50 protein-coding genes (1 of these 50 running past the window's edge) are annotated in these 57671 nt (G+C 70.2%); 28 read left to right on the top strand and 22 right to left on the bottom strand.

Features of this window, described 5'->3' with window-relative positions:
* Positions 1-1491 carry the 3' portion of a DUF7059 domain-containing protein gene (locus LEL83_RS09400; protein ID WP_225558622.1) on the top strand. 69 nt of this gene lie to the left of the window's left edge, so 1491 of the gene's 1560 nt are visible here — the last part of the coding sequence; the start codon falls outside the window, past its left edge; the stop codon is at positions 1489-1491.
* A 3-nt stretch (positions 1492-1494) separates the two neighbouring features.
* Here LEL83_RS09400 and LEL83_RS09395 read toward each other — a convergent pair whose 3' ends face one another.
* On the bottom strand, positions 1495-2358 hold the full coding sequence (locus LEL83_RS09395) for an NAD-dependent epimerase/dehydratase family protein (RefSeq protein WP_225558621.1): 864 nt from the start codon (positions 2356-2358) through the stop codon (positions 1495-1497).
* A gap of 120 nt (positions 2359-2478) precedes the next feature.
* Entirely contained in the window at positions 2479-3081 is a 603-nt protein-coding gene (locus tag LEL83_RS09390) for a TetR/AcrR family transcriptional regulator (RefSeq protein WP_225558620.1), read from the bottom strand.
* Positions 3082-3226: 145 nt separating this feature from the next.
* On the opposite strand from LEL83_RS09390, the gene LEL83_RS09385 reads away from it, so the two are divergent.
* Positions 3227-5710 carry a beta-glucosidase gene (locus LEL83_RS09385; protein ID WP_225558619.1) on the top strand — a complete coding sequence of 828 codons (2484 nt, stop codon included), beginning with the start codon at positions 3227-3229 and terminating at the stop codon, positions 5708-5710.
* 436 nt (positions 5711-6146) lie between these two features.
* On the opposite strand, the gene LEL83_RS09380 is transcribed toward LEL83_RS09385, so the two are convergent.
* Entirely contained in the window at positions 6147-7160 is a 1014-nt protein-coding gene (locus LEL83_RS09380; protein ID WP_225558618.1) for an LLM class flavin-dependent oxidoreductase, read from the bottom strand.
* Between the two features lie 182 nt (positions 7161-7342).
* Between LEL83_RS09380 and LEL83_RS09375 the strand changes: the two genes are divergently transcribed.
* Positions 7343-9913, top strand: a complete 2571-nt coding sequence (locus tag LEL83_RS09375; RefSeq protein ID WP_225558617.1) for a DEAD/DEAH box helicase — start codon at positions 7343-7345, stop codon at positions 9911-9913.
* A gap of 114 nt (positions 9914-10027) precedes the next feature.
* A complete protein-coding gene (locus LEL83_RS09370; protein ID WP_182064916.1) occupies positions 10028-10279 on the top strand; it encodes a DUF6458 family protein in 252 nt (83 codons plus the stop codon).
* Positions 10280-10307: 28 nt separating this feature from the next.
* Here LEL83_RS09370 and LEL83_RS09365 read toward each other — a convergent pair whose 3' ends face one another.
* The 4 genes from LEL83_RS09365 to LEL83_RS09350 form a co-directional block, all read right to left on the bottom strand.
* Complete coding sequence (locus tag LEL83_RS09365) at positions 10308-10829, bottom strand: ribonuclease H family protein (protein WP_198656761.1); 522 nt, start codon at positions 10827-10829, stop codon at positions 10308-10310.
* 92 nt (positions 10830-10921) lie between these two features.
* Positions 10922-11251 (bottom strand): hypothetical protein, encoded by a 330-nt coding sequence (locus LEL83_RS09360; RefSeq protein ID WP_225558616.1) that lies wholly within the window; start codon positions 11249-11251, stop codon positions 10922-10924.
* Between the two features lie 81 nt (positions 11252-11332).
* Complete coding sequence (locus tag LEL83_RS09355; protein ID WP_225558615.1) at positions 11333-11743, bottom strand: hypothetical protein; 411 nt, start codon at positions 11741-11743, stop codon at positions 11333-11335.
* On the bottom strand, positions 11743-12567 hold the full coding sequence (locus tag LEL83_RS09350) for a LysM peptidoglycan-binding domain-containing protein (protein WP_225558614.1): 825 nt from the start codon (positions 12565-12567) through the stop codon (positions 11743-11745). The genes LEL83_RS09355 and LEL83_RS09350 overlap by 1 nt, the downstream gene beginning before the upstream one ends.
* Positions 12568-12685: 118 nt before the next feature.
* Between LEL83_RS09350 and LEL83_RS09345 the strand changes: the two genes are divergently transcribed.
* Positions 12686-13024 carry a hypothetical protein gene (locus LEL83_RS09345; RefSeq protein ID WP_225558613.1) on the top strand — a complete coding sequence of 113 codons (339 nt, stop codon included), beginning with the start codon at positions 12686-12688 and terminating at the stop codon, positions 13022-13024.
* A gap of 5 nt (positions 13025-13029) precedes the next feature.
* Here LEL83_RS09345 and LEL83_RS09340 read toward each other — a convergent pair whose 3' ends face one another.
* From LEL83_RS09340 to LEL83_RS09330, 3 genes are all read right to left on the bottom strand, one after another.
* Positions 13030-13602, bottom strand: coding sequence for a hypothetical protein (locus LEL83_RS09340; protein WP_225558612.1), 573 nt, complete (start codon positions 13600-13602; stop codon positions 13030-13032).
* 54 nt (positions 13603-13656) lie between these two features.
* Positions 13657-14475, bottom strand: a complete 819-nt coding sequence (locus tag LEL83_RS09335; RefSeq protein ID WP_225558611.1) for an aldo/keto reductase — start codon at positions 14473-14475, stop codon at positions 13657-13659.
* 218 nt (positions 14476-14693) lie between these two features.
* Positions 14694-15899 (bottom strand): MFS transporter, encoded by a 1206-nt coding sequence (locus LEL83_RS09330; RefSeq protein WP_225558610.1) that lies wholly within the window; start codon positions 15897-15899, stop codon positions 14694-14696.
* A gap of 321 nt (positions 15900-16220) precedes the next feature.
* On the opposite strand from LEL83_RS09330, the gene nrdH reads away from it, so the two are divergent.
* The 6 genes from nrdH to LEL83_RS09300 all read left to right on the top strand — a co-directional run bounded on the left by nrdH (position 16221) and on the right by LEL83_RS09300 (position 25070).
* Positions 16221-16454, top strand: coding sequence for a glutaredoxin-like protein NrdH (gene nrdH, locus LEL83_RS09325; RefSeq protein WP_017886897.1), 234 nt, complete (start codon positions 16221-16223; stop codon positions 16452-16454).
* Positions 16455-16566: 112 nt separating this feature from the next.
* The gene (gene nrdI / locus LEL83_RS09320; RefSeq protein WP_132100952.1) at positions 16567-16983 is read left to right on the top strand and encodes a class Ib ribonucleoside-diphosphate reductase assembly flavoprotein NrdI; all 417 of its coding nucleotides are present in this window, start codon (positions 16567-16569) and stop codon (positions 16981-16983) included.
* Between the two features lie 17 nt (positions 16984-17000).
* A complete protein-coding gene (gene nrdE / locus LEL83_RS09315) occupies positions 17001-19106 on the top strand; it encodes a class 1b ribonucleoside-diphosphate reductase subunit alpha (RefSeq protein WP_225558609.1) in 2106 nt (701 codons plus the stop codon).
* A gap of 97 nt (positions 19107-19203) precedes the next feature.
* A complete protein-coding gene (gene nrdF / locus LEL83_RS09310; RefSeq protein ID WP_225558608.1) occupies positions 19204-20205 on the top strand; it encodes a class 1b ribonucleoside-diphosphate reductase subunit beta in 1002 nt (333 codons plus the stop codon).
* Between the two features lie 58 nt (positions 20206-20263).
* Positions 20264-21385, top strand: coding sequence for a toll/interleukin-1 receptor domain-containing protein (locus LEL83_RS09305; protein ID WP_225558607.1), 1122 nt, complete (start codon positions 20264-20266; stop codon positions 21383-21385).
* A 727-nt stretch (positions 21386-22112) separates the two neighbouring features.
* The gene (locus LEL83_RS09300) at positions 22113-25070 is read left to right on the top strand and encodes a fibronectin type III domain-containing protein (protein WP_225558606.1); all 2958 of its coding nucleotides are present in this window, start codon (positions 22113-22115) and stop codon (positions 25068-25070) included.
* A 157-nt stretch (positions 25071-25227) separates the two neighbouring features.
* On the opposite strand, the gene LEL83_RS16390 is transcribed toward LEL83_RS09300, so the two are convergent.
* Positions 25228-26019 carry an SdpI family protein gene (locus LEL83_RS16390; protein ID WP_504748043.1) on the bottom strand — a complete coding sequence of 264 codons (792 nt, stop codon included), beginning with the start codon at positions 26017-26019 and terminating at the stop codon, positions 25228-25230.
* 104 nt (positions 26020-26123) lie between these two features.
* Between LEL83_RS16390 and LEL83_RS09285 the strand changes: the two genes are divergently transcribed.
* The 3 genes from LEL83_RS09285 (at position 26124) to LEL83_RS09275 (ending at position 27202) form a co-directional block, all read left to right on the top strand.
* The gene (locus tag LEL83_RS09285; protein ID WP_225558605.1) at positions 26124-26363 is read left to right on the top strand and encodes a PLD nuclease N-terminal domain-containing protein; all 240 of its coding nucleotides are present in this window, start codon (positions 26124-26126) and stop codon (positions 26361-26363) included.
* 72 nt (positions 26364-26435) lie between these two features.
* Entirely contained in the window at positions 26436-26651 is a 216-nt protein-coding gene (locus LEL83_RS09280) for a hypothetical protein (protein ID WP_225558604.1), read from the top strand.
* Positions 26652-26803: 152 nt separating this feature from the next.
* A complete protein-coding gene (locus LEL83_RS09275) occupies positions 26804-27202 on the top strand; it encodes a hypothetical protein (RefSeq protein WP_225558603.1) in 399 nt (132 codons plus the stop codon).
* Between the two features lie 129 nt (positions 27203-27331).
* Here the strand turns inward: LEL83_RS09275 and LEL83_RS09270 are convergent, their stop codons facing one another.
* Entirely contained in the window at positions 27332-28381 is a 1050-nt protein-coding gene (locus LEL83_RS09270) for a methionine synthase (protein WP_225558602.1), read from the bottom strand.
* A gap of 20 nt (positions 28382-28401) precedes the next feature.
* Positions 28402-29379 carry a putative oxygenase MesX gene (locus LEL83_RS09265; RefSeq protein WP_225558601.1) on the bottom strand — a complete coding sequence of 326 codons (978 nt, stop codon included), beginning with the start codon at positions 29377-29379 and terminating at the stop codon, positions 28402-28404.
* A gap of 119 nt (positions 29380-29498) precedes the next feature.
* Between LEL83_RS09265 and LEL83_RS09260 the strand changes: the two genes are divergently transcribed.
* Positions 29499-30440: a LysR family transcriptional regulator gene (locus LEL83_RS09260; RefSeq protein WP_225558600.1), complete on the top strand. Its 942-nt coding sequence runs from the start codon at positions 29499-29501 to the stop codon at positions 30438-30440.
* A 131-nt stretch (positions 30441-30571) separates the two neighbouring features.
* Here the strand turns inward: LEL83_RS09260 and LEL83_RS09255 are convergent, their stop codons facing one another.
* The 4 genes from LEL83_RS09255 to LEL83_RS09240 all read right to left on the bottom strand — a co-directional run bounded on the left by LEL83_RS09255 (position 30572) and on the right by LEL83_RS09240 (position 34261).
* Positions 30572-31549 (bottom strand): glycoside hydrolase family 26 protein, encoded by a 978-nt coding sequence (locus LEL83_RS09255; RefSeq protein WP_225558599.1) that lies wholly within the window; start codon positions 31547-31549, stop codon positions 30572-30574.
* 89 nt (positions 31550-31638) lie between these two features.
* On the bottom strand, positions 31639-32844 hold the full coding sequence (locus LEL83_RS09250) for a sensor histidine kinase (protein ID WP_225558598.1): 1206 nt from the start codon (positions 32842-32844) through the stop codon (positions 31639-31641).
* A 53-nt stretch (positions 32845-32897) separates the two neighbouring features.
* Positions 32898-33563, bottom strand: a complete 666-nt coding sequence (locus LEL83_RS09245; RefSeq protein WP_225558597.1) for a response regulator transcription factor — start codon at positions 33561-33563, stop codon at positions 32898-32900.
* A 26-nt stretch (positions 33564-33589) separates the two neighbouring features.
* Positions 33590-34261 carry a TetR/AcrR family transcriptional regulator gene (locus tag LEL83_RS09240; RefSeq protein WP_225558596.1) on the bottom strand — a complete coding sequence of 224 codons (672 nt, stop codon included), beginning with the start codon at positions 34259-34261 and terminating at the stop codon, positions 33590-33592.
* Between the two features lie 98 nt (positions 34262-34359).
* On the opposite strand from LEL83_RS09240, the gene LEL83_RS09235 reads away from it, so the two are divergent.
* Positions 34360-34671 carry a putative quinol monooxygenase gene (locus LEL83_RS09235; protein WP_225558595.1) on the top strand — a complete coding sequence of 104 codons (312 nt, stop codon included), beginning with the start codon at positions 34360-34362 and terminating at the stop codon, positions 34669-34671.
* Between the two features lie 48 nt (positions 34672-34719).
* Here LEL83_RS09235 and LEL83_RS16230 read toward each other — a convergent pair whose 3' ends face one another.
* Positions 34720-35580: a helix-turn-helix domain-containing protein gene (locus tag LEL83_RS16230; RefSeq protein WP_225558594.1), complete on the bottom strand. Its 861-nt coding sequence runs from the start codon at positions 35578-35580 to the stop codon at positions 34720-34722.
* A 387-nt stretch (positions 35581-35967) separates the two neighbouring features.
* On the opposite strand from LEL83_RS16230, the gene LEL83_RS09225 reads away from it, so the two are divergent.
* A complete protein-coding gene (locus LEL83_RS09225; RefSeq protein WP_225558593.1) occupies positions 35968-38730 on the top strand; it encodes a DUF7927 domain-containing protein in 2763 nt (920 codons plus the stop codon).
* Positions 38723-39358 carry a class F sortase gene (locus tag LEL83_RS09220; protein ID WP_225558592.1) on the top strand — a complete coding sequence of 212 codons (636 nt, stop codon included), beginning with the start codon at positions 38723-38725 and terminating at the stop codon, positions 39356-39358. Before LEL83_RS09225 ends, LEL83_RS09220 begins: the two co-directional genes overlap by 8 nt.
* A gap of 39 nt (positions 39359-39397) precedes the next feature.
* On the opposite strand, the gene LEL83_RS09215 is transcribed toward LEL83_RS09220, so the two are convergent.
* Complete coding sequence (locus LEL83_RS09215) at positions 39398-39802, bottom strand: hypothetical protein (RefSeq protein WP_198656731.1); 405 nt, start codon at positions 39800-39802, stop codon at positions 39398-39400.
* A gap of 152 nt (positions 39803-39954) precedes the next feature.
* Here LEL83_RS09215 and LEL83_RS09210 point away from each other — a divergent pair, with 152 nt between their 5' ends.
* Entirely contained in the window at positions 39955-41265 is a 1311-nt protein-coding gene (locus LEL83_RS09210; protein WP_225558636.1) for a fibronectin type III domain-containing protein, read from the top strand.
* Between the two features lie 69 nt (positions 41266-41334).
* Here LEL83_RS09210 and LEL83_RS09205 read toward each other — a convergent pair whose 3' ends face one another.
* On the bottom strand, positions 41335-41808 hold the full coding sequence (locus LEL83_RS09205) for a hypothetical protein (protein WP_225558591.1): 474 nt from the start codon (positions 41806-41808) through the stop codon (positions 41335-41337).
* Between the two features lie 33 nt (positions 41809-41841).
* Here LEL83_RS09205 and LEL83_RS09200 point away from each other — a divergent pair, with 33 nt between their 5' ends.
* From LEL83_RS09200 to LEL83_RS09190, 3 genes are all read left to right on the top strand, one after another.
* Positions 41842-42438 (top strand): hypothetical protein, encoded by a 597-nt coding sequence (locus LEL83_RS09200; protein ID WP_225558590.1) that lies wholly within the window; start codon positions 41842-41844, stop codon positions 42436-42438.
* Between the two features lie 130 nt (positions 42439-42568).
* On the top strand, positions 42569-43018 hold the full coding sequence (locus LEL83_RS09195; protein ID WP_225558589.1) for a hypothetical protein: 450 nt from the start codon (positions 42569-42571) through the stop codon (positions 43016-43018).
* A 127-nt stretch (positions 43019-43145) separates the two neighbouring features.
* Complete coding sequence (locus LEL83_RS09190; RefSeq protein WP_225558588.1) at positions 43146-44411, top strand: endo-1,4-beta-xylanase; 1266 nt, start codon at positions 43146-43148, stop codon at positions 44409-44411.
* Between the two features lie 76 nt (positions 44412-44487).
* On the opposite strand, the gene LEL83_RS09185 is transcribed toward LEL83_RS09190, so the two are convergent.
* Both LEL83_RS09185 and LEL83_RS09180 read right to left on the bottom strand, forming a co-directional pair.
* Positions 44488-45144, bottom strand: a complete 657-nt coding sequence (locus tag LEL83_RS09185; protein WP_225558587.1) for a response regulator — start codon at positions 45142-45144, stop codon at positions 44488-44490.
* Positions 45141-46850 carry a sensor histidine kinase gene (locus LEL83_RS09180; protein WP_225558586.1) on the bottom strand — a complete coding sequence of 570 codons (1710 nt, stop codon included), beginning with the start codon at positions 46848-46850 and terminating at the stop codon, positions 45141-45143. The genes LEL83_RS09185 and LEL83_RS09180 overlap by 4 nt, the downstream gene beginning before the upstream one ends.
* Positions 46851-47003: 153 nt before the next feature.
* Between LEL83_RS09180 and LEL83_RS09175 the strand changes: the two genes are divergently transcribed.
* The 6 genes from LEL83_RS09175 to LEL83_RS09150 all read left to right on the top strand — a co-directional run bounded on the left by LEL83_RS09175 (position 47004) and on the right by LEL83_RS09150 (position 57610).
* Positions 47004-48497 (top strand): CitMHS family transporter, encoded by a 1494-nt coding sequence (locus tag LEL83_RS09175; protein ID WP_225558585.1) that lies wholly within the window; start codon positions 47004-47006, stop codon positions 48495-48497.
* 300 nt (positions 48498-48797) lie between these two features.
* Positions 48798-49781, top strand: a complete 984-nt coding sequence (gene pstC, locus LEL83_RS09170) for a phosphate ABC transporter permease subunit PstC (protein WP_372454452.1) — start codon at positions 48798-48800, stop codon at positions 49779-49781.
* 2 nt (positions 49782-49783) lie between these two features.
* Entirely contained in the window at positions 49784-51148 is a 1365-nt protein-coding gene (gene pstA, locus LEL83_RS09165) for a phosphate ABC transporter permease PstA (RefSeq protein ID WP_225558583.1), read from the top strand.
* Positions 51145-52878: a phosphate ABC transporter substrate-binding protein PstS gene (pstS, locus tag LEL83_RS09160; protein ID WP_225558582.1), complete on the top strand. Its 1734-nt coding sequence runs from the start codon at positions 51145-51147 to the stop codon at positions 52876-52878. The genes pstA and pstS overlap by 4 nt, the downstream gene beginning before the upstream one ends.
* The gene (locus tag LEL83_RS09155; RefSeq protein ID WP_225558581.1) at positions 52875-55478 is read left to right on the top strand and encodes a hypothetical protein; all 2604 of its coding nucleotides are present in this window, start codon (positions 52875-52877) and stop codon (positions 55476-55478) included. Before pstS ends, LEL83_RS09155 begins: the two co-directional genes overlap by 4 nt.
* Positions 55479-55543: 65 nt before the next feature.
* A complete protein-coding gene (locus tag LEL83_RS09150) occupies positions 55544-57610 on the top strand; it encodes an Ig-like domain repeat protein (RefSeq protein WP_198656720.1) in 2067 nt (688 codons plus the stop codon).
* The last annotated feature ends 61 nt before the right edge of the window (positions 57611-57671 follow it).

Below are 57671 nucleotides of genomic sequence, written 5' to 3'. Positions count from 1 at the left end.
TTCACCGTCGACCGGCTCGACTCCCTGTGGGGTGCCGAGGCCGCCGCATCGCTGCACCGCGGTTCGCGGGTCGCCGCGCTCCGTGCGCTCGCCGCCCGCGAGACCACGCCGCTCGGCACCCTGGCGACGCTGTTCGTACTCGGCCTGCCGGTGGCGGGGGCCGAGGCTGTGGCGGCGTTCCCGACCGCCGGACTCGACGCCGTCATCGCCGCGGGCCTGCTGCGCAGCGAAGGCGAAGGCGACGGAAACGCCGCCGACGCGCTGGTCCGCCCCACCGTCGACCTGCGCCCCTACGCCTTCGTCGACGACCTCGGCGCCGGGAGCTGGTGGATCGTCTCCGACCTCGGCGAGCTCGCCCTCGGGCACGCCATCAGTGAGGAGCACGTGCTCGGCATCGGCGGCGCCACCACCACGCTGAGCGGTTTGCAGGTGCCTGTCCCGGTCGAGCGGGTGCTCGACCTCGGCACCGGATGCGGCATCCAGGCCATGCACGCACGGCGGTTCGCCGACCGCGTGGTCGCCACCGACATCTCGCGCCGTGCCCTCGACATCGCTCGCTTCAACGCCCAGCTCAACGGCATCGACGGCATCGACTTCCGGTTCGGCTCACTGTTCGAGCCGGTCGCGGGGGAGCGCTTCGACCGGATCGTCTCGAACCCGCCCTTCGTCATCACGCCCCGTCGCGAGGGCGTCCCGTCGTACGAGTACCGCGACGGCGGCATGGTCGGCGACGCCCTGGTCGAGACGGTCCTGCGCGGCCTGTCCGAGCACCTGGAGCCCGGTGGGACGGCGCAGCTCCTCGGCAACTGGGAGTACCACTGGGGCGTCGACGGCCTGGACCGCGTGCGCGCCTGGTTCGCCGACACGGACCTCGACGTGTGGGTGATCGAGCGCGAGCGGCAGGACCCGACGTCCTACGCGGAGACCTGGATCCGCGACGGCGGGACGAAGCCTGGCACGGCCGAGTACGACGCCCTGATGGGCGCCTGGCTCGACGACTTCGCGGACCGCCGCGTCACCGGGGTCGGCTTCGGCTACGTCGTGGTGCGTCGCGCCCTGCCGGGAGGCCCGTCCGCCCTCCGCCGCTTCGAGCGCGTCCCCGAGACGCTCGGCTCCAACCCCGCGGGGCTCGGCGCGACGGTCGCCCGCGTCCTCGACGCCGCCGCCTGGCTGGCAGCGCACGACGACGCGGCGCTCGCCGCCGCCCACCTGGCGGTGGCCGGCGACGTCACCGAGGAGCGGTACTACTGGCCCGGCAACGACGACCCCACCGTGATGACCCTGGTGCAGGGCGGCGGGCTCGGACGCCGGGTGGACGCCGACACCGCACTCGCGGCCTTCGTCGGTGCGTGCGACGGCGACCTGTCCGTCGCGGCGATCATCGGCGCCCTGGCCCAGATCACCGGTGTGGACGAGCAGGCGCTCGCCGCCGACCTGCTGCCGGCGGCGCGCGACCTGGTGCTCGACGGGATGCTGCTGCCGACGAGCTGACGCTCAGGCGCGGTGGTCGCGCCAGCTGTGCTCGGGGGCGTACCCGAGGAGCTCACGGGCCTTCTCCGACGACAGCAGCGAGCTGACGCCGTCGATGTCCGCACGACGCTCGATGTCCGGCACGTAGCGCTCGACGAGCTCGATGGTCGGGGTGTCCATCACGGTGTCGGGGCTCGCGATGACGAACGCCTCGAAGCCGGTCAGGTCCGCCTCGAGCGACTTGCGGACCGCCTGGGCGCCGTCGCGGGAGTCGATGTACGACCACAGGTTGAAGGTCTTCGCCTCCGGGGTGGCGTCCCACGGGAACGCGGGGTAGTCGGTCTCGTCCATGACGTTCGAGAACCGCAGGCCGATCATCTTCAGCTCCGGGTCCCAGCGCGTGAAGTGCCGGGCCATCTCTTCTTCGAGGGCCTTGCCGAGCGAGTACGACGACTGCGGGCGGACGGCGAACTCCTCGTCCACCGGCAGGTACGGCGGGTGGTGCTCGCCCATCGGGATGCCGAGCAGCGTCTCGCTCGACGCCCACACGACGTTCTTGATCTTCGCGGCACGCGCCGCGTGGAAGACGTTGATCGACGAGGTCACGTTGTTCGTGATGAGCGCGACGTCGGGGACCTGCCCGGGAGCCGGCACCGCGGCCAGGTGCACGACCGCGTCGACAGAGTCGTACCGGTCGTCGATGCCGAGCAGGGCGTTGAGGACCTGACCGTGATCGGTCAGGTCGATCCGGACGAAGGGCACCCGCTCGGGCTTGTCGGGCGAGGGGACCCGGTCGAGCAGGACCACGTCGTACCCGTGGGCATCGAGGTCGCGCACCACCGCTCGTCCGAGCTTGCCGCTGCCACCGGTCACCACTACACGCGTCATCGCGTCACTCCACATCGTCGTCGGAACACACCCTGGCGGGCACCGACCATCCTGCCCCGGTCGGCCTGACCCGACCAGGCCCTGTCCGTACCCCGCGGCGGCAGGCCCCGGCGGTCGGGCTCAGGAGATGGGGGTCGGGGCCGCCTGGGCGATGGCGAGCCGGGCGACGAGCTCGACGTGCTCGGCCATGTCGCGCGACGTGTCGTAGAGCCACTGGATCTGCATGCCGTCGGAGATCGCCAGGAGCACGCTCGCCAGCTGCTCCGGATCGACGTCGGGACGCAGACGACCGTCCTGCTGCATGACCCGGAAGTCCCGCGTGAAGTCCCCGCGGCTGCGTTCGTAGCGCTCGCGGAAGTACTCGTGCGCGGGGTGCTCGGGGTCCGTCGCGGCGGCGGCCGACAGGTTCACGAACATCTGCACCAGGCCGGGGACCTCGGTGTTGTGCCGGACGATGGCGGCCAGGAACGCGCCGGGGTCGGCCGCCGAGATCCCCCAGTCGTGGGCGAGGTCGACCTCGTCGCGGCGGCGGAGGATCTCGACCCAGAGGTCGTCCTTGGAGTCGAAGTAGTGCAGCAGGCCGGCCTGGGTGAGCCCGACGGCGTCGGCGATGTCCTTGATGCTCGTGCGCCGGAAGCCCCGTGCGGCGACGAGGTCGAGGGCGACCGTGAGGATCTCCCCACGCTTCGCGATGCCCTTCGCGTACGAACCCCGTCGTGTCATGGCGAGAGAGTACCGCTCCCGATGTGCTGAGAGAAACCGACCCAGGTTAGGTTTTCAGTGTTACCGTGAGGACGTCGCCGACGAGGGCGCATGCGCACGGTGCGTCGGCGACCCGGCTTCGGCTCTGGACGAGAGGACCGACCACGTGACCACCGTGAACGACGCGAGCACTGCCTCCAGTGCGGCGGCGACGCCGCTGACCGAGCGCATCGACGCGCTGCTGGACCAGCTGACCACCGACGAGAAGGTCCAGCTGCTGACCGGGCGCGACTTCTGGACGACCTGGCCGATCGAGAAGATCGGGCTGCGTCGCATCCTCATGTCCGACGGCCCCTCCGGCGTCCGTGGCGAGGTGTGGGACGAGCGCGATCCGTCGCTGAACCTGCCGTCCGCCACCGCTCTGTCGGCATCGTGGGACCGTGCGATCGCGAAGCGCTACGGCGCCGCCGCCGCGGTGGAGGCCCGTCGGAAGGGCGTCGACGTCGTGCTCGGCCCGACCATCAACCTGCACCGCTCGCCGCTGGGTGGCCGACACTTCGAGGCGTTCAGCGAGGACCCGGTGCTGACCGGCGACCTCGCTGCGTCGTACGTCGAGGGTGTGCAGGAGAACGGTGTCGCCGCGACGCCGAAGCACTACATCGCGAACGACTACGAGACCGACCGCTTCACCGCGTCGACCGAGGTGTCCGACCGGGCACTGCGTGAGCTGTACCTGCTCGCGTTCGAGAAGGCCGTGACCGAGGCGCACGCGTGGGCGATCATGTCCTCGTACAACGCGATCAACGGCGTGACCGCGTCGGAGCACGACCTGCTCGAGACCCCGCTCAGCTCGGAGTGGGGCTTCGACGGGATCGTCGTGTCGGACTGGACGGGCGTGCGCTCGGTGGACTCGGCGAAGGCGTCGCAGGACGTCGCGATGCCCGGACCGAACCTGTGGTGGAGTGAGGGTCCGCTGCTCGCCGCCGTGCAGGCCGGCGACGTGCCGATGGACGCGATCGACCGGAAGGTGCGTCGGATCCTGACGCTCGCCGCCCGGGTGGGTGCGCTCGAGGGCTTCGAGCCCGTCGCCGCGCAGCCCGTGCACGTCGAGGACGGTGTGGCCTTCGTCCGCGAGGCCGAGGCCGAGGGTGTCGTGCTCGTGCGCAACACCGGTGTCCTGCCGCTCGAGGCCCCCGGGGCCGCGCGCATCGCGGTCATCGGCCACAACGCCGACCAGGCGCGTTCGCAGGGCGGCGGCTCGGCCACCGTGGTGCCGTCGCACGTGGTGTCGCCGCTCGACGGCATCCGTTCGGCGTTCCCCGACGCGACCGTCGAGTACGCGATCGGCGCGGTCGTGCAGGAGGGCATCGCCGAGTTCCCGCTGTCGACGATCACGAACCCGGCGACGGGGGAGCCCGGTGCCCGGGTGGCGTTCGTCAAGGGCGGCGAGGAGCTGTACGTCGAGGACCGTCGTGCCACCGCGCTGTTCTGGTTCGGCGGCGACGCCCCGACCCGCGAGGCCGACCGGCTCGACATCACGACGACCTACACGGCGGAGTCGACCGGCACCGTCCGGATCGGCATCGGTGCCGCCGGCCGCTCGCGCATGTGGATCGACGACGAGCTCGTCCTCGACGAGGACGTACCGTACGAGGGCGACCAGCTCGGCGCCGCGTTCCTCAACCCGCCGGCACGCTCGGTGCCGGTGTCCGTGGAGGCCGGTCAGCAGGTCGCTGTCCGGATCGAGTACGACGTCGTCCAGGACGAGGCACTCGGCGGCGTGCTGGCCTACCAGTTCGGCACGGAGCCGAGCGACGAGGACCCGGCGGTCCTCATCGAGGAGGCCGTCCGCACCGCCACCGGCGCGGACGTCGCCGTGGTGGTCGTCGGCACGAACAGCAAGGTGGAGTCCGAGGGGTACGACCGGTCCTCGCTCGCGCTGCCCGGCCACCAGGACGACCTGGTCCGCGCCGTCGCCGCCGTGAACCCGAACACGGTCGTGGTCGTGAACGCCGGATCACCGGTGGAGATGCCGTGGCGGAACGACGTCGCCGCGGTGCTCCTCACGTGGTTCGGCGGCCAGGAGTACGGCAACGCCGTCGCCGACGTGCTCACCGGAGCGCGCGAGCCGGGTGGGCGCCTGCCGACCACGTGGCCGGTCGCGATGGCCGACGTCCCCGTGCTCGACGTCACCCCTACGGACGGCAAGGTGTCGTACGACGAGGGTGTGCACATCGGGTACCGGGCGTGGCTCCGTGCCGGGACCGAGCCGGCGTACCCGTTCGGGCACGGCCTCGGCTACACGACCTGGTCGATCGAGGGCGTCACCGCGACGCCGACGGTGCGCGAGGGTGATGCCGTCATCGTCACCGCGACCGTCGCGAACACCGGGGACCGGGCCGGCAAGCACGTCGTGCAGGTCTACGCCTCGCGCGCGGAGTCGGCCGTGGACCGTCCGGTCCGCTGGCTCGTCGGGTTCGCCCCGGTGCGCCTGGCCGCGGGGGAGTCGACCGAGGTGTCGATCGAGGTCCCGGCCCGGGCGTTCGCGCACTGGGACGGCTCGTGGCGGTACGAGCCCGGCACCTTCACGCTGCACGTCGGCGCGTCGGTCGCCGACGAGGCCGGCACGACGACCCTCGAACTGGAGTGACGCGTTCGTCCGGTTTCCGCGCAACGCTCGGTTTCATTCAGTAACATCGTCCTGCGCCAGTCGGCTGGTTACCGACGGCGCCCGCACCGACCATGGGGTCGCCGGGTGAGCGACTCGGTCTCCTGATCCGGCCGTTGTTGCCCCGGCCACCCCGGTGCGTCCAGAATGCGTCCCCGCGTCCGCGCGGGGGCGCATTCGTCGTTCCGCCCCCGATCGCCGGAGCATCGGGAGTGACTTTCTCCACGGTGGACGGAACGCGTGACCTTTGATCATGTTGTTCGTCCCGAACGCGCGGCTGCCTGTGACAAAACGTCGTCGAGGTGGAACGATGGGCGGACCATCTCGTGCGGATCAGGGACGAGATGGTCACCCGGCAGGACTCGTGAGCCTCACCAGCTCGGCACGGTCCTGCCGGGTGCCCCGTGTCCGCGGAGGGTCAGGCCTGCAGCGCCGGCGCGACCGCTTCGGCGACGATGCGCAGGATCCGCTCGTGTGCCGCCCGGTCGCCGTTCGCCGGCAGGGTGATGACGAGTTCGTCGGTCGCGGTCACCGCCGGGTCGGCGAGCAGGGCGTCGACGATCGCCGCCGGCTCGCCGGACACCACCTTGCTGAACCGGAACGGCGGCGTGCCGGACAGCGGGCGCCCCTCGTCGTCCATGCCGGACGCGTACCCGGTCAGGAACTCCTCGTGCACCGCACGGTCGTGGTCGTCGAGCAGCGGGACGACGATCCGGCCGACGGCGACCTTGGACTCGCGCTGCGGGTGGAGCTCGGCGAAGCGCTCCCGGTACGCGGCGATCTGGTCGGCCTGTGCCTGGGCGAACGGGGCTCCGGTGTCCTCGGTGTTCAGGGTCGAGCAGTGCAGCAGCAGGCCCTTCTCGGCCGTGCGGACCGCCGTGCCCATGCTGCCGCCGCCCCACCAGACGCGGTCGCGCAGGCCCGGGCTGAGCGGCTGCAGGGTCAGGTCGGCACCGGCGGGGATGCTCTCGTAGCCCGCGCCGGCACTGCCGAGGGGGTCGCCCTGCAGGACCTCGAGCAGGCGGGCGGCGCGGGCCTCGGCCTCGTCGCGGAAGCTGCGGTCGACGGTGCCGAACACCGGGTCGAGGATGGGGCCGTACCCGGCGATGCCCGTGCTGATGCCGAGCTGCACCCGACCGCCGCTGAGCAGGTCGGCCGTGCTGGCGTCCTCGGCCAGGCGCACCGGGTCCTCGTACCGCATGCCGAGCACCGCGGTGCCGAACCCGATCGTGCTCGTGCGCTGGGCGGCGGCCGCGAAGAACGTCATCGGGCTCGTCAGGTACGGCTCGAAGTGCCGTCCGCGCACCCACCCCGTGCCGTAGCCGAGCGACTCGGCGGTCTCGAACAGGCGCAGCCCGTCCTCCAGGGCGCCGGCGGCGCCGGCGGTGCCACCGTGGTTCGGGACGAAGGAGAGGAAGCCGAGTTCGCGCATGACGCGAGTCTATGCGCACGTATCGAAATGCGCTCGGGTCCGTGACGTGGCGAACGGGAGGCCCGTGGCGACGCCGCCCCGGGCCTCTCCCCACCGGCACGGCCGGTCCGCCGCTGGCGCGTCGGACCGGAACCGGCGGCGTGGGCCCAGTCCGACACGTGCGCACCTGGGAGGATGGGCACATGACCGACGCCACCACCGTGCCCCCGCTCGTCGCCGCGATCCCGGCGGCGGTGGACGGCGTCGTCGACCCCGACGAGGTCTACGAGGCCTTCGCGGCGTGGGCCGCCGAGGGCGGCCGGCCGCTGTACCCGGCGCAGGACGAAGCGGTCATCGAACTCGTGTCCGGCGCCAACGTCGTGCTGAGCACCCCGACCGGCACCGGGAAGTCGCTCGTGGCGGCCGGCGCGCACTTCGCCGCACTCGCCGAGGGCAAGCGGAGCTACTACACGGCGCCGATCAAGGCGCTGGTGTCCGAGAAGTTCTTCCAGCTCGTCGACCTGTTCGGCGCGCAGAACGTCGGCATGGTCACCGGCGACTCGAGCGTGAACGCCGACGCCCCGATCGTCTGCTGCACCGCCGAGATCCTGGCCAACCTGGCCCTCCGCCAGGGCCCGGACGCCGACGTCGACGTCGTGGTGATGGACGAGTTCCACTTCTACGGCGATCCCGACCGCGGCTGGGCGTGGCAGGTGCCGCTGCTCGTGCTCGAGCGCGCGCAGTTCCTGCTGATGTCCGCCACCCTGGGCGACGTCACCACCATCGCCGACGACCTGTCCCGCCGGACCGGGCGACCGACCGCCCGCGTCACCGGGGTCTCGCGACCGGTGCCGCTCGAGTACGACTACGTGATGACGCCCGTGCAGGAGACCGTCGAACGGCTGCTCGAGGAGGGCAAGGCGCCGATCTACATCGTGCACTTCGCCCAGGCCGCGGCCCTGGAGCGGGCGCAGTCGCTCATGTCGGCTCGCGTCGCTGATCGCGCGCGTCGGGACCAGATCGCGGAAGCGATCGCGGGCTTCCGCTTCAGCGCCGGGTTCGGGCAGACGCTGTCACGACTCATCCGCGCCGGCATCGGCGTGCACCACGCCGGCATGCTGCCGAAGTACCGACGGCTCGTCGAGCAGCTCGCCCAGCGCGGTCTGCTGCCCGTGATCTGCGGCACCGACACCCTGGGCGTCGGCATCAACGTGCCGATCCGGTCGGTGCTGTTCACCGGGCTGACGAAGTTCGACGGCACGAAGATGCGGCAGCTGTCCGCCCGTGAGTTCCACCAGATCGCCGGTCGTGCCGGACGCGCCGGGTACGACACCGAGGGTGACGTCGTCGCCGAGGCACCCGAGCACGACATCGAGAACGCGCGGGCCGTCGCCAAGGCCGGGGACGACCCGAAGAAGAAGAACAAGATCAAGCGGAAGAAGGCACCGGAGGGCTTCGTGTCCTGGGGTCAGGCGTCGTTCGAGCGCCTGATCGCCGCCGAGCCCGAGCCGATGGTGTCGCGCATGCGCATCACGCACGCGATGGTGCTGTCGGTGGTGGCCCGCGGTGGCGACGCGTTCGAGGACGTCCGGGCACTGGTCTACGACAACCACGAGCCCCGGTCCCGTCAGCTCGCCATGGCCCGGCGCGCGCTCGTCATCGCCCGGACGCTCATCAACGCGCGAGTGATCGAGAAGGTCGACGGTGCCTACCGCCTGACGGTCGACGTCGCGCCGAACTTCGCGCTCAACCAGCCGCTGTCACCCTTCGCCCTCGCCGCGTTCGAGCTGCTCGACCCGTCGTCTCCCACCTACGCGCTGGACATGGTGTCCGTCGTCGAGGCCACGCTCGACGACCCGCGGGCGATCCTGTCGCAGCAGCAGTTCAAGGAGCGCGGCGAGGCGGTCGCCCGCATGAAGCAGGAGGGCATCGAGTACGAGGAGCGGATGGAGCTGCTCGAGGAGGTCACCTGGCCTCGCCCGCTGTCCGAGCTGCTGGAGGCGGCGTACGAGGCCTACGCGGCGGAACAGCCGTGGGTCCTCGACTTCACGCTCTCGCCCAAGGCCGTCGTGCGCGACATGTACGAACGGGCGATGACCTTCGGCGACTTCGTGCGCTTCTACCAGCTCACCCGGTCCGAGGGGCTCGTCCTGCGGTACCTGTCGGACGCCTACCGCACCATGCGGCAGACCATCACCGAGGAGCAGCGGACCCAGGAGCTCGACGACCTGATCGAGTGGCTCGGCGAGGTCGTGCGGCAGACGGACTCGTCGCTCGTCGACGAGTGGGAGGCGCTGCTCAACGGTGACGTGCTGCTGGCGTCCGAGGAGCACGAGGAGATCGCCCCGCCGCAGCCCGCCCGGCTCACCGGCAACCCGCGGGCCTTCCGGGTGCTCGTGCGCAACGCCCTGTTCCAGCGGGTGCTGCTCGCCGCCGCCGACGACATCGACGGGCTCGGGGAGCTCGACGCGACCGCCGGGTTCGACCGCTCCGCGTGGGACGCCGTGCTCGAGGAGTACTACGAGGAGCACGACACCATCGGCACCGATGCCGACGCGCGCTCGATGCAGTACCTGGTGGTGGACGAGGCCGGTGCCACCGCCTCACCCCGGGTGTGGAAGGCTCGGCAGATCTTCGCCGACCCGGAGGGCGACAAGGACTTCGGGTTCTCGGCGACGATCGACCTCGACGCGTCGGACGAGGTCGGCGAGGCCGTCGTGCGGGTCACCGAGATCGGGCGGTTCGACGGCTGGGCAGAGGTGGACGTGGACTGAGGGGCGTCGGGCGTCGGGCGTCGGGCCTCGGCTCGGGGCCCGGGGACGCTGCGGCGCGGGTGTCGGCGGACGTGTACCGTCTCCGGCACCACCCCCACCCGAGAGGACTGCGTCATGCGCATCGGATCCAGCATCGCCCTGATCGTCATCGGCGCGATCGTCGCCTTCGCGCTGAACATCCAGCTCGCCGGCATCGACCTCCGCCTGATCGGCTACATCCTGATGGCCGCCGGTGTCGTGCTGCTCATCATCAGCCTGGCCGTCGCGTTCGGCGGTCGACGCACCACGACGACCACCCGCACCGGCGTCGACCCGGCGTCGGGGGAGCAGATCACCCAGCAGGACCGCCGCGACGGCACCTACTGAGCCGCGACGGGGCTCCTCGCCCCGTTCGTCAGAAGAGCGTCGCGGGCGGGGTCGCCTCGGGCAGGGCCTGCGGCTCGGGGACCTCCACGCCGGGCCAGCCCGGACCGTGCGGAACCTCGGTACCGTTCTGGAAGGCGGTCGCAGCACCGCGGGCGCGGACGTCCGCGGCCTCGTTCATCTCGTGGCCGACGTGGCCGCGCACCCACTCGAACGTGACCTTGCGGCCCTGGAGCTCGGCGTCGAGCTCCTTGATGATCTCGACGTTGAGCACGGGCTTGCCGTCGGCCTTGCGCCAGTTCTTGCGCTTCCAGCCGGCCAGCCACTCGGTGCAGGCCTTGATGGCGTACTGGCTGTCGCACAGGATGTGCAGCGGTTCGCCGGAGTCCTTCGTGGCACGGAGCAGCTGCAGCACGGCGGTGAGCTCGCCGATGTTGTTCGTCGCGCGGGGCCAACCGCCTGCGGCCCAGCGGTCGTCGTCGACGTACCAGGCCCAGCCGGCGGGGCCGGGGTTGCCGAGGGCTGAGCCGTCTGCTGCGGCGACGATCGTCACGGTGGGACCTCCTGGTGGTGCCGGGTGCGCGGTGGTGCTGGTCCACCGTAACGGACCGCACCGACGGCTCGGGCTCCAGCGTCCGCTGCGGTTCAGCGCGCGTCGGGGTCCAGGTTGAGGTCGGTGTCCGTGATGAGTTGCGCGCCCGCGTCCGTCGGCAGCGTCGGGTTGAGCCACCGGAGCTGCGCCACCGTCAGACCGAGGCGATCGGCCACCGTCGCCTGCGCATCGTCGGTCGCGACCTGGTACGAGACCGGGACGCCGTCGCGGTCGTGCACCCAGCCGTGGGCCCCCGGTCGAGCCTCGCCCACGACGACACGCAGCGCAGGGTAGGGGTCCGGGATCGTCCAGCGAAGCGGTGCGACCGCGAGGACCGGGACGTCGCCGGTGAGACCGGCGTCCCCGTCGTCCGACGACGGCACGAGCGCGACGCTGTGCAGGTAATCGGGGGTGGGGCCCGCCTCGGACAGCCCGACCGAGGCCGGTGCGCTGGTCGCGGGGTCTCACCGGGCGACCCCGGCGACGTAGCCGCTGCTGTCGCCGCCGCCGTCAGCGTCGCTGCGGCGGAACTCGAGGCGGAGCCACTCGTCGGTCGTGGTCCGGTAGCCGGACAGTTCGGCGTCGAACGTGCCCTGACGGTTCGCGACGACCCGGACGTGCATGCGGGTGCCGCCGTCCGCCGACACGACGTCGGTCTCCGCGGCGACCGCGCCGACGGGCAGGACCTGCGGCGTCTGCGCCTGTTCGCCGGTGGGCGCCGGGCTCGTGCCCGAGGTCCGTCCGGCGCCGTCGACCGACGTCTGCCGGGTCGGGGCCGGGACGGCCTCGTCGCTCGACGCCGAGCACCCCGCCAGCAGCAGCCCCACCAACGCCGACCCGATCGCCGCCGATGCCAGGGTCCGTCTCGCCGGCATCAGCGGCGCACCGGATCGATGTTGAGGAGGCTGCCCTCGAGCAGCCAGTCGTCGTCGCGGGGGTCCGCGTACGGGTTGAGCCAGAGGACCTGCTCCTGCGTGATGCCGAAGCGCTCGGCGACGGTGGACAGCTCGTCGCCGTGCGCCACCCGGTAGTCGGCCGGCCGACCCTCGACGTCGGCGACCGTGCCGTACGCGCCCGGCCGGTCCTTGCCGACGGTCACCCGCATGTCGGGGTACGGGTCCGGCAGGTTCCACTCGAGGTCCGCGGCGGCCAGGACGGAGCCGACCCACGGGCGTTCCGCCGGGTCCTCGTCGGGCACGGAGGTCGGGACCAGCACCACGCTGCGCAGGTAGTCCGGGCGCCCACCGGACTCGGTCATGGTGAAGGACCGCGGCGGGCCACTCGCGGCGGTCCACTCCCGCACGTCGCGCGCGACTGCATCGGCGCCGTCGAGTGGGCTCGCGTGCCGGTGTCGGAACTCCACGCTCATCTGCTGCGGGTTGGTCGTGCGGTAGTCGGACAGCTGCGCGTCGAAGGTCCCGCGGTCGTTCGCCACGATCCGCACGTGCAGGGACGTGTCACCGCTCGGCGAGACGACGTCGGTCTCGGCGGCGACCGTGCCGGCGGGCACGGCCTGCTCGACCGCGACGGGGCGGGTCGTGGCGGTCGGAGCGGGGGCGGGCTCAGCCGTGCGCTGGCTCGACTGTCGCGTCGGCGCCGGGATCGTGTCGTCCCCGCCGAACGCCGTGCAGCCGCTCAGCAGCAGTCCCACCAGTGCCGAGCCGATCACCGCAGTCGTCGCGGTGCGTGTGTGTGCCATCGTTCCCCCTCGCCGCGATCGTAGCGGGGGCACCGATCGCCAGCGAGCGTCGTGACGCAACCGTGTCCGACTCGTTCCCCGGGACGCAGGACTACCGTCCGGTGCAGGAGGACACACCATGAGCGACAACATCCCCGACGTCCGCGGCCCCGAGCCGTCCGACGACCGCGCCCGCACCGACGCACTCCGCGACGCCGCACACAGCGACGACGTCGACGGGGTGAGCGAGCGCGAGCAACGTGCCGCCGACACCGCGTACAGCCCGTCGAGCGAGCGCGAGATGGACGCGTCCCAGACGCAGCAGCGTGACGACGCCGACCTGCGCGAGGACGGCATCGACCCGTCGAAGGTCATCGCGGCCCCCGGGACCGGCGGCGCGGACGACGCGGGTGACGTCGAGCCCGCGCCCGGCGACCTGCACCTGCCGTGGCAGTCCGAGGAGGACCGCCGGGCCTGACCCGCCTAGTGCGCCGCGCGGTCGAGGGCTCGCACGAGTTCCTCGCCGTCGCGGACGTCCCAGAACGCGAACACCTGCTGGCCGAACAATCCGTCGAGCCCGGTGTTCGCGTAGATGCGGCCAGTCGCACCGCCCCCGAGGAACCCCGTCGCACCGCGTGCTTCTCCGGAGTTCCACTCCACCGAACAGTGGCGCCGGCCCCTGGTCCACGTGATCGTGCGATCGGTGCGTTCGACGGGGACATCGCGGGAGCCGCGGCGCGTGATGATCATGGCCCGGCGGGACGTCACGGCATAGACCGTCGTGCGCTTGCGGTGCACCTTGACGAAGAAGCGGCCGAACACGAGGTGCAGGCCGACGAGCGACAGGGCCAGCGGGATGATCACGACCGGGACCGGGGCGCCACTCAGCGGTATCTGGACCAGCGAGGTCAGGACGAATCCGGTCCAGAGCAGTGAGAACGGCACGAGGAACCCGTCGCGGCCCGTGAAGAGCTTCGCGGGATCACCGGTACCCGCCCAGTACAGCTGCTCGTCGGGTCGGAGATGCTCACGGGCGGTCTGCTGAGGATCGATCACCCCTCGACAGTACGGGCCGGTCGCCGGAGCTGCTGGACGGCACGTACCCCGCCGCTACGACACCGAGTCGGGGTGCGAGCCCGTCCGCTGCCCGGACTCGAGCGTCGCGATCGCCGCCAGTTCGTCGTCGGAGAGCGTGAACCCCTGCACGTCGAGGTTGGACCGGATCCGCGACGGCGTCACCGACTTCGGCAGCACCACGACGCCCTGTTGCACGTTCCAGCGCACGAGCACCTGCGCCACGCTCACCCCGTGCGCATCCGCGATGCCGGTCAGCACGGGGTCGTCGACCAGGCGTCCACGCCCGAGCGGTGACCAGGCTCCGGTCGCGATGTCGTGCTCGCGGTGGAAGGCGATGAGCTCGTGCTGGGGCAGCCAGGGGTGCCGTTCGACCTGGTTGAGCGCCGGGACCTCGCCGGTCTCGTCGATGAGCCGCTGCAGGTGCGGCACCTGGAAGTTCGAGACACCGATGCTCCGAGCCCGGCCCGACTCGCGCAGCTCGACCAGGGTCTGCCAGGTCTCGACGTAGCGGTCGTTCGCCGCCGCCGGCCAGTGGATCAGGTAGAGGTCGACGGCGTCGAGCCCCAACCGCTGCAGGCTGCCGTCGAACGCGCGCAGGGTCGCGTCGCGCCCCTGGTGGTCGTTCCACACCTTCGTCGTCACGAAGACGTCGTCGCGGTCCAGCCCGGAGGCCCGGATCGCGTTGCCGACGCCGGTCTCGTTGCCGTACATCTCGGCGGTGTCGACGTGTCGGTAGCCGGCGTCGAGCGCGAGACCGACGGCCGTCTCGGCTCCGGCGTCGTCGACCTTGTAGACGCCGAAGCCGATCGCGGGGATCGACCGCCCGTCGCGGAGGGAGACTGGAGTGACCATGCACCCATCCTGCCCGTGTCCGGCGGGGGTGCGCCGGGCCTCCAGGCCGTCCGTGGAGGACGTGAGCCGCCTGACGGGCTGTGGAGGGACGGGTTGTGCGGTCGGTGCGACGAAGTCGGTGTCGTACGACGTCGACATCGTCGCGCCACGCGCCGGACCGCGCGCGACCCGGCGGCACGCCGACACGTCGCGCGGCACCGCGGACCGGAGGGCGTGCCTCAGGTGGGGAGGGTGACCGGCTCGGTGTCGGGCAGGGGGCTCGCGTCACGACCGCGCAGGTCGGGGAGCCAGCTCCGCATTGCCAGGGGCAGCACCACGCCGAGGCCGGCCATGACCGCGCCGACGGTGAAGCCGCCGACCGGGCCGTTGCTGTCGATCAGGAAGCCCGCGACCGCGGAACCACCCGCCGCGCCGATCAGCTGACCGGTGCCCATCCAGCCGTAGGCCTCGGCGGTGTCGGAGAACTTGACCGTCGCCGACACCGACCCGAACATCACCGCGAGGGCCGGCGCGATGCCCACACCCGCGATGACGAGGGCCAGGCAGAGCCACCAGAAGTTGGTGCCGCCGAGGGCCAGCGTGAGGCCGACGAAGACGACGGCCATGCGCGTCCAGAGCGTGTTGCGCGAGATCGGCCGGTGTCCGAACGCCAGGCCGCCGACGAGCGACCCGACCGCGAACACGGCCAGCACGATGCCGGCGTTCGGGCTGCCCTCGCCGAAGACGCTCGTCACGCTCGCCTCGACCGCGGAGCAGGCGCCGATGAGCAGCAGGCCGGTCAGGGTGGCGACGACGACCGAGGGGCGCTTGAGCACGACGCCGAACGCCCGCTTCGACCGGGGGATGCGGACGCGGCCGAGCTCGGGCGAGGCGATGAACCACACGCCGCCGATCACCAGGAAGACCATGGCGACGACGATCGCCTCGACCGTGCCGATCTGCGTCGCGACGAACGTGGTGATGACCGGACCGGCGACCCAGATGAGCTCCTGCGCGCTGGCGTCGAGCGAGAACAGGGGTGTGAGCTGCGACGACGTCACCATCTTGGGGTAGATGGTGCGCACCGCCGGCTGCACGGGCGGCACCGCCAGGCCGCCCAGGAACCCGACCACCACGTACGCCCACAGGGGCATGGTGGAGAAGGCGATGACGGCCATGCTGAGCAGCGCGACGATGCTCGTCAGCACCAGGACCGGGCGCATGCCCCAGCTGCCCATCCAGCGGCTGGTGAGCGGACCCGCGATCGCCTGGCCGATGCTCGTCGTCGCGAGCACGAGACCGGCGGCGCCGTACGAGTCGAAGACGTGCTCGACGTGCAGCAGGTAGGCCAGCGACAGCATCCCGAACGGGAACCGCGCGGTGAGCTGTGCAGCGATGACTCGACCCACGCCGGGGGTCTTCAGGAGGGGGCCGTACGTACTCACGAGACGAGTGTACGGACCGGACGGATCGGGCTGTCACCCGTCCGGGGGAGGGTGCTTCCGCGACACGCCGAACGGTCGGTTTCCACACTTGTGGAGGAGTGCCTCCACAACACGTGGAGAGTGTCGGTGGCCGATGCGAGAGTGGCGGAAAACCGGGCTTCGCGGAATGTCCACACTGTGGATCGGGTTGTGGAGAACTACAGGGGTGTAACACTTCCTCTAGTGGTCCGACGGTTCGTCGGGCACAACATGTAGTAGCGTCGTCCTCAGCACCGCACACGAACTTCGGACCCCGAACGGGCCCAGAAACCAGGGGAAAACATGGCTGTCACCGTCTACACCAAGCCGTCCTGCGTCCAGTGCACCGCGACGTACCGGGCCCTCGACAACAAGGGCATCGAGTACGAAGTGCACGACGTCTCCACCGACGAGGCAGCGCTCGAGCACGTCAAGAGCCTGGGCTACATGCAGGCCCCCGTCGTCGTGACCGACGACGACCACTGGTCGGGCTTCCGTCCCGACAAGATCGCGACGCTCAGCGCCGAACTCGCGTGAGTCGGTGCGGGTCCCGTCGGACCCGCACCACCCACCGCCGGCCTGGAGGCGCGACCCGCCTCCGCCAGGTCGCCCCGGTCCGTCCGTCCGCACCTTTCCAGAGGAGCGCACCATGAGCCGATTGGTCTACTTCTCGAGCGTGTCCGGGTACACCGCACGCTTCGTCGAGAAGCTCGGCCGCGACGCGGACCGGATCCCGCTCTACCCGAGTGAGCCCTTCCTGCACGTCGACGAGCCCTACGTCCTGGTGCTGCCCACCTACGGTGGCGGCAACGGCGAGGGGGCCGTGCCCAAGCAGGTCATCAAGTTCCTCAACGACGCGCACAACCGCTCGCTCATCCGCGGCGTGGTCGTGGGCGGCAACACGAACTTCGGCGAGGCCTACGGCCTGGCAGGGGACGTCATCGCACGCAAGTGCAACGTCCCCCTTCTCTATCGATTCGAACTCTTCGGGACCCCTGACGACGTGTCGGCGGTCAACTCAGGATTGGATGCATTTTGGACGCAGCAGTTGCAGACGTCGATCTGACGTCGCCGCAGACGGGGATGGACTACCACTCCCTCAACGCGATGCTCAACCTCTACGACGCGGACGGGAACATCCAGTTCGACAAGGATCGTGAGGCGGCCAAGCAGTTCTTCCTGCAGCACGTCAACCAGAACACCGTCTTCTTCCACAACCTGAAGGAGCGGCTCGACTACCTGGTCGACAACGAGTACTACGAGCGCGAGACGATCGACATGTACTCGCTGGACTTCATCCAGCAGCTCAACGACCTGGCGTACTCGAAGAAGTTCCGGTTCCAGACGTTCCTCGGTGCGTTCAAGTACTACACGAGCTACACGCTCAAGACGTTCGACGGCAAGCGGTACCTGGAGCGCTTCGAGGACCGCGTCGTCATGACCGCCCTCGGCCTGGCCCAGGGCAACGAGCAGCTCGCGATCGACCTGGTCGAAGAGATCATCGCCGGCCGCTTCCAGCCCGCGACCCCCACGTTCCTCAACACGGCGAAGGCCCAGCGCGGCGAGCTCGTCTCCTGCTTCCTCCTCCGCATCGAGGACAACATGGAGTCGATCTCGCGCGGCATCAACTCCTCGCTGCAGCTCTCGAAGCGCGGCGGCGGCGTGGCCCTGCTGCTGTCGAACATCCGCGAGGCCGGCGCCCCGATCAAGCAGATCGAGAACCAGTCGTCGGGCATCATCCCCGTGATGAAGCTGCTGGAAGACTCCTTCTCGTACGCGAACCAGCTCGGTGCGCGTCAGGGTGCCGGTGCCGTCTACCTGTCGGCGCACCACCCGGACATCATGAAGTTCCTCGACACCAAGCGCGAGAACGCCGACGAGAAGATCCGCATCAAGACGCTGTCGCTCGGCGTCGTCGTGCCGGACATCACGTTCGAGCTCGCGAAGAACAACGAGGACATGTACCTGTTCTCGCCGTACGACGTCGAGAAGGTCTACGGCGTCCCCTTCGGTGACGTCCCGATCTCCGAGAACTACCGCGCGATGGTCGACGACTCGCGCATCAAGAAGACGAAGATCAAGGCGCGTGACTTCTTCACGACCATCGCCGAGATCCAGTTCGAGTCGGGCTACCCGTACATCGTGTTCGAGGACACGGTGAACAAGGCCAACCCGATCAAGGGTCGGATCAACATGTCCAACCTGTGCTCGGAGATCCTGCAGGTCAACACCCCGACGACCTTCAACGAGGACCTGTCCTACAAGGAGATCGGCAAGGACATCTCCTGCAACCTGGGCTCGCTGAACATCGCGCTGACCATGGACTCGCCGGACTTCGGCAAGACCATCGAGACGGCCATCCGCGGCCTGACCTCGGTCTCGCAGATGTCGCACATCACCTCGGTGCGGAGCGTCGAGGACGGCAACGACAAGTCGCACGCCATCGGTCTCGGCCAGATGAACCTGCACGGCTACCTGGCTCGTGAGCGCGTCTACTACGGCTCCGAAGAAGGCATCGACTTCACGAACATCTACTTCTACACGGTGCTGTTCCACGCCCTGCGCGCCTCGAACAACATCGCGATCGAGACGGGGGAGACCTTCGACGGCTTCCGCGACTCGAAGTACGCGTCGGGAGAGTTCTTCGACAAGTACACCGACCAGGCGTGGACGCCGGCCACCCAGCGCGTCGCCTCGCTGTTCGACAACGCGAACATCACGATCCCGACGCAGGACGACTGGAAGGCGCTGAAGGCGTCCATCCAGGAGCACGGCATCTACAACCAGAACCTGCAGGCCGTCCCGCCGACCGGTTCGATCTCGTACATCAACCACTCGACGTCGTCGATCCACCCGATCGCGTCGAAGATCGAGATCCGCAAGGAAGGCAAGCTCGGCCGCGTCTACTACCCGGCGCCGTTCATGACGAACGACAACCTGGACTACTACCAAGACGCGTACGAGATCGGCCCGGAGAAGATCATCGACACGTACGCCGCGGCGACGCAGCACGTGGACCAGGGCCTGTCCCTGACGCTGTTCTTCAAGGACACCGCCACCACGCGCGACATCAACAAGGCGCAGATCTACGCATGGCGCAAGGGCATCAAGACGATCTACTACATCCGTCTGCGCCAGCTCGCCCTCGAGGGCACCGAGGTCGAGGGCTGCGTCAGCTGCATGCTGTAGAGCTGTTGCTCTCTTCCTGGAGGCGCGGGGCGGGCCCCGCCCCGCGCCTCCAGTCCGTTCGATCGTTCTGTCCACCACCACCACCCGGAAGAAAGCCATGACCCTCACCGACCCGGTCCACGCCACGGGCAAGTCCATCCCGCTGATCAGCGCGGTCAGTGCCATCAACTGGAACCGCATCCTGGACGACAAGGACGTCGAGGTCTGGAACCGGCTGGTCAACAACTTCTGGCTGCCCGAGAAGGTGCCGCTGTCGAACGACGTGCAGTCGTGGAACACCCTGACGCCCGAGGAGCAGCAGCTCACCATGCGGGTCTTCACCGGCCTGACGCTGCTCGACACCATCCAGGGCACCGTCGGCGCGATCAGCCTGATCCCCGACGCGATCACCCCGCACGAAGAAGCCGTCTACACGAACATCGCGTTCATGGAGTCGGTGCACGCGAAGAGCTACTCGTCGATCTTCTCGACGCTGGCCTCGACGCCCGAGATCGACGACGCCTTCCGCTGGTCCACCGAGAACGTGAACCTGCAGAAGAAGGCCCAGATCGTCCTCGACTACTACACCGGTGACGACCCCCTGAAGCGCAAGGTCGCCTCGACGCTGCTCGAGTCGTTCCTGTTCTACTCCGGCTTCTACCTGCCGATGTACTGGTCCTCGCGCGCGAAGCTCACGAACACCGCTGACCTGATCCGCCTGATCATCCGCGACGAAGCCGTGCACGGGTACTACATCGGGTACAAGTTCCAGAAGGGCCTCGAGGGCGCCTCGGAAGAGCGCAAGCAGGAGATCAAGGACTACACGTTCAACCTGCTGTTCGAGCTCTACGAGAACGAGGTGCAGTACACGCAGGACCTGTACGACGGTGTCGGGCTGACCGAGGACGTCAAGAAGTTCCTGCACTACAACGCCAACAAGGCGCTGATGAACCTGGGCTACGAGCCGATGTTCCCCAAGGAGACGACGGACGTGAACCCGGCGATCCTGTCGGCGTTGTCGCCGAACGCGGACGAGAACCACGACTTCTTCTCGGGGTCGGGGTCGTCGTACGTCATCGGCAAGGCGGAGAAGACCGAGGACGAGGACTGGGACTTCTGAGCCTCAACGTGAACTTGCTTCGGCCTCTTCCGGACCAGCAAGAGAAAGAGAGTTCGACGTGGCTCAGATAGATGGTTTCTGGTCTTATGTCCACGTAGATGACGACGCAGAATCTGGGCGCATAGCCGACCTTGCTCGCGACGTCGCTGCGCAGTTCGAGATGCTCACTGGCGAGGCAATCAATCTGTTCCTCGACCGCGACAACCTCACCTGGGGTGATGACTGGCGCCCGAAGATAGATGATGGTCTCTCGTCGATTGCCTTCTTCATCCCGGTAATCACTCCGCGCTACTTCAAGAGTGCTGAATGTCGGCGGGAGCTCAACTTCTTCGCGAGAAACGCGGAAAAGTTAGGGGTCAAAGAACTTGTACTGCCGATTCTGTATGTGGACTTTCCGGGACTTCACGAGGATCCACAGACCGACGATCTCATGGCTTTGGTTGCTCGCTTTCAGTGGGTTGATTGGACTTCGCTTCGATTCGCGGACCGCCAGTCCGGAGATTACAAGCGGGCAGTTTCGGGCCTCGCGGAACGGCTTGTGGCCGCCAATGCCGCAGCAGATCAAGCAGTGGCGAGTGGTGAGGTTATCGCTGCCGCGGCGTCGGCGGAGGCGCAACTCGACGAATCGGGCACTCTCGACAAGCTAGGATTGATGGAGACAGCTTTACCCGACCTGACTGAGACCGTTCTCTCGATTGGCCAAACGATCGAGGAGATCGGTCGAGCAATGAGTGCGGCGGCTGGGGACATTGACAAGCAAAATGCGCAGGGGTCTGGTATTGCTGCGCGCCTGACGGTTGCGCGTAAATTGTCGGAAGGGCTTGTGTCACCGGCTCGCGAAATTCGCGCGCAAGGCAACCACTTCGCCACCTTGCTGCATGACGTAGATGAGGGAGTCCGGATCATCATCCAAGGGGCCCCCGCGGAAGTCGAAGCCACGCCGGGATCGAAGGCCAACTTCGAGGAATTTTTCGCTACGGTACGAAACATGGTGGCGCAGTCCGAAGTTGGACTGGGCGCAGTTCGTTCAATGGTCGAGACCCTTGAGCCTCTTGAGAAGTCCTCCCGGGATCTCAGGGGACCAATTCGCACTCTCCGTGAGGGACTGACGCTTCTCGTCGAGGGTCTGAATGTTATGCGGGCATGGATCTCCCTCATGGATGAGGTGTCGCTGGCATAGGAAGCTGCTCGTGGGCGGAGCGCCTCGGCGACTTCGGCCAGCGGCTTGCGGTTGAACGTGGTCGCTGCAGCGCGCGGGCCAGGGTCCTCGTCGAGTGCGCTGGCTCTGGCGGCGAGGCCGATCGGAGCAACGCAACGGTCGGAGTGCAGGGTGGATGCGCAGACGGCAGGCTAGGCGGATGCGGACGCCGGGGCGCTCGGCACCTACTTCTGTGCGGTCATCGAGGGGATGGTGGCGATCAGACGTGTCGGGACCTCACGAGCGGCCCTCCTGCAGGTGGGGCTCGCGAGCCTTGCTGCCCTGCCGGTCACTCCGCTCGGCGCAGAGCACCTCGGCACGGCGGACGGTCCCTGGAACTGAGCGTCGTCACGCGCCGGGGTGACGCGGCGCCGACGTGACCGGCGGGGCGGGCCGCTGACGCGCCTCCAGTCCGGGTCTGGAGGCACGCATCCAGCGGGCGCGACGGCGCGGGTTCCAGAACTGCTCACGCAGGCGGCGTCGCCCCGCGCCCTCAGTGTCGTTCGCGCCAGCCGGGCCGGTGCCCATGCCGGTCGGAGCGAAGCCGCGCCTCCAGGCCAGCGCACCAGCCGAGCACCCGCCGAAGCAACGTGCACGGCGGCTGATCGCCCTGCTTGGCCCCCACACGGGAGGAAGCGCAACCCGAGTTCCCCTCGGTACGGTGAGCGCAACCGTGACCGCATCGGTCGCATCCACCCGAAGGATCCCCGTGCTCTCACGCTCCGCGAGGCCTCGTCGCCGTGCCCGGCTCTCGGCAGCGGCGCTCGCCGCAGCCCTCGTCGGCTCGCTCACCTTGATCGCTGCCCCCGCCGCGCAGGCGGCTCCGGCCACCGGCACGATCGACCGCGCGACGGAGAAGCAGTGGTCCGGGCTCAGTTTCCCGGCCGGCTCCGGCCAGGTCTACGTCCCCAGCCGGAGCGGTCAGCTCACCGGCGCCGACATCAACTGGTGGCCGTACGGCGCGACCAACGTGACCGGCCTCGTCTCGGTGTACGCGGGCTCATCGGCGACGGGCACGGCGCTCGCCACCGGGACCATCTCGCAAGCGGGGGGCTGGCAGACGGTCTCCTTCGCGACGCCTCCGACCGTCACGGCCGGCTCGACCTACTTCTTCGCGCTTCCCAAGGGCTCGGTCTACACCAGCAACGCTCCGGCCCCTGGTGAGGGGCTGATCGCCGGCGGCCGCAGCTCCGTCGGCTTCGAGTCCTTCAACTACCGCACCTACGTCTTGACGATCCCGGCGCCCGGGACCTTCACCGCGACTGCCGGTGACGGTACTGCCGCGCTCTCGTGGACCGCGCCGACACCGCCGGCGGACACCACCGTGACCGGGTACGAGACCGAGTACGCCGAGCACGGTTCCGGCTCGTGGAGCGCGCCCGCCGCGACCACGGCGACGACCGCGACGGTCACCGGCCTGACGGACGGCACCGCGTACGACTTCCGGGTCCGGGCGACCACCGACCGCGGCCCCGGGCTGTGGAGCGCCACTGCGACCGCGACACCCATGGGCGACTTCGCGGGCGGCTCGCTGACGATCGATGACGCCAAACTGGCGGTCGGCAAGAGCGTGACCGCGAGCTCGGACGGCTGGACCCCGGCCCCGAGCCTCACCTGGTCGTGGACTGTCGACGGCGCCCCGGTGAGCACCGCGGCGACGTACACGCCGACCCCGGATGCCCTCGGCAAGGCCGTGCAGGTCACCGTGACCGCGAACGCCGTCGGGCGTCACACCGCCACGAAGACCGCAGACCTCGGCACCGTCGGCTCCGGCACGATCGCTCCGGGCACCGTCCGGATCGCCGATGCCCGAGACGCCACGGTCGGCTCGTCCGCGAAGGCCGGTACAGTCCTCACCGCGTCGCTCCCCGCGGTCGTCCCCACCGACGCCGCGGTGCGCTACCAGTGGTACCGCGACAGCACGAACGTCCAGATCCCCGGCGCGACCACCGAGCAGTACACGGTCACCGGCCGTGACGCGATCGGCGGGCACGAGGTCTTCGTCATCGCCTCGGTCACCTCGCGCGGGTACACCGCGACGACCGCGACCTCGGACACCGTCGCCGCTACCTCCGGCACGCAGACCGGCACCGTCGCGACCGGTGCTGCCACGGTCGCCGAGCCGATCACGGCGACGACCAGCGGGTGGACGCCGGCCGGCGCCGAGGTCGCGCTGCAGTGGTTCGACGGCGACCGGGCGCTCGCCGGCGCGACCTCGGCGAGCTACACACCGACCGCCGCGCAGGCCGGTCACTCCCTGCACGTCGTTGCGACCGGCACCGCCGAGGGCTACGACCGGTACTCCGTCGCCAGCACTCCGGCCCTGGTGGGCGAGGGGCGGCAGCACGGTACCGTCGGCATCGACGGCGACCCTGCGGTCGGTACCGCCCTCACCGTCACGGACACCGGCTGGCTCGAGGGCACGTCCTTCGACCGCCGGTGGACCCGCGACGGCGTCGCCATCGTTGGTGCGACCGGCGTCACGTACACGCCCACGGCCGACGACGTCGACGCAGTGCTCGGCGTCACGGTGGCCGGGCACCTCGACGGCTACACCGACCGCACGGTCGACGCAGCCACCGACGTCGCCGTGATCGCCGGCACGCAGCACGCCTCGGCCATGATCGAGGCCACCGGCACCGCGCAGGTCGGTGCCGAGCTCACCGCGCGCAGCACCGGATGGGTCGAGGGCACCGAGCTCTCCTACCGCTGGCTCAGTGACGGCACCGCCGTCGACGGCGCGACGAGCCGGACCTACACCCCCGTCGAGGCGGACCTCGGCCACGTCGTCAGCGTCGAGGTCACCGGCACCCTCTCCGGGTGGGAGCCCCTCACCGTTACCTCCGACGGCACCGTGCCGGTTGCCGGGATCCCCGCGACCACCACCCCGGAGAGCACCCTTCCGACGACGGTCGTGGCCGGCGAACCGTTCCGCTACCACGTGGACGTCGCTGGGTCCCCGGCACCGACCGTGACCTTCGACGGTGACCTGCCCGCGGGGCTGACCTTCGACGCGGCGACCGGCGACATCACCGGTGTGGCGACGAAGGCCGGACACTGGGTCGTCCGGATCACCGCGACCAACGGAGTCGGCTTCCCCGCGGTCTCCACGGTCACGATCGACGTCGCCCCGGGCGAGCTCGACGCGCTCACGCTGACCACGCGCGGCACGGGGAACGAGGACGGTACGGTCACGGCGGAACAGGGATCGACGATCCGGGTCGACGCGATCGGTGCCGACGCCTTCGGCAACGAGCTCGTGACGCCCGGCGACGTGACGCTCACCAGCAGCGTGGCATCGGACGAGATCGACGGTGCGACCGTGACGTTCCACCACGCCTCGCCGCACGTGATCACGGCGACGGTCGGAGCGGTCAGCGCGTCGATGCTCGTCGAGGTGAGCCCGACCGCGGTCGTCACGCCGCCGACGACGACGGACCCAACGAACCCGACGGAGCCGACGGTTCCTGCTGCGGAGCCCACGACGGGTGCCGTCGTCGCTCCGGTCGACGACCGGAGCGGTCAGGCCACCACGACGCCGGACGCGGACGAGCTGGCGTACACCGGCGCCGAGGGCGCTGGTCCGGCGGCCGTCGCGGCGCTCCTCGCCGTGGTCCTCGGCCTGTGCCTCCGCAGCGGTGTCCGCAGGAGCCGCCAGCGGTCCTGACCGGATCACTTGACGGACTGGAGGCGGTGCTCACCTGGTGAGCACCGCCTCCAGTCCGTCGTGTCGCCGCTGTCCACGGCCAGGCCGCTTGCGCCGCGGCGCTGGGAGTCAGGACCCGAGACGGGACGAGACGGGGACGTCGTCGCGTCATCGCAGCTCATGCAGGCGGCGTCGTTCCCGCGCCCTCGGTGTCGTCTGCGCCAGCCGGACCGGTACCGGCCTGGTCGAGGTTCTCGTGCGGATCGCCCATGTCGCCGGTCGCCTTGCCAGCGGGCGACAGCCCGAAGTGCTTGCGGACGGCGTTCGCCTCGGTGACGGACAAGGTGTTCCCGGCTCCGGGCGAGGGTGCGCCCTTGATCGCGCTCTTCGTGTACCCGACGTGCAGGTCCGTGCCGTCGAAGGTTGCGTCCTCGACCGGGACGAGCGCGGTGTGACCCCCGAGGAGTCCGGTCGCGACGCTGACGAACGCCGCGCTGCCGTCCTCGTCGGAGGGGAAGACCTGCGCGACCTTGCCGACCGATGCGCCGTCGCGGTCCTTCACGGTCGCGTTCTCGACCTCGTGGATCGTGCTCTTGGTGATCATGGACGTAGTCAACGCCCTCCCGCCTGCGCTGCGGCGCACAGCCCGGTGTGCCACCGGGATGGACAGGAGTGCGCCGCCGAGGAGCACCATCGACGCCACGATCACGGAGAGCGGCGTGCGAAGCGGCGCAAGACCGATGCTCACCGAACACCACAACACGGTGATCGCTCCCGCGGTGATCGTCGGCCGCAGTGCCGCGCGGTGTCCGATGCGCCAGGCTGACTCGCTGGACATCGTGATCCGGGTCCGGATGCTGGCCAAGCTGTTCCGAGCGAGGGATCCGTTGGAAGCCCTCCAGGTCAGCCAGGTCACGAGGACGGCACCTGCAATCTCGATCGTCAACGCGAACACCGTTGCTCCAGTCATGAGACCGACGCTAGTGTTCACAACGGAGAACGGCAATGTATTACGTTCGAGCAGTTGGACTGGCGAATGGCTGCAGGATGACGTACTGGACCCAGGAGCAGAGCATGGATCCCCTCGTTCCGACATCGCTCGACAGTGTCCTGATGGCGGTGCCGATCACCGCGCTGTTCCTCGCCGGCGCAGCCTTCATCTCGCTGATGCGGCGAGCGTCGACCTCCGGCCCGCGCTTGCTCGCATGGGTGGTCGTCGTTCTCTTCGTTCCGATTCTCGGGCCGACAGTGTGGTTCATCGCCCGGCGGCGCGGAGCTCCGGTCGAGCCCGACGGCGGCGGCTTCGGCTCGTAGGGGATCCAACCCCACGCCACACGCTCGTGCAGACTGTCGCAGTCGGAGCGAGACGCCGAATACGCTGATCAGGTGAATGGTCTTCGCGTACTCACCCTCGTCGGCGGCATCATCTCCGCCGTCGGCGGTTTCATCTGCGGCTTGGCGGTGATCGCGACGTTCGCCGGCGGGTTCGACGGCGGTGCGAACATCGGGGCCGGGATCTTGCTGATCCTCGGGGTGCCGCTCGCCATCGTGGGTGGCGTGCTCCTGCTCATCGGTGCAGTCGGGTTGATCGCTCGACGCTGATCGGGTCTGCCAGGGGGCAGCCAAGCTCATGCGTCTCTGGAAGGAGAAGCCAGATGGGGCCACATCAACGGAAGGCCGGCGACGTCGTCCGGGCGACAGCAGCAGTGCTGCTCACCGTTGCCGTTCTCACTGGTTGCAGCGAAGGGTCTGGCATGAACACGAAAGAAGCGAAGCAGTCGATCGTCACGTTCGTCGACCAGTCGACGAATGTCGTCGGTGACGATTGGGACGTCCGTGACGGTCCTGGACTCGGGAAGTGCGGCCTCGGTCCTGGTGTCGGGGGCGTCCAGTACGTCTACGCCAAGGTCCGTGCTGCCAGCGTTGACCCGAAGGCCGACGTCGAGGCGGTGGAGCAGCACTGGAAGGAGCTCGGGGTCATGACCGAGCGGTACCAGACCGGGGGCGAGGACCCGATCCTCGGCGTCCGTGGCAGGGGTGGCCCGGTGAGCTCCTCCGACTTCCGCGCAGATCCCCGCGGGTACACGATCGACGGCAGCTCACAGTGCGTCGCGGGGGACTTCGAGAAGATGAGCCTCGACAGTCAGGAGTGACGACCGCGGCCTGATCGCCGGAACCGGGCCGCGCCTCCAATCCGGGCTGAGACCCGGGTACCTGCGGGACGCGACACGGAGGACGGCCCGCCCCGTTGCCGAGGCGAGCCGTCCGGAAGAGCCGCGCCGTTACCGCGCTGCCGGCACCGCGACGTTCGCCAGTTCGGCCCGCACGATGTCCGCCCCGGCAGACAGCGCACTGAGCTTGTCCAGCGCTGCACCCCGTGCCAGCGGAGCCATCCCGCAGTTCGAGCTCGGGATGAGCTTGTCCGCATCGACGAACTCGAGCGCCCGACGCAGCACCTCCGCGACCTCCTCCGGGGTCTCGACGGTCTCGGTGGCGACGTCGATCGCCCCGAGCATCACCTTCTTGCCCCGGATCAGCTCGACGAGCTCGAGCGGCACATGCGAGTGGATGCACTCGAGCGACACGATGTCGATCGACGACTGCTGCAGCAGCGGGAAGGACTGCTCGTACTGCCGCCACTCGGCGCCGAGCGTCTCCTTCCACCTGTTGTTCGCCTCGATGCCGTAGCCGTAACAGATGTGCACGGCGGTCTCGGCACGCAGGCCCTCGGCGGCTCGTTCGAGTGCGGCGACGCCCCAGTCCTGCACCTCGTCGTGGAAGACGGTGAAGGCGGGCTCGTCGAACTGGATGACGTCCACGCCGGCAGCTTCGAGCTCGCGGGCTTCTTCGTTCAGGATCGTGGCGAACTCCCACGCCAGCTTCTCGCGGCTCTTGTAGTGCTGGTCGGAGAGCGTGTCGATCATCGTCATCGGGCCGGGGAGCGCCCACTTGATGGGGCGATCGGTCTGTGCGCGGAGGAACCGGGCGTCGTCGACGAAGACCGGGGCGGGACGACTCACGGCGCCGACGACCGTGGGGACGGCAGCGTCGTAGCGGTCGCGGATCCGGACGGTCTCCTTGCGCTCCTGATCGATGCCGTCCAGGTGCTCGATGAACGTCGTGACGAAGTGCTGCCGTGTCTGCTCGCCGTCGCTGACGACGTCGATGCCGCGGCGCTCCTGCTCGTGGACGGCGGAGCGCAGGGCGTCCTGCTTGCCCTCGGTCAGGGCGGCACCCTCGAGCAGCCAGGGGGACCAGAGTCGCTCGGGCTCGGCGAGCCAGGACGGCTTCGGCAGGCTGCCGACGATCGAGGTGGGGAGGAGAGAGCTCATGGAAGTGGCGGTCCAGACGGTCAGCGGGCGGGGACGGGTTCGGCAGCGAAACGGGACAGGAGCGCACCGTGCGGCGTCACGAGGTGTTCTTCGGTCCACCGGCCCTGGGTGACACCGAGGCGACTGCGCTCCTCGCGGTCGTAGGTCACCGGCGTGGACGTGAAGTCGGTGTGGTCGAGAGTGGGGCGGTAGGTGCTGCCGGCCGGGGTGTTCGCGGCGTAGATCTCCGGACGGTAGATCTTCTGGAACGTCTCCATGGTGGCGATCGTCCCGATGAGCTGGAGGTCCGAGTAGTCGCCGGTCAGGTCGCCCCGCGTGTAGAACGCGAGCGGGGCTGCCGCGCCGGCGGGCTGGAAGTACCGGACCCGCATGCCCATCCGGCCGAAGTAGTCGTCGGTGAGCGAGGAGTGCTCGTGCTCGTACTCGGCGCCGAGGACCGGGTGGACGTACCCGTTCTGCCGGTAGGTCTGGCTCGTCGAGACGCTGATGCACACGACAGGCTCGGCACCGAACTGCGAACGGAAGGCGTCGGACTCCAGGAAGCGCTGGAAGAGCGCCCCGTGCAGCTGTCCGAAGTCGGACGGGACGCCGGACGACGACGAGGGCAGCAGGACGGAGAAGTCGTAGTCGCGCAGGTACGACGAGAAGTTGTTGCCGAGGATCCCCTGGTGGCGCTCGCCGGTGTGCTGGTCGACGATCGTGACGTCGAGCATCTCGAGCAGCGGGAACTCTGCGTCCGCCCCGCCGTCGGAGAACTGCAGCGCCACCGAGACGATGTCGAGCTGCAGACGGTAGCGGTCACCGGCACCGCCAGCAGACGCCCCCGCGAGGTCGTTCGTGCGCCCGTCGATCATCGCCAGCGCAGCACGCAGGTTCTCCTGTCGGCGCTCGCCGCGCGCCAGGTTGGCGAAGTTCGTGGTCAGCCGGGAGCTGTCGGCGGGGGAGTAGTCCTCGTCGAACCGGGTCCTGGTGGTGCTGAAGGTGAGGTCGTTCGCCATGCTCCGCAGTCCGTGCGTCGAGCGCCCGGAGGCACTGTGGGAAGTGTCCCTCGATCATGGCGGGATCCCCGGGCCATCAGGTAATACGCAGACGCTATGCAGCGGTATAGCCTGCACCTATGGCTCGGGTCTCGAACGACATCACGCTGCAGCAACTCCGGTACTTCATCGAGGTCGCGTCGGAGGGGTCGATCAGCGCGGCCGCCGATCTGCTCTACGTCGCGCAGCCGACCCTGTCCGCGGCGATGAAGGACCTGGAGACGCGGATCGGACGTCCCCTGTTCACCCGATCGGCCCGGGGGGTCGTGCTCACCGTCGACGGCGTCGAGTTCCTCGGCTACGCCCGACAGGTGGTCGAGCAGGTCTCCCTGCTCGAGCAGCGCTACGTCGGCGGCCAGCCGTCGCGCCGCCTGCTCGGGGTGTCGGCCCAGCACTACTCGTTCGCGGTGGAGGCCTTCGTCCGGATGGTCGAAGCAGCGGCCGCAGACGAGTACGAGTTCTCGCTCCGCGAGACGCGCACCTGGGACATCATCGAGGACGTCCGCACGCTCCGCAGCGAGGTGGGCATCCTCTACCGCAACGACTTCAACAAGCAGGTGCTCGGCAAGCTGATGCGGGACGCCGGGGTCGTGTTCACGCCGCTGTTCGTCGCCCAGCCGCACATCTTCGTGGCCCGGCGGAACCCGCTCGCATCACGGGAGCGCGCGACCCTCGACGACCTCGCCGACCTGCCCCGGCTGACCTTCGACCAGGGCGCGAACAACTCCTTCTACCTGGCGGAGGAGATCCTGTCGACGATGTCGAGCAAGCGGGAGATCCGGGTCTCGGACCGAGCGACGATCTTCAACCTCATGATCGGCCTGGGCGGCTACACGATCTCGACGGGGCTCATCAGCGACGACCTCGACCCGGAGATCGTCGCCATCCCCCTCGACGTCGACGAACGCATCGAGATCGGGTGGATCGCCCACGCCTCGGTGCCGCTCACCGTGCAGGCGCGGACGTACCTGGACGAGCTGCGGGCGGTGGTCGCCGGCTACGGCGTCGAGCCGCTCGGCTAGGCGGGCCGCAGCCGACGGACCTGCGGTCGCACCGCGTGCGCGGTGACCCGTCTGGAGGCGCGACCCGCGCCCGTCAGGCGGGTCGCGCCTCCAGGCTGCCGCGGTCGCGACCCGGTCCGTCCGGGCGGTCGTCAGCGACCGGAGGCGCGTTCGGTCAGCAGCGGATGGCGGCGGTCCGCGGGGACGACGGACGGGTCGTTGGCGAGCTGGCGGAAGGCGGCGAAGGCGCGGGACGACGAGCGGATCCGCCAGTCGCGTTCCTTCTCGACGTCGAACCAGACGACGGCCTCGATGTCGGGGAACGTGGTCTCGAGGGTCGGGATGATGTCCCTGATCCACTTCGCCTTGTCACCGCCGACCTCGTCCGACGCCGTCTCGCCGATGATGATCGGCTTGCCGAGCTCGTGGAGGACCCGGTAGGTGTCCCGGAACACCGAGGTGAAGGACTGCCAGTCGAAGTCGTCGTCGGAGGTGCCCCAGTTGTAGCCGTCGATGCCGGTCCAGTCGACGTAGTGGCTGCCGGGGTAGTACTCGATCGCGGTGGGGGCGCCCTCGCTGTCGGTGTTGTTCGGCGCCCAGACCCACTGCACCTTGCCGGCCGCCTTCTCCGCGAAGATGTCGTGCACGTGGCGCCAGGCCGCGATGTAGAGCTCGGGGTCGTGTCCGCCCCAGCCTTCCTCCTCGTTCATCTCCGCGGCGAAGTCGAGCAGGACGGGGTTGGTCAGCGCGGCGGCTCCCTCGGCCTGCTCCGTGATGACGTCGTCGTACTCGCCGGCGACGATGTCGTGGAAGTCGACGTCGAAGGGCTCCCAGTTGACGAGCGAGGTCTGGCCACGCCGGGCGTCGGCGGCGAGGACGGGGTCGGCGCTCCAGTCCGACGCCCAGTCGAAGTACGTCAGGTGGATGGCGGGGGTGGTGCCGAGTGCCTTGTTCGTGGCGGCGAGCGAGCGGTCGCCGTAGTACATGCCGAGCGCGATGTGCGCGCTGGACGTGCCGACGCGGGCGGCGTCGTGGTCCGTCGACGTGGTGTGGGCCGCACAGCCGGCTGCCACGGTCGTGACGACGGCGAGGCTGGCGACGGCGGCGGTGATCCGGCCGATGGTGCGCATGTGGGTCCTGCTTCCGGGAGGGGCGGTGGTCGGTCGCAGCCTCACAGAACGGACATGAGCCGATGATGAAGCGCCGGTCGGGCGCTGTCTCAGGCCGTCGGAGCGGGCAGGGTCACCGTCACCACGAGCCCGCCGCCGGGGGCGTCGTCGAGCCGGACCGTGCCTCCGTGCAGTTCTGCGACCCACGCGACGATGGCGAGGCCGGTCCCCGTCCCCGTCCCCGTGCTCGTGCTCGTGCCGGTGCCGGTCGTGCCTCGTCGCAGGACGTGCTCGCGCCGGTCGGCCGGAACCCCCGGGCCGTCGTCGACGACACGGACCTGGTGCGGCTCGACCGTGACGAGAACGCGTTCGCGCGCGTGCCGTTCCGCGTTGTCGACGAGGTTCCGGACGGCCTGGGCGAGCAGGACCGGATCACCCACGACGACGGTCGGCTCGGTGGCGACACGGACGCGGGACGTCTGCCGCACGTCGTCCACGACCTGTTCGACGATCTGGTCGAGCCGGAGCGGTACGCGTTCGGGTGTGAACGTGCCGGCGTCGATCCGCGCTCGGGTGAGGAGCGCCGCGAGCAGGTGGTCGAGGCGGTCCACCGTCGTCAACGCCTGTTCACGGGCCGCCAACGTCGGGGTCGGCGTCCCCTCGATCGAGAGCCGGAGGGCGGTGAGCGGGGTGCGGAGCTCGTGGCCGGCCTCGCGGAGGAACTGCTCCTGGCGGTCGAGTGCCGCGACCGCCGGACGCATGGCGCGCCCCGACAGGACGTGGCCAGCGACGACGGCGGCGGCGAGCAGGACGAGGCAACCGATCGCGAGCCCCGTGGCGAGGCGGTCGTGCGCGGCCGTGCCCGCGGCGACGTCCTGCCCGACGACCACGACCGCGCCGATCGCGTCGTCGTCCCACACGGGTGCCGCAGCCCACCACGCGGCACGACCGGCGGTGTCGGCGCCGCGCAGGTCCGATGCGCCCTGCTCCTCGAGCACCGCGTCGATCAGCGCGTCGCGTCGGTCGGCCGGGAGCTCGGCGGATCGGGGGAGGTGCGCGGGGGTCGCGGTCACGCGCCCGGAGGCGTCGATCCGGTACACCGCCAGGAACGACGTGCCGACCGCGAGTTCGTCCTCGCGCAGCGGCTCGAGGTGCAGGGTGCCGCCGTCGAAGTACACCGCGCGAGCGAGACCGCCGGCGCGTTCGGTGACGTCGTCGGTGACCGCTCGCCGCTGCGAGGTGGCGTCGATCGACAGGGCGAGCGCGGCGAGGAGCGCGAGGCACACCGCGATGACGGCGGCGAACGAGACGGTCATGAGCAGACGCGTCCGTCGGAGCCGGCGAGCCGCGCCACCGGCCGGGAGCCCGCTCATCCGGCTTCTCGCAGGCGGTACCCGACACCGCGGACCGTCTCGATCGGGTCCGGGGTGCCGAGCCGACGTCGGAGCTGGCCGATGAGCACGTCGACGACGTTCGACATCGGTTCGGTGTGCTCGTCCCAGCAGCGCTCGATGAGCTCCGTCCGGGTGACGACCGCGCCCGGACGCTCGGCGAGGACGTCGAGGACCGCGAACTCCTTCGCCGTGAGCGTGAGGAGCACCCCGGTGCGCGTGACGCGGCGTCGGGCGAGGTCGAGCTCGAGGTCGCCGACGCGGACGATCGGGGACCGCGGTGGCTGGACGCGACGTGCCAACGCACGGACCCGGACCACGAGTTCGGACATCGCGAACGGTTTCGGCAGGTAGTCGTCGGCCCCGTGTTCGAAGCCGTCGACGCGGTCCTGCACCGTGCCGAGGGCGGTCAGCAGCAGGACCGGCACGGTCGTCCCCGCGGCGCGGATGGTCGCCACCAGCCGTACCGCGTCGCCGTCGGGCAGACCGCGGTCGGCGACGACGCAGTCGTAGCGATTGACGGTCAGTGCGACGTCGGCGTCCGCGAGGGTGGTGGTCTCGTCGACGGAGATGCCCTGGCGGCGGAGTCCGTCCGCGACGAGTCCGCGGACGACGTCGTCGTCTTCGAGCAGGAGAACGCGCATCGGCACCTTCGGGGAGGACTGGTCGATCAACGGATGGTGCGGATGCCGGCGAGGACGAGGTCGACACCCGCGAGGAACTGCTCACGGTCGTCGTGCTCGTCGAGTCCGGCGGCGATGGCGTGCATGAACGGGAAGTCGGACGGGTCCAGGCGCTCCCACTCGCGGGCGATGCCGCGGAGGACGAGGGCCCGGTCCGTGTCGCGGGGCAGGAGCCGGGCGGCGGCGGCGTACTGCCCGGCCGATCCGAGGACGCAGTTGACGAGTGCGGACACCGCGTCGAACCGCGCGTGCTTCGGTACCCCGTACTCCTGCAGGCACACGCCCACGGCTTCGAAGAGCTGGACGACGGCGAGCTGCCACGGCTCCCTGGTGAGCTGCGTGCCGACCCACGGGTGGGCATCGATGGCGTCGAAGACCGCCAGGGCCAGCGCTCGGACCGTGTCCAGCGGCTCTCCGGGGGTCCGAGCCCCGTCCACCGCGCTGCTGACGACGACGGTGGTCGCCGCGCGGAGCAGCTCGCTCTTGCTCGCGACGTGGTGGTAGATCGCCCCTGGCCCGGTCGTCAGCCGTGCGGCGAGCGAGCGGAAGGTGAGGGCGTCCTCGCCGTCGGTGTCGAGGATCTCGATCGCCGTCTGCACCAGTCGGTCCCTGGAGAGCGGGTCCGTGCGGCGCGTGGCGCGGGATTCGACCGAGGGCATGCCCCATCTTGACACGTTCTGGAATGTCGTTCCATACTCTGCGTGGAACGTCGTTCCAACGGAGCGTCCGCGCTCCACCCGACACGGAGGAGGATCCAGTGATCGACACGACGAAGCCCGGTGTCCTGTTGCAGATGCGCGCGCAGCCCGGCGGAGGTGACGCGCTGGCAAAGGTGCTCACGGACGTGCACCACGTCGACGACCCGGACGGTCCCGTCGACTGGATCGTCCTGCGCGACGACGACGACCCCGAGGTGATCTGGGTCACCGAGTTCTACCGCGACCAGGACTCGTTCGACCGGCACTACGCCGAGACGAACGAGGAGGTCGAGCAGCGGCACGAGGACCTCATCGCGCTCCTGGCGGAGCCGCCGACGCGGGTGCTGGTGCGGCCGGTCGCGTCGAGCTGACGTCGTTCGAGCTGCGTTGTTCGAGCTCGCGGGGCGCGGCGCGCGGCCCTACCGGCCCTGCTGACCTGGGGTTCGGTTGAGCGCTCGTGTGAGTTGTCTGGTCGAGGTGAAACCCGAACGGGCGGCGAGGTCTGCGAGGCTGACGGCTCCGAGGTCGGCGAGCTGGTTGGCTTCCGTGATGCGGCGACGCTCGATCTCGCGGCGGGGTGTCGTACCGAGACTGGCGAACGTGTTGTGCAGCGTGCGGGGGCTGACCGCGAGGTCGACGGCGAGCCGGGTGACGCTGAACGCCGGGTCGCGGAAGTGTTCCTCGATCGATGCCAGCGCTGCCGTGAAGGCGCTGTCCCGGTGCGCGGCAGCGTCACGGGTCTCCCGCGCGTTGGTGTCGTCGAGGACGCTGCCGAGGAGGTGCTCGAACGACAGTGCGAGATGCCGACGTGCGGTGTGGGTCGCCGGGGTGACAGGGGTCCCGAGGAGCGTGTTCGTCATCGACGTGAGCGCCTGCACGGTCGAGCCGCCGGTCGCGATCGGTTCCCCGAACTGGAACCGGGACACTCCTTCCTTGAGGACCGTGGGCTCGAGGTACCAGACGTAGCGGGCTGTGTCGGTGATCGTGCGGGCTGTGGTCGGTGCTTCACCGTCGAAGAGCACCAGGGAGCCGGGCTCGGTGGGGACGACGGTGCCGCTGACGTCGAACTCGAAACCGCCTTCGATGGTGAGGACGAGGTAGATCCGACGCGGGTCGCTGGTCAGGGTGTACCCGGCGGATTGTGACCACGCGTGACCGACACCGAAACGCGTGTACTCGCCGGTCTCGGCGACCAGGAGGGGATCTATTCGTCCTCGCGGGTGCCATCCGAAGTCATTGCAGCGTTCCGCCGCGGAAACGCCCATTGTCGTCGATGTCACCACGACGTCCGATGTAACACGAATGCCCAGCGGAATGCGAACGAGTTCTGCATGTTGCCACCAGAACCTGCAATTCCGGCCATTTCCTGCAACGGCAAACGTCAGTTCGTGCTGACTTGACTGCATCCACTGTGAAGCCGCTCAACCTGACCGGAAACTGAGTCCGCGGATCGTCCCTTCGGTCCGCCGGATCAGTTGGAGCACCGACACGTCGAGGTGCGTGCATGAAAGTTGGGGATCGTCTTGAAGCTTCGCTTGCCAGGGGTGCGTCACCGCGCCGAGAACACCGGAACGCGGAAGGGGGCACCAACGCACCCGCGATCTCGACGCTTCCGAGCGACCGCAGCGCTGACCACAGGCGCCCTGCTGACGTCTGGACTGGCTGCCGTGTTCAGCACCACGGTGCTGCCGGCAGCGCCGGCATCTGCGGCGGATGGTCCCGCATGGACGTGCAGCGCGAACGGGTACCTGTTCCAGTCGCCCGGTGACGGCACGAACACGATCTACCAGGTCGACCTCGTCAGCGGTGAGTCGACGGAGATCGCGTCGATGGTGAACGGCGTCAACGCGACCGGCTACAACCAGACCGACAACTACATGTACGGATGGGACACCACCACCGGTCAGCCCGTCATCGTCGCGTCCGACGGCACGCTCACGCAGCTCGACAGGCCGGCAGGTCTGCCCGCAGACACCAACTTCGTGGTCGGTGACGTCGACCCGAACGGGCACTACTGGCTCACCCTCTCGAGCGGTCAGTGGTACGAGATCGACTACGCCGCCGGGTCTCCCACCTACGGTCAGGTCGTCGACAGCGGCACTGCTGCCGGGGCTGCAGCAGCGGGCTTCGGCTCGGTGCGCGACTGGGTCTACGTCGACGGTTCTCTGTACGGGGTGGGCACGGGCCCGTCGCTCGTGGAGTTCGACCCCGCCGCGAACCGGGTGACGCGGGTTGCGAACCTGCCCGATCTCGCCAACAACGCCTACGGCGCAGGGTACGCGGATGCCCGAGGGTTCCTGTACTTCTCGAACAACACCACAGGCGAGATCTACCGCATCAACCCCGAGGACGGCAGCACCATCGACCTGTCGACCGGGCCGATCTCGGGTGGCAACGACGGCGCTCGGTGCTCGGCGGCGGGCATCCCGACGATCAGCGTGCAGAAGACCGTCGATGGTCGTGCCGCGACGGCCGACCAGTTCACGGTCGCGCTGCGGGACACGGACTCGTCGACGCTGACCTCTGCGACGACGACCGGGACCGCCACCACCGCGAAGTCGGAGGAGGAGTGGCCGGTCAGCGAGGGCCGTACGTACACGGTCACCGACGTGATGGCGGCTGGTTCCACGAACACGATCGCTGCGTACACGCCGACGATCGTCTGCACGGACACCGTCACCGGCGCCGAGCAGACCGTCGGTGGTGAAGCCGGCACGTGGACGTTCCGGGTGCCGGGCGCCAACCCGTACCTGTGCGACGTGACGAACACCGCGGCCGACCCCTCGCTCGCAGTGTCGAAGACGGTCGACAAGGAGACCGCGAACCCGGGGGACACGGTGACGTACACGGTCACCGTGCGCAACACCGGCAACGTCGCCTACACCGCTGACAAGCCGGCCACCTTCACGGACAGCTTCTCCGGGGTCACCGACGACGCCACGTACAACAACGACGCGAGCACCGGCTCCACGATCAACGGGAACACGTTGTCCTGGGCGGGTCCGCTCGCGGTCGGCGCGACTGCCACGGTGACGTACTCCTTCACCGTCAACACACCGGACACCGGTGACCACCTGCTGCGCAACGTGGTCACCCCGCCGCCGGGGAGCGTCTGTGAGCCGGACCCGGAGGGTTGCGAGCCGCCCCCGGTCCGCGTTCGGGACTTCACCGTCGCCAAGTCCGTCGACAAGACCAGCGCCGCTCCCGGTGAGAAGGTCACCTACACGGTGACGGTGAAGAACACCGGCGAGGCTGACTACACCGCCGAGAACCCGGCGACCTTCGCCGACGACTTCTCCGGTGTCGCAGACGACGCGACCTACAACGATGACGCCAGCAACGGTGCGACGGTGGACGGCACCACGCTGTCCTGGTCCGGCCCGCTCGCGGTCGGTGAGTCGACGACGGTGACGTACTCGTTCATCGTCAACGACCCGCTCACCGGCGACCAGAACCTGGGCAACGTGGTGACCACCCCGGGCGTCTGCGCACCGAACGCTTGCGAGACCGAGACGCTGGTGCGCTCGTTCACCGTGACGAAGTCCGTCGACGCGGACACGGCGGTGCCCGGCCAGAAGGTGACCTACACGGTGACGGTGAAGAACACCGGCAAGGATGCGTACACGGCCGATGTGCCTGCGTCGTTCACGGACGACCTGTCGAAGGTCACCGACGACGCGACGTACAACAAGGACGCCTCGAACGGCGCGAAGGTCGACGGCAACGAGCTGTCCTGGGCCGGGCCGCTCGCGGTCGGCGAGACGATCAAGGTGACGTACTCGTTCACGGTGAACACGCCGGACACCGGTGACCACGTGCTCGGCAACGCGGTCGTCCCCGGTGACTCCGGGGAGTGCGTCGGCGCCTGCCAGACCACGACCCTCATCCCCGGGTACACGGTGTCGAAGGCGGTCGACAAGACCAGCGTCGTCCCCGGCGAGACCGTCACGTGGACCATCACGGTCACGAACACCGGCAAGGTCGACTACACGGCCGAGAAGCCGGCGAAGTTCACCGACGACCTGACCCAGGTCACCGACGACGCCACCTACAACGGTGACGCCACCAACGGTGCGAAGGTCGACGGGAACACCCTGACCTGGGCCGGCCCGCTCGCGGTGGGCGACACCACGACGGTGACCTACTCGTTCACGGTGAAGGACCCGAACCCGGGCGACGAGCAGCTCCGCAACGTCGTGGACCCCGGTCCCGGCACCGGAGTCTGCGCCACGGACGACTCGTGCGTCACGAACTCGACCGTGACCGCGCAGACCGTGACCCCGTCCCCGTCCGGGCCGGTCGTCTCGACCGGTGGGACCACGGCCGCGCCGCTGTGGCCGATGTTCGCGGGCGCCGGCACCGCGCTGGCCGTGCTGATGGCACTGCTCGGCACGGCGCTCGTCCGCCGACGGAACGGTGACAGTGTCTAGTTCCGACATCACGGGGCGGCGTCGACGGTGGGTTCTGCTCGCCGTCGGCGCCGCCGCGGTCGTCACCCTCGCCCTCACCGGGACCGAGATCGTCCGCTCCTTCAACGGGCCCGTCGACATGCAGGGCAACCGCGTGCAGGCCGAGGACGCCGTACCCCCGACCTCGGAGTCGTCCGCCGTGCCGGCCATCGGCGACGACCGGTTCGTGGTGGAGTCCGTCGGCCTCGACGTGCCCCTGGGAGCGTTGAACGCGGTGGACGGTGTGATCGAACCCCCGGGCTTCACCTCTGCCTACTGGGTCCGCAACGAGGGCGTTCCGCCGGAGCAGGCCCGGAAGGGCACCGTCTTCGTCGTCATGCACTCGCTGCGGAACGGCGCCACCGGTCCGGGGAACTACCTCATCGACGTGGACCGTCGGACATCGAAGGTCGGCATCGGCGCGGAGATCCAGGTCGACGACACGACCTACACGGTCACCGGCACCCAGGAGATCGACAAGCCCGACATCGCCCACGCATCCGCGATCTGGGAGGACGAGCCAGGACGACTGGTCGTCATCACCTGTCTGCAACGACCCGACGGCGGGCGCTCGCAGCAGAACGTCGTCATCGAGGCCGTCCGGTCCTGAGCGCGCTCCGGACCCGTGGACCGGATCCGGCCGAGATGGTCAGCCCCGCCTCCGCAACGGGATGTGTCCCCACCAGCCCAGACCGTCCGCGTCGTGGTCGAGGATCTCCAGGTAGCTGCCGAGCGGCTCCCCGATGTTGAAGTCAGCCACCTCGTGGCCGAACTCCTCCGGCGTCGGCTCGTCCCCGGTGGTGTAAGCGTCGACCCAGTCGATGGTGGTGTGTCGTTCGCGGATGATGCCGACGCGGGGACCCCAGGGGGAGCCGTAGACGACACGGAAGCCGTCCGGGGTCACCCAGGCGTCGTGGACGACCACGATCGCGGCCTCGGTCGGACCGCCGTCGCGGAGCTTCTGCAGGCATGCGAGCAGGGCGCGTGGACCCCACTCCTCGGACGCGGCGGCCTCGAGCTCCGCGATCAGCTCGGCATGACGCTTGCTCTCCATCCGGCCACCGTAGTGGAGGCCGTTCCCCGCCCGGCCCGCTGCGGCTTGCCGCACGGTCCACCGCAGTCCCTTCCCGCTCGGTGGTGGCCGGTGCTTCGATGAGCTGCCTGCCGCCGACCGGCCCCGGGCAGAGGGGAACCATCGTGAAGAACATGCTCCTCGTCGCCGTCTCCGTGACGGCGATCGTCTTCGGGGGCGTCGCTCCCGCAGACGCCGCACCCCGGGTGCCCGTCCCGGGAACGCCGACCCACGTGACCGTCGCCGGCACGGACGACTCCGCCACACTGTCGTGGCGTCCGCCCCGCCACAGCGGCACGATCACGGGCTGGCTCGTCTGGGTGAAGCCGCGCGAGCACCAGCCCGACCGCGGCATCACGAAGCTCCGGGCCACCGCACGATCGGCGACGTTCCGCGACCTGCACCCGGGGACGACGTACACGTTCGGCGTCCGCGCGAAGAACGCTCGCGGCACCGGTCACTCGACGACCGGCACCTACACACCACCGGCACCGCAGCCGGTCGCGCAGGCGCTCTACGCCCTCGACGCCGCGAACAACGTCGTCCGGTTCCCGGCACAGGGAGCGGGCACGGCCGAGGTCGTCGCGCCGAACGGCACCGGCTACGTCGTCGACCGCCGCGGCAACGTGTTCATCCCGTCCGCAGACGGGACCCGGATCACCGAGCGCTCGCCGAAGGGGACTGTCCGGACCGTCGCCTCCGGCCTGCACGTGACCCCCGACCTGCGGATCGACGACGCCGGCACCCTGTACTGGACCGACTCGGTGAGCCGTGCGGTGACCCGACTGCCCGTGGGGGCGCGCACCGCGACCGTCGTGCCGGACGTCGGCGTCCCCGGACTCATGTGGTCGGTGGCGCCGAACGGCACGGTCTCGACCCTCCGGCCGGCGGCGACCGTCACGACGCTCTTCCAGCGGACCGTCTCGGGAGCGGTGTCGATCCGCAACCTCACCGCCTCGGGTCCGTTCCCGTCCGGCAGGATCGACTCGTTCCGGTCGGACGCGCTCGGCAACGTCTACGTGCACGCGTGGACCGTCGGCGCTGCGGGCTACTCGGCCTGGTACGTCGTGCCGAACGGCTCCGACGACGCCACTCGGATCGCCGACCGGCTCGCGTTCGAGATCGGGGCGACGACCGACGACGGCTTCGTGCTCCTCGAGTCGAAGCAGTGGTGCGCCTACCCGGCTGACGTCCCGAAGCCCTGCGCCATCGACCGCTCGTTCTCCGACGAGATCGTCCGTTCCGGCACCACGACGACGACGTACACGGTGTCGGGCATCACGGCCACGGACCGCGGTCTCAACGCTGGTGTCACCGACGATGCCGGTGCGGTGTTCGCGAGCATCCCGGAGGGACCGACGCCGGGTCTGTGGCGGATCCCCGCGGGCGGCGGCCAGGCGCAGCAGCTCGCGACCGCTCCGTACTCCCGCCTCTCCGTGAACTGACACGACCGCCGCCCCGCAGCGTCCTCGACGGTGCGGGGCGGCCGGTGTCGGCGTCGGCGCAGGCGGTCCCTACTGGGCCTCCTCCGCGGGGAGCTCGATCGCCGGTTCCCGAGCCGGCAACCCGAGCTCGGCAGCGGCCGCGCGGTAGTCGCGGTAGACCCGGCTGTACCGCTCGGTCGCGCGGGCTGCGCGGGCCAGGTCGGGCGGACGCTCGACGTACGTCTCGTAGCCGATGGTCGGACGCTCGGCCGCCTCGTCGGCGATCGCGGTGGACCAGCGCCAGATCGCCGCGGCGGACGCTCCCTGTGGTGCGCGCTCCACCACCTCGTCGGGCACCACGACCACCCGGCGGTCCGGCAGCACGCTGCGGCCGGCGACGACGAACATCGCGGGGACGGCGAGGACGCCTCCGCCCACGCCCACGCCCATGATCTGGGCCACCGCTCGGTCTTCCCCGGGCAGGAGCAGCGGGGCGACCACGACGCCGAGCGCTCCGCCCACCGCGTACCCGACGATCAACGCGAGCAGGGGGAGGGTGCCCACGATTCGGGCACGTCGTCGCACGGCTTTGGGGTCGTGCAGCCGACGCCACCGGGTCAGCGTGTCGACGGCGGGCGCTTCGCGGTCGACGTACACCCGGCCGTCCGGCGCGCGGAAGACCGGCGCGCCCGGCAGGTCAGGGTCGATCACGGTCCGACGACCGACCGGCTCGTCACGACGACGGCCGGCGTCGCGGTGAGCACCCAGGACGATGGCCCCGCCGATCCTGATCCCTGCACAGCGACAACCTACCGGTGCCGCCGCCGCCCCTCGGTGCTGTGTTTGCGCGCACAACGAATCCCGGATCTCGACGTCGGAGGACACGCGATGACGCACGCATCAGAGCGCCGCCACGGCGAGACGACCCTGACGACCCTGACGACCGTCGACGCAGACGGTCACGTTGGATCACGATCGCACCGACCGACGGCGACGGCACCGTCGGCTCACGGATCGACCACTGCCGCGTTCGGCCTCACCGAGGGCAACCCGGTCCTGGACCACGGAGTACACACGGGTGACAAACGCGGGTACCTCGACAAAGGGACCGAGTCGCTCCGGAACGTTGGCCTGATCTCCACCGGTCAGGGTGACAAAGTGACCCGACCGGACGATCACGAGGAAGCCTGGTGACCAACGAGTGAACGGTTCCACGATTGCAAGGAGCGCGGCGCGGAGACGACCCGCGGCGCGATGGTCGTGCGCGGCGGTGGCCGCGATCATGACGATGTCTCTGCTGACAGCATGCGCAGGAGGAAAACCGATGGAGAGTCCCTCGACCAGCCACACCGTCAAGCCCGATGCAGCCAAGCGCACCGTGGTGGATCTCGTCGATGAGACGGCTCGCGCTGTGGACGGCTCCTGGAAGGTCATCAGCGGCCCGCGAGTCGGCCTGTGTCCCGGATCTGATGGCTCGGGGGACGCGAACGACAGCGGTGGAGTCACTTGGGTGTACGTGAAGCAACGCGAGGGCGAGGCCGACCCGAGGGACGATCTGCGGAAAGTCGAGGCGTTGTGGAAGAGTCTTGGGATCACGACCGAGCGGTATCGGAGCGGCGGTGACGACCCTGATCTCGGGGTCCGGGGCCGCGGTGGTCCGATCGAGACGATCGACTTCCTTGCATCCCCAGAAGGCGGCTACAGCATCGACGCTGAATCGCAGTGCGCCGACGGCGATCACGGAGACCTGACCAGGAGCGGCTCGACCAGCTGATGAGGGGTGTTGCAGCAGCGCACCTGGCGGGGGATGAGCGGTAGCTTCGGCGGAGCACCGCCGCCGCCCCTCGGTGCTATGTTTGCGCGCACAACAAATCCCGGACGACGACGTCGGAGGACACGCGATGACGCACACACCAGAGCACCGCCACGGCGAGACGACCCTGACGATCGTCGACGCCGACGGTCACCCGATGCCGGACACCGACGTGACGGTCGAGCAGACCCGGCACGCCTTCGCCTTCGGCAACATCGGCTTCGACTTCATCGGCCTCGCCAACGGCGAAGCGCACGGCGACGGAGAAGCACACGGCGCCGACGCCGACGGCACTCCGGCCGACCCGGGCACCGAACACCTCGCCGCCCTGTACACCGACGTCTTCAACACCGCGACGCTCCCGTTCTACTGGGGTCGCTTCGAACCCGAGCGCGGCGCCCCCGACACCGAGAGGCTCCGGACGACCGCCGAGTGGTTCCGCGCCCGCGGCGTCGCGCTCAAGGGGCACCCCCTCGTCTGGCACACGGTCCAGCCCGACTGGCTGCTCGGGCTCCCGCTGGACGAGGTCGAGCAGCTCCAGCGCGAGCGCATCCGCCGCGAGGTCTCCGGCTTCGCGGGAACCATCGACACCTGGGACGCCATCAACGAGGTCGTCATCATGCCGGTCTTCGACAACGGCGACAACGCGATCACCCCGCTCGCCCGGGCGAAGGGTCGCATCCCGATGATCCGGATGGCCTTCGAGGAGGCCCGCGCCGCGAACCCGGACGCCACCCTGCTGCTCAACGACTTCGACCTGTCGAGCGCCTACGAGTGCCTGATCGAGGGGGTGCTCGAGGCCGGCGTGCAGATCGACGCCATCGGGCTGCAGACCCACATGCACCAGGGCTACTGGGGCGAGGACACGATGCTCGCGATGGTCGACCGGTTCGCCCGGTACGGCCTGCCGCTGCACCTGACCGAGACGTCGCTCGTCTCCGGAGACCTCATGCCGGCGCACATCGTCGACCTCAACGACCACCAGGTGGACTCGTGGCCGTCGACGCCCGAGGGGGAGCAGCGTCAGGCCGACGACCTCGACCGGCACTACCGGAGCCTGGTGGGGCATCCCTCGGTCGAGGCGATCACCTACTGGGGCATCACCGACGCCGGCGCGTGGCTCGGTGCGCCGATCGGACTCGTCCGTGCCGACGGCACGCCGAAGCCGTCGTACGACGCACTCCGCCGCCTGGTCAAGCAGGAGTGGTGGCTCGGCCCGACGGTGCTGCGCACCGACGACCGCGGCCAGGTGCCGGTCCGCGGGTTCCGCGGCGACTACCGCGTCGACGTGCGCGGCACGTCGACGGCGTTCGCCGTCACCGACGTGCCCACGCAGGTGCGGATCGTCACGTGACCACCTGACGGACGGGAGGCCCGGTGCGGCCCCGCCCCGCGCCTCCCGGCCGTCATGGGTCGGTCACACGACCCGCTCACCGCCGCACGTACCGGTGCTCCGGCCGCCCCGCGGCCCCGTACCGCAGCTGCATCGCGACGGTCCCGTCCGCCGCGAGCTGTGCCAGGTACCGCTGCGCGGTCGCTCGGGACACCCCGATCGCCGCGGCGACCTCGGCGGCCGACCGTTCCTGTCCCGGCACGAGCTGCTCGAGCACCAGCGCAGCGGTGGCCGCACGGGACGGCGACGCCCCACCGCTGTCGCCGGCGTGCAGGATCCGGAAGGCCCGCTCGACGGCCTCCTGGTCGAGCGTCGACCGCTCGTCGAGCACGTTCCGCGATCGCGCGTACGCCTGCAGCCGTTCCGCGAGCACGCCCGCTCCGAACGGCTTGATCAGGTAGGCGAGTGCCCCGCTCCGCATCGCCCGGCGCACGGTACCCGAGTCCGAGGCGGCGCTCAGCACGAAGGCGTCGGTGTCGATCGAGCGCAGCAGCTCGAGGCCGCTGCCGTCGGGCAGGTACACGTCCACGAGCACCAGGTCGACGACCGTGCTCGACAGGGCGGACCGGGCGGCGGCGAGCGTGCCGACGGGATCGAGCGCCCGGAACCCGGGGACCTCGTCGACCTGCCGCCGGTGCAGGTCGGCGACGTGGAAGTCGTCGTCGACCACCAGCACGGTGAACACGGCACTCACGACACCACTCCTTCCAGTCGGGCGCAGAACACCGCGCCGTGGTCGTCGCCGCCGGGGGAGGCGAGCCACACGTCCCCGCCGTGCCGCCGCGCGATCTCGCGCGACAGCGGCAGCCCGATCCCGAGCCCGTGCACCCGTTCGACGTCGGGCGGCGACGCGAGCGTGTCCGTGTCCCGGGCGAACAGCGAGTCCTCGGCGTCGGCCGGCACCCCCGGCCCCGAGTCCATCACCGACAGGTGCAGGGCCGACCCGTCGTCGAGCACCTCGACCTCCACCCACGGGGAACGGCCGTCCCGTGACCACTCGTCGCCGCCGAGCGCCGCCGTGACCGCGTTGTCCACCAGGTTCCCGAGCACGGTCGTGACGTCGCCGGGGTCCGAGATCGTCCCCTGCACGAGCGTCTCCGCCCCGATCCGCAGCAGCACGCCACGCTCGGCCGCCTCGACGCCCTTCGCCCCGAGGAACGCCTGCAGGTACGGCTCGGTCAGCCGGTCGGCGTGCTGCACCGGGTAGCGCAGCGGTCCGCGCTCCTGCACGTCCGCCAGGTACGCCCGCGCCCGCGCGGTCTCGCCGATGTCGAGCAGCCCCGAGATCGCGTGCAGCCGGTTCGCGAACTCGTGGCGCTGCGCGCGGAGCGCCGTGCTCATCGCGCCGACCGCGTCGAGTCGCCGGGTCAGGGCCTCGACGTCGGTGCGGTCGCGCAGCACCGCGACCCGGCCCAGGTCACGCCCGTCGCGGGTCACGGTGCGGACGTCGACCAGCAGCACCCGGTGCCCAGCGACGACGGTGGCGCTCGCCGGGGCGGGTGACGACCGGTCGACCATCGAACGCAGCGCCGACGGCAGGTCGAGCGACCCCACCGGGTGCCCGACCGGGTCGGACAGGCCGAGCAGCCGCACGGCCTCGGGGTTGCACACGGTCACGACGCCCGAGGGCGCGATCGCGATCACCCCCTCGCCGACGCCGCCGAGCACGGCCTGCTGGTTCTGCACGAGCGTCACGAGCTCCTCCGGTTGCAGGCCGAGCGTCAGCCGCACCAGCCGCCGCCGGATGAGCACCGACGCGACGAGTGCGAGCAGGACCGCCGCCAGTCCGGCACCGAGCACGGGCACGCTGTCCTCGACCAGGGTGTCGTAGACGCGTGCCCGGGTGAACCCGACGCTCACCTCACCGACGACCCGGGACTGCCGGGAGGCCCGGCTCGCGTCCGTCCCGCCGCCTGCGGGTGCGAAGACGGGCACCTTCGCCCGCGCCGACTCGCCGAGCGTGCCGCGCGCCCACGACACGGTCTCACGGCCCTGCAACGCGGCCTCGGGCGAGGTGCTCACCATCTCGCCGATCCGGTCGGCGTCGGGATGCGCCAGTCGGATGCCCCGGTCGTCGGTGACCACGACGAAGAGCGCGCCCGTCCGTCGCTGCGCCGCCACGGCGGCACGCTGGACGGGACCGCGAGCGAGGGTCGCTCGGTCGAGGTCGGTGCCGTCGACGTTGAGGCGAGCGACCCGGGCCCGGACGTCGGACTGTCCGGCGACGCTCTGCGCGATCGCGAGCGCGGTCCCCTCGGCGGCCCGCTCGAGCCGGGTGACCTCGATCCGGACGAACACGGCGCTGGTCAGGGCGACGACCGCGACGACGACGGCGAGCTGCAGCACGAGCACCTCGGTGGCGAAGCGGAGCCTGGGGCGCCGTGAACGGTCGTCGGTCACGACCCCAGCGTACGGAGCGCAGGCCGACCTGCCTGCGCACAATGCGCAGAATGCGGGCAACGCGCGATGGTGCGCCAATGTGCAGAAGCGCGCCGTGCCTCCCGGCCGGGTCGTAGCGTGCCCGGACTGCTAGACACGGACGAAGGAGTCCTGATGCTCGTCATCCTCGGGTACGCGATGGTCCTGACCTTCATGGTCCTGATCATGACCAAGCGCATGTCGCCCATGCTCGCGCTGATCATCGTGCCGACCGTGTTCGGACTGTTCGCGGGGGCGGGCCTGGGGCTCGGCGACATGGTGACCGAGGCGATCGGCACGCTGGCGCCGACTGCTGCGTTGCTGATGTTCGCGATCATGTACTTCGGGCTGATGATCGACGTCGGCCTGTTCGACCCGCTCGTGCGGTTCATCCTGCGGGTGACCGGCAACGACCCGGCGAAGATCGTGCTCGGCACGGCGCTGCTGGCCGGGGCGGTGTCGCTCGACGGCGACGGGTCGACCACGTTCATCGTCGTGACGGCCGCGATGCTCCCGATCTACCTGAAGCTCGGGATGAGCCCGGTCGTGATGACCTGCGTCGCCGGCCTGACGAACGGGACGCTCAACATCGTGCCCTGGGGCGGTCCCACCGCCCGTGCCGCGGCGGCGCTGAAGATCGACCCGACGGACATCTTCGTGCCGCTCGTGCCGTCGCTCGTGGTGGGGCTGCTGCTCTGCTTCACGTTCGCGTGGACGATGGGGCTGCGGGAGCGCAAGCGGCTCGGCTTGATCGAGTTCACCGAGGCGTCGCGGGGTGCGCGGGTGCCGGAGCGGACGAACGCCCGGGCCGGGTCCCGTGTGCTCGCTGCGGTGGGCGGGACCGGTGGCGGGATGTTCACCAGCCCCACGGTCGCGCTCGGCCTGCGCGGCGGGAAGGCCGACGGTCGACGTGCCGACGGCGAGGGCGTCGACGGATCGGTGGGCGACGCCGAGGGGGTCGGCACCGGCACCATGGCCGAGACGATGCTCGACCCGGAACGTCCGACCCTGCGGCCGGGGCGGATCTGGTTCAACCTGGCGCTGACCGTGGCCGTGATGGTGGCGCTCGTGATGGGGCTCCTGCCGCTGCACTTCGTGTTCATGATCGGCACGGCGATCGCCCTGCTCGTGAACTTCCCGCAGCTCAAGCAGCAGACCGCGCAGATCGTCGCGCACGCCCCGAGCATCGTGGGAGTCGTGTCGATGGTGTTCGCCGCCGGGGTGCTCATCGGAGTGCTCGACGGCACCGGGATGGTCGCGGCGATGGCCGACTGGCTCGTCGCGGTGATCCCGGACTCGATGGGGCCGTACCTGGCCGGGATCACCGGGGTGCTGAGCATGCCGCTGACCTTCTTCATGAGCAACGACGCGTTCTACTTCGGCATCCTGCCGGTGCTGTCCGAGAGCGCCGCGGCGTACGGGATCACGCCGGCGGAGATGGCGCGCGCCTCGGTCGTCGGGCAGCCCGTGCACATGCAGAGCCCCCTCGTGCCCGCGATCCTGCTGCTGGTGTCGCTGGCGAACGTGAACCTCGGGGACCACCACCGGAAGGTGCTGTGGCGGGCGGCCGTGGTCGCGATGGCGATGCTCGTGGTGGCGATCGTGGTGCGGGTCATCCCGTTCGGGTGAACCGAGCGGGATGGTTGGTTCCGGGAACGAACCACCGTCCGATCGGGGGTTTTCCGGGTCGCGCGGCGTGTGCCCCGACCGCTGTACCCCGGACCGCTCGGTCCGCCCCCGAACGGAGGGCGTAGCGAGCACACGGACCTGGTGATCCGCTCAGGAAACCCGTCTGTTCACCTTCGAGCCGTTTCCTGGACGCCGGCTGAGGGGCCTTCGTTGGTCGAGCGACTGCCAATGTGATGCCCGCCGGAACGGGAGCGCAGCATCCTCCGGCGCACCCGATCTGCTGCCCCGGATTCCCGAAGGATGCCGTTGTCCACAGATCTGCCCCGCCTGCTCACGGTCGTGCGGGACCCGTCGGACGTCAGGTTCCGGATCATCGCCCGTGCCGGCGGTGTCACCGTCCTCGCGATCATGCTGCTCGTCGGGCTCTTCCTGGCCGTCCGGGCCTCCGAGGCCCTGCGCGTCGCCGGGTTCGGGTTCCTCACCACGCAGGCCTGGGACCCCGACGCCCACCGGTTCGGCATCGCCGCCGTGCTGGTCGGCACGGTCCTGATCGCCGCCGTCGCGATCGCGTTCGCCCTGCCGCTCTCGCTCGGCACCGCGCTGTACATCACCGAGTACGCGCCCCTGCGGATCCGCAAGGCGTTCATCGGCCTGGTGGACCTGATGGCCGCGATCCCGAGCGTCGTCTACGGGCTCTGGGGCTTCTTCTTCCTGCAGTCGCAGATCACGCCGGTGTCGCGGTGGATCTCGCAGTGGTTCGGCTGGATCCCGCTCTTCTCGGTGTCGGGCGTCGACCTGGACGACCCGCTCGCGTCGCCGACCGCCTACACGGCCTCGACGTTCATCGCGGGGATCGTGGTCGGGCTGATGATCACGCCGATCGTCACCTCGATCATGCGCGAGGTGTTCTCGCAGGCCCCGCTCAGTGAGCGCGAGGGGGCGCTCGCCCTCGGGTCGACGCGGTGGGGGATGATCCGCTCGGTCGTGCTGCCGTTCGGCCGCGGCGGCATCATCGGCGGGACCATGCTCGGTCTGGGCCGGGCGCTGGGCGAGACCATCGCGGTCTACATGATCATCTCGCCGGTGTTCGTCATCCAGCCGCACATCCTGCAGGCCGGTGCGAGCTCGGTCTCCTCGCTCATCGCCCTGCGGTACGGCGACGCGACACCCTTCGGCATGTCGGCACTCATGGCAGCGGGTCTGACGCTGTTCCTGATGACGCTGTGCATCAACTTCGCCGCGTCCGCCGTGGTGGCCCGATCGCGTTCGGGAGCGAGCAGCTAGCCATGACCGACACCACCCAGGCGCCGTCGGGCGTCACGTCGCCCCTGCCCACCGTCCCCCTGTCGACCCCCGTCTCGGCCAGCTCGGTGACGGCGTCGACGCCCGCCGGCTCCGGCTCCGGCACCGTCCTGCCGCGGCTCGAGCGCGAGTCCGAGCCGGCCCGCGGGCCCGAGGAACGCCGGTTCGGCGGCACCCGGATCAGCGACGTGCTCTGCGTCGTCGGTGCCGCGGTCGCCTCGGTGTCGGTCACGTCGATCGTGTTCACCGAACTCGCCCCGGTCTCCGGCCCGATCGCGTTCGCCGCCGTCGCCTACGTGATGTTCCTGGTCTTCTACGCGCTGCTCGTCGCCACCAACGAGAGCGCCGCGGTGGTGCGCGACCGGGTCGTCTCGGCCGCGGTGCACTCGCTCGCGTTCGTCGTGGTCGCCACGCTGGTGTTCGTCGTCTCGTTCAGCGTGATCCGGGCCACGAAGGCGCTGCCGCACTGGAACTTCATCACGCAGGACATGGCGCTGACCGGGCCCCTCGACCCGATGACCTCCGGCGGGGTGCTGCACGCCATCGCGGGGTCGCTCATCCAGATCTCGATCGCGCTCGTGATCACCGTGCCGCTCGGCGTGACCACGGCGCTGTTCCTGACCGAGGTGCCCGGACCGTTCGCCCGGTTCGTCCGCACCATCGTCGAGGCGATGACCGCGCTGCCCTCGATCGTCGCCGGGCTCTTCATCTACGCGAGCGTCATCGTCGGGCTCGGCTTCGACAAGTCCGGGTTCGCCGCGTCGCTGGCGATCAGCGTGATGATGCTGCCGATCATGATCCGGTCGGCCGACGTCGTGCTCCGCCTGGTGCCGTCGACCCTGAAGGAGGCGTCGATCGGGCTCGGCGCCGGCCAGTGGCAGACGGTGTGGCGGGTCGTGCTGCCGACGTCCCGCTCCGGCCTGGTGACGGCGATCATCCTGGCCACCGCGCGCGGCATCGGCGAGACGAGTCCGGTGCTCCTGACCGCCGGCTTCGCACCCGACCTGAACCTCGACCCGACGAGCGGTCCGATGATCTCGCTGCCCCTGGCGATCTTCGAGTTCGTGAAGTCGCCCGAACCGAACATGATCGCCCGCGGCTTCGGTGCGGCCGCGGTCCTGATGTTCCTCGTGCTGGTGCTCTTCGTCATCGCCCGCGTGATCGGCTCGCAGACCGTCGCGACCCGCGAGCGCCGCAACGAACGTCTCCGGGCGCTCCGTCGCCTCGTCCTGCGCTGTGTCGCCGCCGCCGGCCCGGTCTGGCGCCCCGTCGGCGGCTGGGTCCGCCGGCACGCCCGCCGCTACGTCCACCCGTTCCCCGCCGATGCCTCCCAGGAGGACCACTCGTGAGATCCCGCAGAACACGCCTGATGGGCGCGGTCCTGGCCGCCGCCGCACTGGCCCTGTCGATCCTCCCCGCCACCGCTGCCGATGCCGGCGAGTCGTACGTGCCCATCTCGGGCGCGGGCTCGTCCTGGAGCTCCGTCGCGATCCAGCAGTGGGCCGTGAACGTGCAGCAGTACGGGATGAAGGTCCGGTACGCCAGCACCGGGTCCTCCGACGGCCGCAACCAGTTCAAGGCCGGCACGGTCGACTTCGCCGTCTCCGAGATCCCGTACGGCATCAAGGACGGCGGGGTCACCGACGTCCCGCCGACCGTCGGCTACGCCTACATGCCGATCGTCGCCGGTGGCACGTCGTTCATGTACAACCTGAGCGCCGGTGGCAAGCAGATCACCAACCTGCGGCTGTCCGGCCCGGTGCTGGCGGGCATCTTCACCGGCAAGATCACGAGCTGGGACGACCCGAAGGTCAAGGCGGACAACCCCGGGCTCGACCTGCCGAAGCGTCGCGTCGTGCCGGTCGTCCGGTCCGACGGTTCCGGGTCGACGGCGCAGTTCACGACCTGGATGAGCAAGAAGTACCCGTCCGAGTGGAACGCGTACTGCAAGCAGGCGGGCCGGCCGCTGCCGTGCGGCATCACGTCGAACTACCCGACGGTCGCCGGCAAGGGGTTCATCGCCCAGCCGAACTCGCAGGGCGTGTCCGGGTACGTCGCCCAGAAGGCCAACGTCGGCACCATCACGTACGTCGAGTACTCCTACGCGCTGAAGACCGGGTACCCGGTGGCGAAGGTGCTGAACAAGGCGGGCTACTACGTCGAACCGACCGCCTCGAACGTCGCGGTGGGCCTGCTCGGCGCGAGGATCAACCAGGACAAGCGGTCGTCGTCGTACCTGACGCAGATCCTCGACGGCGTCTACGACAACCCCGACGCCCGCACCTACCCGCTGTCGTCGTACTCCTACATGGTGGTCCCGACGACCACGGACGCGAGCCTGACCCCGGCGAAGGGCAAGACGCTCGGGGCGTTCGACTACTACTTCCTCTGCGAGGGGCAGCAGCAGGCCGAGGTGCTCGGGTACTCACCGCTGCCGATCAACCTGGTGCAGGCCGGGCTCGACCAGGTGCGTCGGATCCCCGGGGTCGAGGCGAAGAAGATCGACATCCGCAAGTGCAACAACCCGACGTTCTCCGCCGACGGCAAGAACACCCTCGCCGTCAAGGCACCGCAGCCGCCCGCGTGCGACAAGCTCGGTGCGACCCAGTGCAACACCGGGACCGGCGGGGCGAAGGGCACCGCGACGCCGACCGGGAGCGGTGGGGGATCCGGCGGTGGCGGGGACGCGTCCGGCGGAGCCGGTTCGTCCGGTGGCTCGGGGTCCGGCGGTGGCTCGGGCTCCGGCGCCGAGCGCGGCGGTTCCGGAGGCTCGGGTTCCGGCTCCGGCGGATCCGGCCGGGGATCGGGGAGCGGTCCGACGGAGGAGCTCTCCGGTGGCAGTGCCGGCAACGGTGGCGCCGGCGCGGTGCCAGCACTGAACAACGGCTCGCCGGTGCAGTGCGACGCCGACAGCGGTGTGTGCCAGAACGTGGCCGCGCTGCCGGTCGAGGTCGACGCGGCCGACGGCTGGACGCCGACCCGCACCCTGATGCTCTGCGCCGTGGCCGCCCTGCTGGGCGTGGTCCTGCTGCCCCCGCTCATCGGCGTGCTCGTGTCCCGACGGAGGGCCCAGAAGTGAAGAACCAGCACCTCGTCCGACTCGGTTCCGCGGCCCTGGTCTTCGGTGCCGTCACGTCGACCATCGCCGGATCGCTGCTCGTCGCGACGATCCCGGCGTCGGCCACCGCGCCGTCGGCCACGCCCTCGTCCGCGGTGACGAAGTCGTGGGTCGACGCGCAGGCCGCCCTCGGCGCCGGGGGAGCGACCACCACGCCCGACCCGGACGCCGACGACTTCTCGAAGATGTCCTTCACGGTCAGCCAGACCGAGGACCTCACCGACCAGGGCATCACGGTGAGCTGGACCGGTGCGAAGCCGACCTCGCCGAGCGAGTACGCCACCGACTACGTCCAGCTCATGCAGTGCTGGGGCGACGAGGCGGCCGGACCGTCCCCCGAGCAGTGCCAGTGGGGCGCTCCGTCGTCGACCATCGCGGCGCTGACCGGTGTCGGCGCCGCCAAGCGCGACCTCGTGAACGGGGACGACCCGCTGCAGGACCCGACCCTGACCGGAGCGGACGCGGACCCCGACCTGCTGCTCGACCCACCCGTCGAGAACCCCTTCCTCCGCGCCTACCGCGTGCCGTTCCGCGCCGTCGACGGAACGCTGGCGAAGAGCACGACCGCGCTGTCGAAGCAGTTCGACGCGACGACCACGAACGAGGTCACCGCCGCCCGCACCGCGAGCGACGGGACCGGGCAGGTCACCTTCGAGACCCAGTCGGGGCTCGAGGCGCCGCAGCTCGGCTGTGGTCAGGACCGTGTGGTGGCCGGCACGGCGACACCGCGGGATTGCTGGCTGGTGATCGTGCCGCGCGGCAGCCACAACCTCGACGGTGGCGCCGCTGCGTCGACCGCCGCGGCTCGCGTCACCGGCTCACCGCTGTCGGCGTCCGCCTGGCGCAACCGCGTCGTGTTCCCCCTCGGGTTCCAGTCCGTGGCCCAGTCCTGCCCGATCGGCAACGCCGAGCAGCGTCTGGTCGGGTCGGAGCCGGCCACCGAGGCGGTCACCGCCTGGCAGCCCGCGCTGTGCGGACTCGGCACGACCTACGGCTACTCGCAGATCGGCGACGAGGAAGCACAGCACCAGATCGTCTCGACGACCGGCGGGGCATCGCGGCTCGCCCTCGTGAACACGCCGCTCGACCCCGCCACCGCCCCGGACACGACCATCCGGTACGCCCCGGTCGCGCAGTCGGCGATCGTGATCGGCTTCTCGATCGACTACCGCCTGTACCCGGACGCGCCGGCCAGGGCACGGAACGGCCTGCAGGCGCAGGAGCTCACCCTCGACGCGCGGCTCGTCGCGAAGCTGCTCACGCAGTCGTACCAGGCCGACGTGCCCGGCCGCGGCGCGGGCGACCCCACGGTGGCGGCGAACCCGTCGAGCATCGTGACGGACCCCGAGTTCCTCGCGCTCAACCCCACCTTCGTCGGCTCGAAGAGCGACACCGCGCCGGCCGGCCTCATGGTCGCGCTCGGCGACACGAACGCGAACGCCCGCGTCTGGGCGTGGCTGCGGGCCGACCCCGTCGCGGCGGCGTTCCTGGACGGGCGCCCGGACGAGTGGGGGATGCGGATCAACCCCGCGTACCGCCCACTGTCACTGGCGACCGACACGACGATCGACAGCTTCCCGAAGGCCGACCTGACCATCGCGAAGGGCGGCGACCCGGACGAGACCGGCTACGGCACCCTCGACATGCGCCCCTACATGAACGACATGCACGAGGGCGCCTACCGGACGCTCAAGGCGGACCCCAACCAGAAGGACTCCTGGAACCCGTTCGGGCAGCCGAAGGGCTACACCTCGCTCGGCGCCCAGGTGCCGGGGAGCCGGTTCCTGCTGTCGATCACCGACACGGCCTCGGCCGCCCGCTACGCGCTCCCCACCGCGAAGCTCGTGAACGCCGCGGGCGAGGCCGTCGCCCCGACCACCGAGTCGATCACGAAGGGCATCGCGACCATGCGGTCGTCGACCGTCCCCGGCGTCGTCGTCGCGGACCCGGCGAACCGCGACGCGGGGGCGTACCCGCTGGCCGTGCTCAGCTACGCGGCCGTGAACGTCTGCGCCTCGAGCCCCGCGGAGCGTTCGGACTACGCCCGCTTCATCCGGTACGCCAGCGGTGCCGGTCAGGTGTCGGGGGAGAAGCAGGGCCAGCTCCCCGCCGGCTACGTCCCGCTGACGAGCAGCATGCGCGCGGCGGCCGGGCAGGTCGCCACCGGACTGACCGACGCACGCACGGTCGCCGCCGCGTGCCCGGAGCCACCGGCGACGTCGGCTCCGACCGAGCCGACGGCGTCCGGCACCGACGGGGCGGTGCCGCCGCCCACCGACACGACGGAGACCGCCACCGATCCCGTCGTCGACCCGGGGACGTCGACCGACACCGTGCCGGAGGCGACCGTCGACCCGGTGGCCGACGCCGCGCCTCCCGTGTCGACCAACGACGTCGACGAGGCGTCCGGACCCACCCAACGCACCCACGACCAGCCGCTCGCGGCGACCCGCCTGGGTCTCGCCGCGGCGCTCGGAGCCGGCCTGCCGGCGCTCGGCGTGGGGCCGTTCCTGATCCGCCGTGGCCGGAGGCTGGCGATGCTGGCCGCCGCCCACGTGTGACCGAGTTCCACCCCACGACCGCTGCCACCTGGGCAGCGTCGAACCCACGAAAGGAAACACCAGCCATGAAGGTCAACACCTTCTGCAAGACGGCAGTCACGTTCGGTGCAGCCGCGCTGATCGTCGGTGCCCTCTCCGTGCCGGCGGCCCAGGCCGACCCCGCGGGGAACGCGTTCGGCAAGCTCGTCGGTCTCGGCTCGGACACGACGCAGGACGTCATGAACGGCGTCGCGGCAGCGGTCGGGGGCAACCAGATCGCCTCGTACGACGCGACGAACGCCGGCCCCACCGTCGTCACCCGCTCCGGCGGCGCGGCCATCCCGCGCGTCTCCGGTTCCGGTGCCGGCCGCGACGAGCTGCTCGTCTCGATCGGTGCAGTCGCCAACAAGTCGGGCGTGGCCCTGGCCGACGGCACGAGCACGACCATCGACGAGTCCGTCGTCGGACAGCTCGACTTCGCCCGGTCGTCGAGCGGCCCCGCCGCCAAGGACCAGTCGGCCGACGGTGTCCTGGCCTACGTGCCGTTCGCCCGCGACGCCGTCGACGTCGCCTACGCACCGGGCAGCGCGCTGGCGAAGGTGCCCTTCTACGTCGGTGACGGGTCGCAGGCCAAGACGGCCCCGACGCTCTGGAACGTCTACCGCGGCGACGTGTCGTACGCGTACTTCAACGCCGACGGCACCTACAACTCGGTCGGCAGCACCGCGACCGGCCCGGACGGCACCAAGGCCGCCAAGATCCAGCCGCTCCTGCCGAAGTTCGGTTCCGGCACCCGCAGCTACTTCCTCGGCCAGCTCGGTCTGACCGACGCCTCGGGCTTCACCAGCACGAACTCCTTCGTGTCCGACACCTCGGCCGGCAAGCCGATCGAGGAGCACGACGGCACCGCCGTGGTCGCGGCCGACACGGGCTCGACGCTCGCGATCGCCCCGTTCTCGGTCAGCCAGTGGGTCGCGCAGGCCAACGGTGTCGGCGGGGTCACCGACCGTCGCCACGGCGTGACGCTCGCCGACCTCGGCAAGACGGCCGGCAGCCAGACCCCGGCCACCACCGGCAGCGGCAAGGCCTACGCGACCAACCCGGCCTTCGCCGGCTTCGTCCGCGACGTCTACAACATCGTCCCGTCGCGTCTGGCCGACGACCCGTCCAGCGCGATCGCGAAGACGTTCGTCGGGAAGGACTCGCTCGTCTGCAAGCAGACCGCGACCATCGCCGCCTACGGGTTCCTGCCGGAGCCGGCGACCAACGCCGCCACCACCTGCGGCTACGCCCAGCTGCGTGCCTTCTCGGCGTCGCTGAGCACCACCACGCTGTCGATCCCGGCGAAGGCCGTCGCCGGCAAGCCCGTCAGCGCCACCGTCGCCGTCGACTCGTTCGGCACGGGCGGCGGCACGGTCCGGTTCCTCAACGGCTCCACGGTCGTCGGGACCGGCACCATCGCCAAGGGCGCGAAGAGCGTCACCGCCCCGGTGACCCTGCCCAGCGGCACGGCCTCGGTCAACGCGCTGTTCATCCCGGCGCTCGCCGGCGTCGCGTCGAGCACCTCGGCAGCGTCCACGGTCACGGTCTCCGCAGCGACCGGCGTCACGATGACGGTCCCGCGTCTCACGGTCGGGAAGACCGCCAAGGTGACCACGACGATCACGGGCGGGAACGCCACGGGCGGCACCGTCACGATCAAGAACGGCACGGAGACCGTCGGCACCGCCAAGGTCGCCGCCGGGGCCACCACCGCGTCGGTCTCCTTCGTCCCGAAGCGCACGTCGTACAGCCTCGTCGCCACCTACACCCCGGCCACGGCCGGCGGGACGGTCGCGACGAGCGCCGTGTCGACGGTGAAGGTCGCCAAGGGCGCGCCGACCGTGAAGGCCGGCAAGGTCAAGTCGGTCTCCGCGAAGTCCCACGCCAAGGTCACCGTCGCCGTGAGCGGCGCCGGCGTGACCCCGACCGGCAAGGTCACCGTCAAGGAGGGCAGCAAGACGCTCGCCTCGGTGTCGCTGTCGAGCACCGGGCGCGGCACCGTCTCGCTCCCGCGCCTCAAGGCCGGCACGCACAAGCTGACCGTCGTGTACAGCGGTGACTCCCTCTGGAACACCGCGCGGACCTCGTCCTCGGTGAAGATCACCCGCTAGTCACACCCCAGCCCGGCCGGTCCACCAGGACCGGCCGGGCTGGGGTGTGACTAGCGGGTGA

It is taken from the genome of Curtobacterium oceanosedimentum (assembly GCF_020297365.1).
Lineage (GTDB): Bacteria > Actinomycetota > Actinomycetes > Actinomycetales > Microbacteriaceae > Curtobacterium.
This window is presented reverse-complemented; position numbering and strand designations above follow the sequence as displayed.

Excerpts from the sequence above, each read along its gene's own strand:
- LEL83_RS09395 (WP_225558621.1), bottom strand. The coding sequence starts at position 2,358 with ATGACGCGTGTAGTGGTGACCGGTGGCAGCGGCAAGCTCGGACGAGCG.
- LEL83_RS09390 (WP_225558620.1), bottom strand. The coding sequence starts at position 3,081 with ATGACACGACGGGGTTCGTACGCGAAGGGCATCGCGAAGCGTGGGGAG.
- LEL83_RS09380 (WP_225558618.1), bottom strand. The coding sequence starts at position 7,160 with ATGCGCGAACTCGGCTTCCTCTCCTTCGTCCCGAACCACGGTGGCACC.
- LEL83_RS09375 (WP_225558617.1), top strand. The coding sequence starts at position 7,343 with ATGACCGACGCCACCACCGTGCCCCCGCTCGTCGCCGCGATCCCGGCG.
- LEL83_RS09370 (WP_182064916.1), top strand. The coding sequence starts at position 10,028 with ATGCGCATCGGATCCAGCATCGCCCTGATCGTCATCGGCGCGATCGTC.
- LEL83_RS09355 (WP_225558615.1), bottom strand. The coding sequence starts at position 11,743 with ATGCCGGCGAGACGGACCCTGGCATCGGCGGCGATCGGGTCGGCGTTG.
- LEL83_RS09350 (WP_225558614.1), bottom strand. The coding sequence starts at position 12,567 with ATGGCACACACACGCACCGCGACGACTGCGGTGATCGGCTCGGCACTG.
- LEL83_RS09345 (WP_225558613.1), top strand. The coding sequence starts at position 12,686 with ATGAGCGACAACATCCCCGACGTCCGCGGCCCCGAGCCGTCCGACGAC.
- LEL83_RS09335 (WP_225558611.1), bottom strand. The coding sequence starts at position 14,475 with ATGGTCACTCCAGTCTCCCTCCGCGACGGGCGGTCGATCCCCGCGATC.
- nrdH (WP_017886897.1), top strand. The coding sequence starts at position 16,221 with ATGGCTGTCACCGTCTACACCAAGCCGTCCTGCGTCCAGTGCACCGCG.
- nrdI (WP_132100952.1), top strand. The coding sequence starts at position 16,567 with ATGAGCCGATTGGTCTACTTCTCGAGCGTGTCCGGGTACACCGCACGC.
- nrdE (WP_225558609.1), top strand. The coding sequence starts at position 17,001 with ATGGACTACCACTCCCTCAACGCGATGCTCAACCTCTACGACGCGGAC.
- nrdF (WP_225558608.1), top strand. The coding sequence starts at position 19,204 with ATGACCCTCACCGACCCGGTCCACGCCACGGGCAAGTCCATCCCGCTG.
- LEL83_RS16390 (WP_504748043.1), bottom strand. The coding sequence starts at position 26,019 with ATGACTGGAGCAACGGTGTTCGCGTTGACGATCGAGATTGCAGGTGCC.
- LEL83_RS09285 (WP_225558605.1), top strand. The coding sequence starts at position 26,124 with ATGGATCCCCTCGTTCCGACATCGCTCGACAGTGTCCTGATGGCGGTG.
- LEL83_RS09275 (WP_225558603.1), top strand. The coding sequence starts at position 26,804 with ATGAACACGAAAGAAGCGAAGCAGTCGATCGTCACGTTCGTCGACCAG.
- LEL83_RS09270 (WP_225558602.1), bottom strand. The coding sequence starts at position 28,381 with ATGAGCTCTCTCCTCCCCACCTCGATCGTCGGCAGCCTGCCGAAGCCG.
- LEL83_RS09265 (WP_225558601.1), bottom strand. The coding sequence starts at position 29,379 with ATGGCGAACGACCTCACCTTCAGCACCACCAGGACCCGGTTCGACGAG.
- LEL83_RS09260 (WP_225558600.1), top strand. The coding sequence starts at position 29,499 with ATGGCTCGGGTCTCGAACGACATCACGCTGCAGCAACTCCGGTACTTC.
- LEL83_RS09255 (WP_225558599.1), bottom strand. The coding sequence starts at position 31,549 with ATGCGCACCATCGGCCGGATCACCGCCGCCGTCGCCAGCCTCGCCGTC.
- LEL83_RS09250 (WP_225558598.1), bottom strand. The coding sequence starts at position 32,844 with ATGACCGTCTCGTTCGCCGCCGTCATCGCGGTGTGCCTCGCGCTCCTC.
- LEL83_RS09245 (WP_225558597.1), bottom strand. The coding sequence starts at position 33,563 with ATGCGCGTTCTCCTGCTCGAAGACGACGACGTCGTCCGCGGACTCGTC.
- LEL83_RS09240 (WP_225558596.1), bottom strand. The coding sequence starts at position 34,261 with ATGCCCTCGGTCGAATCCCGCGCCACGCGCCGCACGGACCCGCTCTCC.
- LEL83_RS09215 (WP_198656731.1), bottom strand. The coding sequence starts at position 39,802 with ATGGAGAGCAAGCGTCATGCCGAGCTGATCGCGGAGCTCGAGGCCGCC.
- LEL83_RS09210 (WP_225558636.1), top strand. The coding sequence starts at position 39,955 with ATGCTCCTCGTCGCCGTCTCCGTGACGGCGATCGTCTTCGGGGGCGTC.
- LEL83_RS09195 (WP_225558589.1), top strand. The coding sequence starts at position 42,569 with ATGGAGAGTCCCTCGACCAGCCACACCGTCAAGCCCGATGCAGCCAAG.
- LEL83_RS09190 (WP_225558588.1), top strand. The coding sequence starts at position 43,146 with ATGACGCACACACCAGAGCACCGCCACGGCGAGACGACCCTGACGATC.
- LEL83_RS09175 (WP_225558585.1), top strand. The coding sequence starts at position 47,004 with ATGCTCGTCATCCTCGGGTACGCGATGGTCCTGACCTTCATGGTCCTG.
- pstC (WP_372454452.1), top strand. The coding sequence starts at position 48,798 with ATGCCGTTGTCCACAGATCTGCCCCGCCTGCTCACGGTCGTGCGGGAC.
- pstA (WP_225558583.1), top strand. The coding sequence starts at position 49,784 with ATGACCGACACCACCCAGGCGCCGTCGGGCGTCACGTCGCCCCTGCCC.
- LEL83_RS09150 (WP_198656720.1), top strand. The coding sequence starts at position 55,544 with ATGAAGGTCAACACCTTCTGCAAGACGGCAGTCACGTTCGGTGCAGCC.